This window comes from Idiomarina baltica OS145 (assembly GCF_000152885.1).
Taxonomy (GTDB): domain Bacteria; phylum Pseudomonadota; class Gammaproteobacteria; order Enterobacterales; family Alteromonadaceae; genus Idiomarina; species Idiomarina baltica.
On the sequence record NZ_CH672404.1, the window covers coordinates 431,322 to 474,447 of the forward strand.

Here is a 43,126-nt window from a genome sequence, read left to right on the forward strand (position 1 = left end):
CCCGTACGGTAACGGCACGTCAATCTTCACTTCGAATGGTGCGGCAGCGCGCAAATACCAACACGAAGTCACTGTCGGTCAGGTCGGTATCAATATTCCTATCCCGGTGCCATTGCCATTCTTCTCGTTCACTGGCTGGAAACGTTCATTCTTTGGTGACTTGCATGCTTATGGTAAGCAAGCGATCCGCTTCTACACCGAAACCAAAACCGTGACTGCGCGTTGGTTTGAGAGTGATATTGAGGCGAGTGGACCTAATATGTCTATTCACCTGAAGTAATTGATAAGTTAAAGGTAGTTAGCATGAACTTTGAATTAACAGAAGACCAACAAGCCTTTGTCGATACTGCCAAAGCGTTTGCGGATAAAGAACTTGCACCTAACGCAGCGCGCTGGGATGAAGAAGCTCATTTCCCCATCGAGGTTTTCCGTAAGGCGGGTGAGATGGGCTTTATGGGAATGTATACCCCAGAAGAGGCGGGTGGTTTTGGCATGAGTCGTTTAGACTCAGCACTTATTTTCGAACAATTAGCGGGTGGTTGTACAGCCACCACCGCGATGATGACCATTCATAATATGGTGACCTGGATGATTGGCTCATTCGGTCAACAAGACGTCATCGATGAATGGGTGCCAGAATTAGTGACGGGTGAAAAGCTCGGCTCTTACTGTTTAACTGAGCCAGGCTCTGGTTCAGATGCCGCAAGTTTACGCACCAGCGCTAAAAAAGAAGGCGATGAGTACGTTCTCAACGGTTCTAAGATGTTTATTTCAGGTGCCGGTTCAACGGATGTGATGGTGGTCATGGCACGCACTGGAGAGGCGGGCCCTAAAGGTATTTCTGCCTTTGTTGTACCAGCCGATGCAAAGGGCATCAGCTATGGCAAAAAAGAAGATAAAATGGGTTGGAACGCTCAACCTACCCGTCTGGTAACCTTTGAGGATGTGCGTATCCCAGCCAAGAACTTGTTGGGTGATGAAGGAGAAGGCTTCAAGTTCGCGATGATGGGACTGGATGGCGGTCGTATCAATATTGCGGTCTGTTCCGTAGGTACTGCGCAGGCAGCATTAGAGACGGCGTCTGCGTATATGCACGAACGCAGTCAGTTTGGTAAACCGTTAGCAGCATTCCAAGCGCTTCAGTTTAAACTGGCGGACATGGCGACTGAGCTTGTTGCAGCACGTCAAATGGTTCGATTAGCTGCTTCGAAAGTGGATAACAATGATCCCGATAAGACAACCTATTGTGCGATGGCTAAACGCTTTGCCACGGATATCGGTTTCCAAGTGTGTAATGAAGCACTACAAATCCATGGTGGTTACGGCTATATCAAAGAATATCCGCTTGAGCGCCATGTTCGTGATGTGCGCGTTCATCAAATTCTTGAGGGAACCAACGAAGTGATGCGACTGATCATTGCACGTCGCATTCTAGCTGATAGCGACCGCCAAATTTTGTAAGGAGTCGGCATGCAAACTCCCGTAATTCTTGAAACAATCAACGCCGGTGACAAAGTCATCGGCGTTGCTACGCTAAACTCTGAAAAATCACTCAACGCGCTCAGCTTGGCAATGGCAGAAACACTGCTGCCCCAATTACAAGCCTGGGCTGATGATCCTCGGGTGGCTTGTGTTTGGCTGCAAGGCGCAGGTGAAAAAGCGTTTTGTGCCGGCGGCGACATCGTTGCTATGTACAAAGCGATGCAAGCACAGCCCGGCCAATTAGTTGAAGAAGTCGAGAACTTCTTCACTACGGAGTATCAATTAGATTATGCCATTCAGACCTATCCAAAGCCGATCATCTGCTGGGGTGATGGTATTGTGATGGGCGGTGGTATGGGTCTAATGAATGGCGCCAGTCACCGCATCGTAACAGAACGCTCATTGCTGGCGATGCCGGAAGTTACCATCGGTTTATACCCCGATGTGGGGGCAACGTATTTCTTGAACCGGATGCCGGAAGGTTGTGGTGCATTCTTAGGGATGACTGGCGCGACTATGAATGCGTCTGACGCTCTTTTCCTTAATCTTGCTGATCAGTTCGTCGGTCACGAACATAAAGCTCAAGTCATCGAAGCACTACAGGCTATTGAATGGGGGGATACGGGCGCACTGAATCATCAAAAAGTAACCGATACACTCGAGCGTCTTGCTGAACAGGATGATACTGCGCTACCCAGTCCTCAGGTTGAACCCCATCTTGAGACCATACAACAATGTATGTCTGCAAGTAGTGTGACTGAAGCGACCCAACGAGTTTTGGCCGAGCAACAAGACGATAAGTGGTTCCAGAAGGCGCAAAAAAATCTAAGTCATGGTTGCCCAATCACGCCTCACTTAGTGTGGCAACAAACTCATCATGGTGCGGATCTGTCATTAGCAGACTGCTTTAGATTCGAGCTTACATTATCGTGTAATTGCGCCGTGCGTGGTGATTTCGCCGAGGGTATTCGTGCATTACTCATCGACAAAGACAAACAGCCGCAGTGGCAGTTTGCAAGCGTAGGCGATGTGACGGAAGAGGCCATCGACGGGTTTTTCGACCCACCGTGGGGCGAGCGTACACATCCATTAGCAGCGCTTGAGCAAGTGTTGATGAAAAAATAATAACTATCGACAACAAGAAGGAGTCGAACATGGCGAATGTCGCATTTATCGGATTAGGCAACATGGGTGGACCGATGGCCATGAACTTGGCTAAAGCAGGTCACAATGTAAATGCGTTTGATTTATCGAAAGACGCCCTAGCACAGGTTGAAGCTGCGGGCGCCCGAGCCTGTGCAAGCCCTCGCGAGGCGGTTGAAGGCGTGGAGTTTGTCGTCAGCATGTTACCGGCCGACCATCATGTCGAGTCGGTCTACTTAGGTGATGAGGGACTTGTACACGTATTGACGGATAAGCAGTTGGTCATTGATTGCAGTACCATCTCTTCGGAAGCTGCGATCTATGTGGGTGAACAATTACAACAAGCGGGTATTGCCTTTATTGACGCACCGGTTTCAGGTGGTGTCGGTGGCGCCAAAGCGGGGACCTTAACGTTCATCTGCGGTGGCACTGAGGGCAATGTGGATCGTGCACGCACCGTACTCAATGACATGGGCAAAAATGTGTTCCGCGCGGGTGATGTCGGTGCGGGTCAAATCGCCAAAATATGCAATAATATGCTGCTTTCAGTACTGATGGTAGGTACTTCTGAGGCATTGCAACTTGGTAAAGCCAATGGTCTTGATCCGAAAGTATTGAGTGAAATCATGTTGCAAAGTTCAGGTCGCAACTGGACATTAGAAGTCTATAATCCGTGCCCTGACGTGATGGAAGGTGTACCATCGAGTAATGATTATCAGGGTGGCTTTATGGTTGATCTGATGAGTAAAGACTTGGGTCTCGCCCAGCAAACCGCATTAAAGTCGGGCGCTGCTACGCCGATGGGCGCTTTAACCCGTAACCTCTATCATGGATGGTCGCAGCAGGGCCATGGTCGACAAGACTTCTCGAGTATTTTTAACTATTTGACACCGATCTCGAAAAAATAAAGAGGCAGTTCATGCAAGTAAAAGATAGCGTAATTGTAATCACAGGTGGCGCACAAGGCTTAGGCTTGGCGATGGCAGAAGATTTTGCCAAGCAAGGCGCACAACTGGCGTTAATTGATATTAACGGTGATGTATTAGGTGATGCACAAGAAGTCTGTGAAAAGTTGGGTGCTAAAAAAGTGATCGGCTATGAAGTCGATATTACCGATGAGGAATCAGTCGAGACGGTATTTGAGCAAATTCAACAAGAGTTTGGTGGCATTGATGTCTTAGTTAATAACGCCGGTCTATTGCGTGACGGGTTATTGATTAAGTTCAAAGATGGCGAAATCAAGCAGAAGATGCCACTGCAACAATTCCAGTCGGTGTTGGATGTTAACCTTACCGGTACCTTCCTGTGTGGTCGTGAAGCGGCAGCGCAAATGGTTAAAGCCGGCAAGAAAGGTGTCATCATTAATATCTCGAGCGTCGCACGTGCGGGTAATATCGGTCAAACTAACTATGCTGCCACCAAAGCCGGTGTTGTGGCAATGACGGTTACTTGGGCGCGTGAACTCGGTCGTTATGGTATTCGTTGCGGTGCTATCGCGCCAGGCTTTATTGAAACACCGATGACTGCCCAAATGAAGCCAGAAGCGGTAGAACGTGCTTTATCCATGGTACCTCTAAAACGTTGGGGTCAGCCGACTGAGATCGCTCATAGCGCGCGTTATATCATTGAAAACGACTTCTTCAGTGGTCGCGTCGTGGAGATTGACGGTGGTGTGCGTTTATAATTAAACGCTAAACCGAACCCCATGTGGCTCATAGCTTAGCGTCTCTGTTATAGTATTCGTTGCTCGAGTGCTAACAGAGACGCTTAACTATGAAAATGACGTATCCCTTACTGTTTAAAACCATTCCGATCTGTGCGATTTGGCTCGCACTGTGCATTTTAGCGTTAGCCTATTTAGAGTGGCCAAACGATTTATTGTCGCAAATACTCACATCTATCGTTGCGCTCGCGAGCGTTGTTTTCGCGTTTAAGCTATCCGGCGAAATCTTCTTTAAACAAATTAATTTGAAGCAATCAGAGCTCAGTTACACGCAGGCATGGTCTCAACCTCGTACGAAACGCTGGGCTGATGTTACTGAGGTCGACTACTCACCTCTATGGCACTCATTTAAGCTGAAGTTCGATAACGGCGAGCAGTTAAATGTCAGCGTAATTTTGACCCACCTTACTGAATTTTTGGGCTTAATGGCACACGAACTGCCCCGCGATAAGTATATCGATGCGGTGAATAAGTTCAGTGGCGCGATGGGCGGGGATAAATGACATGCGAAAATTGCCGCCGCTGAACGCGCTTAAATCTTTCGAAGCTGCAGCACGCCATTTGAGCTTTACCAAAGCGGCAGAAGAACTATTCGTTACCCAAGCCGCGGTGAGTCATCAAGTCAAAGCGCTGGAAGAATTTTTGCAAATTAAGTTGTTTATTCGGCGTAATCGGACACTATTACTGACCGAAGAAGGCCAGGCGTATTATCTGCAGTTAAGAGATATTTTTGCGCAACTAATACAGGCGACTGACAAGTTAAGACTGGTCTCTGAAAAGGGGGCCTTGACCGTCTCAGTGCCACCGAGCTTTGCTATTTTGTGGTTCGTGCCCCGCTTGAGCAGTTTTCGGGAGGCGCACCCGGATATGGATATTCGTATTAAGGCCGTGGATGAAATTACCGGCTCACTCACCGACGACGTCGATGTCGCCATTTATTATGGTGATGGGCGCTGGCCAGGGGTAAAGAGTTACCGTTTGCACAAAGAGTATTTGTGGCCAGTGTGTTCACCTATTTTGGCTGAACGCATGAACGTCCAGACCCCGGCCGATTTGCTAAAGCATACGCTGTTGCATGATGAAACACGGAATGCCTGGAACGACTGGTTTGAAATGGTGGGCGAAAGAAAACCGATAAAAGATGGTGGGCCTGTATTTAGTCACTCAAGCCTCGCATTACAGGCAGCGGTGCATGGGCAGGGCATTGCCTTGGCGAATCACGTTTTGGCTAAACCAGAAATTGATAGCGGGCACTTGATACGTATTTTTCCTCAGGCGCTGCGCCGTAATAAGGCATTTTATCTTGTCTGCCGTGACAATCAGTCAGAAATCGGTAAGATCGCCACCTTTCGCAACTGGATCATGCAATTGGTGCACGAAGAAGAACGCGCCTTCGAGTTGAAATCAGAATGAAGCATCTAAAGGGAACGACCTATCAAGTCGTAGGTGAAAGCAACGCGCAACGTATCGTCTTTTTTCATGGCTCGGGGGGTGGCCCAGATACCCCTTTTATGGAGTTTTTTACCGACCAGTGGCAAGCACTCGGTTTTGAGATCGTACGCCCGGACTTTCCGTACTGGCAAAAAGTCCGAGCAACTGGAGTTAAGCGTCCGCCGGATAGGATGGAACGTCTAGTAGAGCAAATGCAGATGTGGTTATCTGCGTTGCAGCAAGACGGTAAACCTACTTGGTTTGCAGGGAAGTCACTGGGAAGTCGAGTCATGTTGCGACTGGCGGATGAATTTGAAGCGCAGGGTCAAATCGCGCTGGGATTTCCATTTAATCCACCGTCTAAACCCGAGCGCTCTCGCTTAGACGAGTTAGGGTATGCACGTAGTCCCGGATTAATTATCGAGGGGACGCGCGATCCATTTGCAAAACAGGTTCGCAATAGCGCGTTAATATTGCCGTCACATTGGCAGATTCAATGGCTTGAGGGCGGTGATCATGGGTTTGAACCGACTGCCGCTAAACGTCATTTACGTGAGCGCTTATGGCTTCAGGCGAGCCGACTTACTGAGGAGTTTTTAAAATGATGAGTCAGTTATTGATAATTATTGCAGCACTATATGGTGCGGTAGCGGTTGCACTCGGGGCATTCGCGGCACATGGGTTAAAGAGTCGATTGAGTGAACAGTTACTGACGGTATTTCAGACCGGTGTGACCTATCAGTTCTATCATACACTCGCGTTATTGCTGGCGGGATTATGGCTTCGGTTTGCCCCCTCACCATGGGTCGCTGCCGCGGGCATCTTCTGGGCGTTAGGTGTGGTATTATTTTCAGGTAGTTTATATGCGCTGGCGCTGACCAGCATCAAATGGTTTGGTCCGATAACACCGCTCGGTGGTTTGTTATTTATTTTGGGTTGGATTTGCTTATTAGTTGGAGCAGTTAAAGCATGAATGGATTGGTATTGCTGTGTCGTGCAGGTTTTGAAGGGGATTGTGCGGCAGAGATCCAAGAAAAAGCAGCCGCACTCGGTGTATATGGGTATTGCCAAACACAGGCCGATCAAGCCTATGTGGTTTATCATTGCCAAGCAGAAGAAGCGGATCATTTAGCCAAAAAATTACCATTAAAAGAACTCATCTTCACCCGCACGTTTTTTGTTCTTTTAGCAAGTGCTCAGCTTGCAGGTATTGAGGATCGTGTCAGTGTCGTTAAAGAAGCGTTAGAACCTCATAAAGAGTGGTTTGGGCTCGCGGGGGCGTTACGTGTAGAAACACCTGATAGCAATGAAGCGAACGCTATTGCTAAGTTTTGTCGTAAGTTTGCTGTACCGTTACGCCAGGGCTTACGCGCTGTCGACTTGCTAAGCAAGAAGCCACTCGCGAAGCGTCCGTTTTTACACGTGTTTTTTGTTAATAAGGCGTACGCTTTATTGGGGTATTCCTACAGCTTCAATCAGAGTCCTTATGAAGAAGGGATTTTGCGTTTACGCATGCCATCCAATGGACCGAGTCGCTCTACGTTGAAGTTAGACGAAGCATTTCATGTTTTCGTGCCAGAAGAGGAACGTGAGCAGCGAATTCAAGCCGGTATGCGTGCAGTCGACCTCGGTGCCGCACCGGGCGGTTGGACATATCAACTGGTACGTCGTGGCATGATGGTACAAGCCGTCGATAATGGTCCAATGGCGGATAGCCTAATGGAGACCGGTCAGGTAGAGCACATTCGTGAAGACGGTTTTAAATATCGTCCCAAGCGTCGCAATGTCACTTGGCTCGTGTGCGATATGGTCGAAAAGCCTGCGCGGGTAGGTGAGCTAATGACAGCCTGGCTGTTAGAAGAATACTGCAAAGAAGCAATATTTAACTTAAAGCTACCGATGCGTCAACGCTACGCCTCTGTAAAGCAGTATTTGGAACAAATAACCGAGCAGCTGCAAGAGCAGGGCGAACGGAGCTTCGAAATTCAAGCCAAACATTTGTATCATGACAGAGAAGAAATCACGGTACACCTACGCTGGCTATAACCCAAGCTGAAAAAATAGATGTTTTACGCGTACGTCGCGCACATTGCGCGACGTTTACGCTCATTGCTGCCTCTCAATTTCATCACCGTATGGCGTAAAACTACGTGCTTTTTTGATATTTCCCTGCTCATCGGACTCTGCAACGACCGAGCCCAGCGCATCAGTGTGGAAGTAGGTAACTGTCCGCGATGCTGATGCTGTGCTATCTGCGAGCGTTATTGGCGCGCTTGCAATTGACCAATCAGAGCATGTGGAATGAGTCGTCGAGTTGTATGTGCTAACAGGAAAGCGAGGCGGCTCGACGGGAGCAGGCTGCTCATTGATTTGCTGACAGGCTCGGATTTTAAATTGATATTGGTGGTTTAGGACGCCGGTGTACGACCACGGTGTAGAAGCCACTTGACTGGCTAAATTAACCCCATCCTCAAGTGGGCGGATCTCGTAAAAGTCAGCAAGAAAATGGTTCGTCCAAGACAGAGTTAATTGGGTGTCAGAGACCAATGTAACGGTAGGCTGAGCCGGAGTCGGAGTCGGTGGCAATATATATTGAGTCGCTGACGCACCAATCGATGCCGCAAGCGCGCAAAATGAAATTGATTGTTTTAACACGAGCTTTTCCATTCATATGTTGTTCTTCAATCCTAATTAATCATACCAAGCCCATTAAAACAACATTTATATATAAATAATTGCATAAAGTTATTAGCTGTATTAGTGTTGACTAAACACAAAAATAACAAAATAACCTACTTATCATGAAAATATCTTTTAGCGTCACCTCATTGGTTTTGTCTATTTTCGTAGGACTAGCGAGCTTTCCATCGTTAACTCACGCGCGAGTCGAAACCGATAAAACCAAATTGAATTCAATTCAGAGTGAGTATGATGGTGCGATCTTTACTCCTAATGCACCACCTTCTGTCTCTGTGCAAGCAGCCCCAGTTGACCCTTTACCAGGAGGGGGAGGGGGAGGAGACGGTGATGGTGGTGTTAGCGGCATTGATTTGATGCATGAAAACATCAATGCAAAACTCACGATACAAACAAAGCCAACCGAGCACACGACCGACTTATTGGGTGAGCAAGTAGATACAGATACGGGGGCACTGACTTTCACACAAGCTGATGTTTCGCTGCCCGGTAATTTTGCGTTACCTGTGGCATTCCAGCGGAGTTTCAAAGGGGCGCTATTCAGTTTTTACAATACCTTAGATGTTGGCGATTGGATGATTGATATCCCCCATATTCACACCACCCTGCTGAGAAATGGTACTCGTTACTCAGGCTCTTGGGGACAAGGGCTTGAATGCAGTGGACCCCTTAACCCGGGTGAAATTTGGTTTTATGGCTCGACTTATGCGAATTACGAGTATTGGAACGGGGATACGCTAAACGTACCTGGGCGTACGAGTGAGAAACTGATGGAAAACGTGGGGTATTTAACGGGGGCCGTTGTTTATCAAAAAGTGACAAAGTCAGGATGGCGTATTCGTTGTGAAAGCAACCCAAATTCTAGCGGGGAGCAGTTTATCGCACAGGCACCTAATGGAGATACCTATACCTTTTCAAGGCTCCGCTTGATAAAAGTCAAACCGATAGAAAAGGACTTTAAGGCTATCGCGCGTTACCAAGCTTATATGATGGCAACGCGAGTTGAGGATGTGCATGGTAATGTTGTTCGGTATCACTATGATAACCAAGGGCGAGTAATTAGAATCAGTGCATCCGATGGGCGCGAGTTAATCATTTCATATCAAGATAATCGAGTAGCGTCTGTTAGCGCGGGAGCGAGAACGTGGACCTATCATTACACAGGTAACTCACTGACGCGTGTAACGCGCCCCGACAATCGCTATTGGTCGTACAATATATCTGAGATGGGTTTGAGACAGGCTGAAACATTGCGGTCAAGTTATGATAGTCTAGGAGAATCACCCACTTGTAGACATAATGTGGGAACAAAGTCCTTTACTGTCAGTATCAAACATCCTGATGGTTTAACCGGTGAATTTACGCTGAAGCAACGACGGATATCAAAAGCAAATACACTGACCGTACTAAATTGGACGTCGACTCCGAATCCGGAATGCCGAACAGGGTATGCACTCGGGTCAAAACGCATCACAGGGCCGGGCCTTAGCACTGCGTTGGAGTGGCATTATTGGTATGATGATCCCGAGGGCTACTTTGATAACGTGACACCTGGGACGGATGCACGATTAGAGGGTACAGTGCCCAACGGTGTTAACCGTTATACGACGCGCAAAACACGGGTAAAGTCTCCCGGCGGGAGCATCACCGAGTATTTCTACAACCGCGACGCGTCATCTTATTTACAAGGCTCACTGATTGCAAAGCGCCAATTAGCCGCGAATGGTATTGATATATTGAAAACCTCGCTATTGAGTTACCGCCCGAGCGAGCGAATTGGCCTTGCTGAAATGCTATTCACTCACCTTGATAGTTATGAGAAGCGAGCCGATTTGAAGCAGCGTCGTGTAGACTGGCATCTCAGCAATCAAGATATTTACACAACGGCATATAGCGACTTTACACGGTTTGGCTCTCCCCGTGTTGAGGTGCAGTCGGGGAGCGCGGGTTCGCGTAGGATTGAGCGAGACTATCAAACGCTCACGGACCTTTGGTTGATAGATAGACCAACAGCAAAACGGGTTGACGATATTAGCGAAACAACATGGTCGTATGATAACTGGGGCAATGTCACATCCATTGTCAATAACGGCGTGAATCATACCTTCGCGTATAACAATGGGCAGTTAGTAAAGTACGTATCGCCGCGTGGATTCGAAACAACGTATGCCGATTACTATCGAGGTATTCCGCGTCAGATTGAGCGTCCAATGGGTACCGAAACACGCGCGGTAAATCGTTATGGTGAAATTACGGCGATGACCAACGCGCTGAATATCACGACCACATACGCCTATGATGCTTTAGGTCGGCTGGCTGAAGAGCGCCCGGCAATTGGCATTCCCACAACTTACGATTGGCGTGCAAACGCGTATACAGTGACTCAAGGCGCTCATGTTAATCAATACACATTGGATGGATTTCATCGTGTCATACGTGAGGCAGATAGTGATGTATCAACGAATGACACGCGGTATCGAGAGCGTGCTTACACGCCGGATGGCCAATTGGCCTTTGAATCCACATGGAGCCATCAGTTGGGTAATGGAGTGGGAAATTATTACACTTATGACGCGCTACAACGTAAGACTCGCGTACAGACCCCGTATGGTGACACACAATGGCGTTATTTGAGTAATAATCGGGTGGAGGAGACCGACCCGCGAGGGTTCATCACGACACGTTATTACAGCGGCTACGGTTCAGCCGGAGATGGCGAACTGGTTCGCATTGAGGCGCCTTCGTCAAGTGGTACGATTGTGACTTCATTAATCTATGATAGCGTGGGACGAGCGCAATCGATCCAGCAAGCGGGTCAAACGATTCGCTATCGTTATGACTCTGTTTATACCGATTATGTAGTGGCTGAACAATATCCTGCATTTACTCACCACTATGAGCGAGACGCAGCGGGTAATGCGATTAAACGTTGGGTCGGGAGTGAAGCCCCAACCGTCCGTACCTTTAACGCACAAGACCAAGTGACCCATATTAACTATCCGGGCGAAACGGCGGATGCGACCTACACGTATCGTGCCGACGGCGAGATGGTTAGCGCAAGTAATGGTGATAGTGCGTGGACTTATAGCTATAACGCACTGGGACAATTAACGGAAGAGCGCTTAGAGTATGAGGGCAACAGTTATGCGTTTACATACCGTTATAATGATGCCCATGCCCTCACCGAACGTCGTTATCCCGATGGTTATACGGTGAACTATGCCCCTGATGGTCGTGGTCAAGCGACCCAAGCGGGAGATATCGTGACACGTCTGACGCGCCACAGTGATGGGCGTATGCGAAGTATGCAACTGGGGAACGGACTGACCAGTTACCGGTTAATGGATGAGGAGGGCTTACGGTTAGCGCGTACACAGGTGGTACGTAGTGGCTCATCTGTCATCGATAAGAGCTACGATTATGACGCGGCTGGCAACCTAATATTGGTGTTTGATGCGGTGCATGGAGCGCAATCGATTGATAACTTGATGTATGACGGCGTTAACCGTTTGATAAGCGCGCACGCTGATGCATTTGGTACAATGAATTATGCGTATGACCGGCGGGGAAATCTGACGTCATTGGCGCAGGATGGGGTATCTCAAACCTATCACTACGATGCACAAGACCAGCTGATGAGTGTATCGGGTCGTACGCATCGACAGTTTAGCTACGACAGCGCTGGACGCGTCACCCATACGGGCATAGATAGTTTAAGCTATAACGGAGCGGGGCGTTTAACGCAATTAGGGGATACGCAGTACCAGTACGATGCGCACGGTCATCGCCTCACTGTAGAGCAGGGTGGACAAAAACGGCTAACGGTATACAGTCGAGAGGGTGCGCTGTTAATGAGCGCGCAGAACGGACATAGTAGCTATAAGATAATCCTTGATGGTGAAACAGTGGCTCAGGTGGGAGATGATTTAAGTCCAGCCAGCCAACAAGGGTACACGGGTCATGTTGGCGATAACACCGGGCTCGTTTATATGCAGGCACGATTCTATGATCCAGTGATCGGGCGGTTTTACAGCAATGATCCTGTTGGATTTACAGGTGAAATTGACACTTTCAATCGATATTCATATGTTGCTAACAACCCCTACAAATACACTGATCCAACAGGTGAGGAAAAACTATCCATTGGTGTAAGTGCCGAAATAGCGGTAATCGGGGGGGCTAAAGTTTCTCTGAAGACTTCGTTTGATACTGAGACATTGGAGTTATCTGTAACTGTCTCTGGCGGACCTAGAATGGGATTAGCTGCTGGTGTGGTTTATGAAGGAGGGATTTCCGAAAGTTCTTCGTCTCCAGCAAGAAATGGGACGTCGTCTGATGTTAAGGTAAATGCAGAGGCAAGCGCTGTTATTGTTTCAGTATCTAAAGATGTGATGTCTCAAAACGCAGATGGATCTATTACGCCTTCGGGTGGAGAAGAAGCAAGTATTGGGGTAGATGCTGTGAAAATCAAACCATCAGTAAAAGTAGGCGCTACAGTTGGCGTTGAGTTTTCTGGTATAGCGACAACTTCAATTGTGAAAGATACTGTCGATGCTATAAAAGATGTGTTTTAAGATGAAAGAAAATGAGCTGAACATCAATAACCCTGATATTAAATATTCAACCGCAAGGTTAAAATTCTGGGGGTTACTGAGTACCTGCTGGATATTGATTTATCCAGTAACAGCGGTTACAGATCCGTTACTTAGCTGGGTGTTTTTTATTATTTATGCTATCGGATGTATTGGTATTGCATTAATCCGGTGTGAAAATTGTGGAGTTTTACTATACAGGTATAATTCTACATCGCATGGCATGCCTGATATTAGGACTCTAAAACCAGTGCCTAAATGTCCAAACTGCGGCATAAAAAGGCTTTAAGTAGTTATTCTTTATTTCTACGTACTCCCATTCAAAGGTTGGATGACTCAAAAAGACTACATTGGCCCTATTAATAAAAATAATTATGAAGAAAATATATTTTTTAATTTTAATGACATTGACCATTACTTATTCTCATTTATCTATTTCAAGTGAGGATATATTAGAAAATGAGTCTGTGGCACTTGAGAGTTTGGCGTATCAACTTAGAATAGACCCTTGGTTTCTAAATAAATTGAAAGACACTAACTCAGGTGAATTGTTAAAAGTTTACAAAAGAATAATTAAAAAGTTCGAAAAAATAGGTAGTTTAGAAGACCTGTTAGTGCAAGTCGGCCACTATTGCCGTATTCAAGCTGGATACGGGGAATGCAATTTTAATGGGACTGGAAAATTCGGTGATTTTCTTTACATTTTGGAAGACGCTGTATGGAAAGCTAAAATGATTGTCGTAATTTCTCAGAGAAGCCCGGAAAGAACAAGAGTGTTTCAGTGGGGTAGTAATGAACCAGTATCCCTATTATATGATTCATTTAATGAAAAAAATAATATTTGCAAAATTTCTGCTGATATTTCTCCTTTAAGATTAGTGAAATCATTAAAATATGACGATATGCGATTGATTATTTTAGATGAAGATAATGCTGCTATAGAACCTAAAAGGATATTTCAACTCGATATTACGGACTCACAATGCGCTATTAAAAATCTGAAACCTGAATTCAGATAATAACCGCAGCACTCATGTAATGGAATAAGTCGGAAGGAGGTCAGCTACCCACATGTGGTAGTCTTACTTTTCGACCAAAAAAAGTGAGTTCCAACATGAGTTATCGGCAGCTGACCGAGGGACAACGATACCAGATTTCTGCGTTGCTCTCAGAAGAATTTTCACAACGAGAGATTGCGAGAAAGCTGAATATTGCGCCCTCGACCGTCCATCGAGAGTTGCGACGTAACAACAGTTTATGTGGGTCTTATGACCCTCAACTGGCTCAAAAGCGCACGTTAAAACGGCGTTCAAAGCCAAAGCCCAAAAGGGTTTGCGCGAATACCCGAAACGCCGTCGAGCTTATGCTCGAGATGGACTGGAGTCCGGAGCAGATATCAGCTATCTGTACGCGGATAGGTTATCCAGTCAGTCACGAGTGGATTTACAATTATGTACTGGCTGACTTTTATCGCGGTGGTGGTTTATTTACTCACCTTCGCCACCGGTTAAGACGCTATAAAAAACGCTTGCACAAGCAACGCGGTCATATTTTAGGTCGTCGCTCGATACACAATCGGCCTGCAATTATTGATGACCGAGAACGCTACGGCGACTGGGAAATAGATACCGTTATCGGCAAGCGCGGAACCGGAGCTATCGTTACACTTTTAGAGCGTAAAAGCCGATTTTATCTCGTGAAAAAAGTCACAAGTAAACACGCTGATGCCGTTGCTGACGCGACTATAGAAATGCTGCAGCCCTTTAAGGCTCTGGTTCACAGCATTACGGCCGACAACGGTTTAGAATTTGCAGGTCATGAACGAATTGCAAAAGAGCTCGAGACCGACTTTTATTTTGCTGACCCGTATGCTTCTTATCAGCGCGGCGCGAACGAAAATGCGAACGGCTTATTGCGTCAATACGTGCCAAAAGGTACTGATTTGAGCACTGTAACCAACGAGCTGATAGCTAAATATCAGCAGCGCTTGAATTTACGACCCAGGAAAACTCTTGGGTTTATTCAGCCAGACATAATTTTTAAAGAGCAATTGCAACAAGCTATGAGCGAGTGTTGCAGTTATTAGTTGAATCTAGGAAATAATGTTTTGAATCCAATGTCCCGCCCTTCGATGGTGGGGCTTTTTTTAGCCTTTGAATGCTGCTTGGGGTTTGTCACCAAAGCTGGAGAACGGGCTTCGTAAAATTGAATCCAACTCGACAGCCTCGCCCTCGCGGGGCTTTGTTTTTGGTGCTCAATTGGAGAGGCATCGAGAACTAGACTATACTGCTAACACATTGGATTAAAAGAAATTTTCTTACTATGCATTATTGATCGTACTGTCGACTAATGTATATGCAGGCACGATACTATGATCCGGTTATCGGGCGTTTTTACAGCAATGATCCTAATTGTACCAACGTGATTAAAAAAGGTGGTTCTTCTGGTAGAGAGAGTAGAGCTGGCGCAGTCAAACGGATTGTCTCTGAAGTTGAAGCTATAGGTGATTTCAAAAATAAAGGTGAAGCTGATTGGTTGTATGAGCTGATTGATGATAGAAACCTTGAAGTTACAGTTCAAGCTGGATTGATTACAGTTCGAGTGTTATTACCTTTGCGGTTAGCTCCTAATGGTCATGTTCAGGCTGATGCAATAATAGTAGGAGGGTATTCTGTTCATGGTCAAAGTACCATTAGACATAGACCAGATGGAACATATGGTATATACGATGGGAAATATGACTTTGAAATGCACTGGAATATGTCTCCACGAGAAATTTCAAGAGAAATGTTGCGGAATTTTGGTACTTTTTTTGGAGCGCCAATAAGTGGAACACCATTTCAAATACATTATCATGGAAATGTTGGTACAGTAATTCCCTACCGTCCTTAAAAATATATAGGTATTAAGGTAGCTAAATGAAATTTATAGACATAAAGACTAAGTATTTAAAAAAATTATTAATATTAGTAATTTCATTTTTAATTGTATCTTGTGAACAATATAAATTAATGAATTCTAATTTATCAGTGAGTGAAGACACAGATCACTTATATGTATATGATAAATCGAAAAATTTGATAATCATTGATCAGTTAGTTGTAGATTATGAAATCAAAGGTGATGAATTATTTGTTCTTCGAATGGTTTCTGACAGTATTGATTGTTATGACATCAATAATGTTCCAACCATAATCACTCATTATTCAGAAAAAAAAGAATACTGGATTATAAACTTAGGCAAAGATGAAATTGATGGGCCATTTGACGAAAATACATTTAAACTCAAATTGAAAAGTAAAGGGCTTTCGGATATAAATTTGAAAGTCCCAACAAATTACCGAGCCAATACTGAATATTTTATAAAAGAAAAGTCAGCTTGTTATAGAGTTGAGTAACACTTTTACACTTTGAACCCAAAGCCTCGCCCTCGCAGGGCTTTTTTCTTTGCTTACATCAAGACAAGTAGTAGCTGTTCAATATTCAGATGAGACGGTGCAGGGTCAGGGCATCAATAGTTGGTGGCGAGGGTGAGTAAATACACCATCGCCACCGTAAAAATTAGTGAGAACGTAACTGTAAATCCACTCGTGACTGATTGGATAATCTAGTCGCGTGTAGATAACCGATACCTGCTCCGGACTCCAGTCCATCTCTACACAAGCCCTATGATGTTTCGCTTATTCTCGTAAACTCTTTTGAGCTTTGGCTTGGGCGTAATGTTCTGCTATTTACACGAAGCCTTTTTCAGCTATCGACTTATAAAGATGGAATGCTATTTTTTCAATTCTAAGTTAGACAATGAAAATTAGCTCTGTTTATAAACGCTCAATGATGGCGTCTGTAAAGTCAGTAGTGCCATGACTACCACCTAAATCGCGCGTTGTACGATCACCTGATTCGATAACCTCAGCTAAAGCACGAGTAATTTTCTCTGCTGGCTCAGGCATTTCTAAATACTCAAGCATTTGCACAGCGGCTAAAATGACCGAGCTTGGGTTGGCTAAATTTTTACCTGCGATATCCGGTGCTGAACCGTGTACAGCCTCGAAAATTGCACAATCTTTGCCTATGTTTGCACCAGGCGCCATACCAAGACCGCCAACCAGGCCTGCACAAAGGTCAGATAGAATATCGCCGAATAAGTTGGTGGTGACTAATACGTCGAAGTCTTCTGGGTTCATCACCAAGCGCATGCATGCTGCATCAACAATCATCTCGGCTGATTCAATGTCGGGGTATTCATCAGCGATTTCGCGGGCGACTTTTAGGAACAGTCCAGAGGTTGATTTAAGGATATTTGCCTTGTGTACCGCTGTCACTTTCTTACGGCCTTCGCGGCGAGCAAGGTCATAGGCAAAACGCACGATACGTTCAGCTCCAGCGCGTGTGATTTTGCTCATTGCTTCCGCTTCTGAACCATCTTCACTGACTTTCTGACCCAAACCTGAGTACATACCCTCGGTATTCTCTCGCACCGTGATAATATCGATATTGTCATAACGTGCTTGAGTACCTTTGAATGACTTCACTGGGCGTAAATTCGCGTACAGACCAAAGCGCTTACGCAAACTGACGTTAATTGAAGTAAAGCCTTCTCCAACCGGAGTTGTTAATGGGCCTTTTAAGGTAACGCCGTTCTTAGCTATGGCGTCCAATGTAGCTTGTGGCAACAACTCACCCGTTTTCTCGAGCGCTGTGAGACCTGCGTCGACAAATTCGTAGTCGAATTCACAGCCCGCTTTTTCTAGAATAGCGAGGGCCGATTTGACGATATCGGGACCAATACCATCGCCTGGGATCACTGTGATTTTTCTGCTCATATTCGTTCCTTATGCCTAGCTACTACATTAAATTAGGAGTTTGCGGATTCCGAAAGTCTAGCACTACAACCGCCGATGGACTAGCGTGGATATTATTCGCTTGGGTGATTGTAATCATTCACTGCGCAAATGTGTGTGTTTAATGGCGTATAACTATGACAAAACGATATGGCCTCGTTTTTGATACGCAATAACTGCGTCGCATCTAAATTGAGGCGTTCGCAAAGTTTGGGCAGTAACGCGAGCCAGCGTTTAGGCGTTTGTTTTTCTCCTGCATAAAGCTGTTGTAAAAGGATGCAGCCGAGCAAGAAAACTGTTTGTTGTTTATTCGTCACTTCATGTTGAACCCTGATTAGGTGATTTACTTGTTCAGGTAGCCGCCAGCGATGAATTAGAATGGAGCTATATTTTTGCCTTTCAATTTCTACAACTGCGCCGATAATAGAGAATATACTGAGCGATGTATCATCGGGTACAGCGGGCCATCGAATGGCACTGGCAAGCGTAGGATGATGTATTAGGTCAGTTGCAATAATCTGCGCGATTAGCTTCTCTCGTACAGGCCATTTAATTTGAGCAGTTTGATTAAGTCGCCGCCAGAGTTCAATAAGTAAGGACAGTCGCTGCATCAGGCTCTCATGCAGCGGAATACGATGGCGGTCAAGGTGTTGCTGCAAACTGGCGGACGCCAGCACACGAGACGCCCGTTGCGCGCCAAGATAGAGGTACGCGTGTTTTGTTGATTTAAACGGGGCTACCTGCGCATGCTCACGCGCAGCTTGATGGAGCGCCTTTCTAAGACCCGGCTGTTGTTCAATTGCTGCGATGATTGGAGTTAATGAATCTGTTCCATCCGCAAATCGCTTGATTGCTTTAAGCAGTGTCTTGGGCGGTTTGACTGAGTTATTCAGATACGCTGGCGTCGCTCTCTTGTGCTGTAAAGCCGGTTCGAGGTGTTCGCTGGTTAGCTTTTCTACCCTGTACGGTCGACTTAGTTCAGCGTAGGGCCAATACTCTAGGTGATGTTCGCCGATTAAAAGTTGGTTTAGGGTTCCTTTGCCGTCTAAGGCGAGTTGGTATCGCGCCAAGTGCAACGACCAATCGACTAAATAGTACGCATAGTGGTGACGGCGTTCTTTTTTATGAAGACATGCATGTAAAACTTCAGATTTTAGACGATTCGTATTGCTTAAGTGGGTCGGCAAAGTACGAATTAATACTGCAGTCATTAATAGTCTTCGGAAAGGTGTAGCTAAACCTAGCTCATAACTCAACTTGAATACATTGATTGCGCTTTGAAGCGCAAGCGTGTGTGGCAGGTTTTGCGCTCGATGACCCAGTGCCCAGTGAGCAAAATAGTCAGGCCACTGATATTCACTTATCTCGTATTCAAGCTTCTTGGTTTGTGCGTATATTTCAACGGCAGTGGAGTGTACTAGTGCAGAGCGAAACGACGTTAAAAATTCATCTAAACGATTCATTGAGTGCCTTTATAGCTATCGTATGCGCCACTCCCCCAAGCCGTTAGTTGGTTATTTTCAAATAATAACGCAGTACACTCGTCCTTGGTTGTGATACCGTCGGAAGTCACATGATGTGTGCGATAAAATAGCACGTGGAGATCACCGCGTGAGGTTTCCTTTGCTTCATTTATATCAGGCGATCCGAGCATACGGATCACCTGATCCTTTGACATACCGAGTTCGAGCTGACCGATTTGCATTGCGTTGTAGGTTTCGCGCTCCTGCCACTTCATATCCGCTGGATCTGCTTGGTAAAATACTTTTACCAGTCCTAGAATGGCGATGTAGTCGACAATACCTACAAACAATACTAAGCCAAGCTTGCGCATTCGATTAGTCCGTAATGACTTTATAGCACGGGTTGTATACTGAACCCGGCAGCTTCATGCGACCTTGTTCAACAAACGCTCGTAATAGCTCATCAAGTCGCTTCATTAGACTTTGCTCACCATGAATCGTAAATACACCGTTTTTGCGTATCTGACGAATACCTTCATCTTTCACATTACCTGCCACGATTGCTGAGAATGCGCGACGTAAGTCCGCGGCTAAACGTTCTTTGGGTTGATCTGGATGAAGGTTGAGCGCAGCTACATTTTCATGGGTTGGACTGAAGGGACGCTGGAACTCTTCATTAATCTTTAATGTCCAGTTGAAGTAGTAAGCATCACCCGAGTCACGTCGATATTGTTTCACCGCTGCCATACCCGCATGCATGTGTTGAGCTACGGCTGCCGGATCATCAATGATTATTTTGTATAACTGGCGGGCTTCATCACCGATAGTCGCACCAATGAATTCATCTAAAGCTTCAAAATAGTCACGCGATGATGCAGGACCGGTTAAAATGACAGGTAAGCTTTGGCGCTGATTATCAGGGTGCATCAAAATTCCCAATAAATAAAGTAGCTCCTCAGCAGTTCCTGCACCACCTGGGAATATGACAATTCCGTGTGCGCACCGCACAAACGCCTCAAGACGTTTTTCAATGTCAGGTAAAATCACCAACTCGTTGACAATTGGATTAGGTGGCTCAGCAGCAATAATGCCTGGCTCTGTTAAGCCCAAATAGCGACCACCTTCAACACGCTGTTTTGCATGACCAATTGTTGCGCCTTTCATCGGACCTTTCATGGCTCCTGGCCCACAGCCAGTGCAGATATTGAGTCCACGCAAACCGATATGATAGCCGACATCTTTCGTGTATTTATACTCAATCTCATTAATTGAGTGTCCACCCCAACAAACCACCATATTGGGCTCTTCTTGAGGGCGTAATGTACGTGCATTTCGTAAAATATCAAAAACAACGTGAGTCAAGGTCGCGCTGTCAGCGTGCTCTAAGTCAGTTTCTGAATAACGCTCACCCGTAAACAAGATGTCACGCAAGACTGATTCAAGTAGCTCTCGGATGCCGACAATAACCTCACCATCTACGAAGGCTTCTTCTGGTGGTTCGATAAGCTCGAGTTTGATCCCGCGCTCACGGCGAATGATATTGACTTCAAAGTCTTTATAACTGTCGTAGATATCCGCTGAGCTATCGGTGTGGCTACCTGCGTTAAGAACTGCTAAGCAGCAGTTACGAAAGAGCTTATAAAGTTGACTATTTGATGATGCTTTTAATCGTTCGATTTCTAATTGTGATAGCAGGGACATGCTTCCCTGAGGTGAAATACTTGCTTTCATTACTTATTTCTTACTCCTAAACAGTGTTCCTCAATTCGATACAGCGCTTGCTAATACAATTTTATTTCTGCCTGTCTTCTTGGCTTCGTACAGTGCGTTATCAGCTGTTTCGAATAGTGAGGTTAACGATTGGTTGACCTGCTGTAACTCAGCAATACCAACCGATACGGTAATCCTAATATCTTCTGATCTAAATTTGAATGGGATATTACGGATACGTTCACACGCCTTTTCTAAGCGTGCTTGAGCATCTGCGATCGGTGTGTTGGGGAACAGTACGACAAACTCCTCTCCACCATATCGACAGACAAAATCTGATTCATTAACTGCCTTTCTTAACATACTTGCAATGACTTGTAACGTTTTATCGCCCGCGCTGTGACCGAAATTGTCGTTGATACGCTTAAAAAAGTCGATATCTAAGACGGCGATGCTGACAGGTTCTTTCGTTCGTTTGAAGCGTTGTTCTTCGACCCGCATACGTTCTTCGAGTGCGGCACGGTTAGGTAGCTTCGTTAGACTGTCTTGTAAGCTTTTAAATTTTTGCTCAGCCAACTTTTGTTTGTAATGATGCACCTGTTGTTCAAAATGTGTCAGTTTGCTGTTCAGTTTTGCCGTGGTGCGCTCGAAGTGCTGTCGCTCATGCTCTTCTAGTGCCAATTTTTCTTTCAATGTTTCATTTAACTGACACAGGTGGCTTGCTACTTCTTGCTTAAGTGTCTCTAAATGTTGTGCGCTCTGCACCGATGCATTTAATCGATCAACGTTAGATTGGAGTTGTTCATTGAGGCTTGAATTTTCACTCTCATAATGACCTCGCTCATTTACACTTTGATTGAGTGTGCCTTGAACAACACCTAGGGTTTGCGAAATTTCTAACAGAAAATTCTGCGCCGATTGGCGCTCGAGACTGACGCCATGAATGATGGTTTCTAGTAAATTGACTAACACTGAGAGTAATTCGGTGTTGTCGAGTTTCCCTTTAAGTTTTCTCGCGATTAAGTTGAGCTGTTGCTCTGTCGAGCCATTAAACTCCAATTGCGTGATAAGCTTAAGCACTATTTTTTGATGCGCTTGGCTTTGCTGTTCTGGTGCACTTACGATGTCACTGCCAAGCCGCTGACAATAGTTGAGCAGTGTAATCATCAACGGCATATAATGCATGATTGAGACGTGTTGTGATTGACTCAATTCAATGATGCGTTGTAACTCCGAACGCGCGCTCTTTGATAGGTTGGGTTGCTTGAGTAACCAGTTGAGTGTTGCAAAGGTGACTTCGTGAGCATCTTTTAGATTGCGCTGAACTTGGTTGGCAACAGATTGGATATGAGCTTCTGACTCTGTCATAACAGGTTTCAAAAGTTCCATTCCACTGTTTCTTTGTAATAAACCGCGCAGCTTGGTTAACGCGTTATCAAGGTTTTGGTCTAAGCCTCCGCAAGCATATGAAAGCTGCGTTAGCATGTTGGAAAAATGAGTCCAGTCGTGTTGGTATTCGTCCTCGAGCTGTTTTCGCGACTGAATCGTTTGGTTGAGTCGCTTTTCTAATATAGCTAGTTTTTCTTCGGTCGAATTCGATTGATTCAAAACTCAGTCTCACAGCGTTTTCTTATGTTCATGCTCATAGTGTATACCATTCAATTATAAATGTTCGATGAAAGCACGTAAAAATTTGCCTGAAACCCGCTCATTAGACGGTAAAAATATGCGTCTAATCGCACAGACTCCCGCTCTTTGTTTCATCATGCTACTCTACGTCGGCATACTTACTTATAAAAATTAAAACCAGCGAGCTCATCACAAGGAGTTAACGTGTTTAAGAAATCTTTATTAGCACTTGCAGTCGCTGCATCAACGCCCGCTTGGGCCGATGTTGATTACCACCTTAATTTAACGAAGCCGACCCATCACACTGGCCAAGTTGATATTGTGTTCCCTGACGTTGAAAACGATTATATAGACGTCCAAATGCCAGCGTGGCGAACCGGTTATTATCGTATTTTAAATCTTGCCAATGGCGTACGTGAATTTAAAGCAACGTCAGAAGATGGTGAGTCACTGACTTGGGAAAAAATTGATAAAAGCACATGGCGCATTCACTTACCGAAGTCGGCGCAAGGTGATGACGTTAAGGTCAACTATCAAATTTATGCGAATCAACTCGGACGACGTAGTCGCCACATTGATGACTCTCACGCCTATTTAGACGCGTCAGCAGTGTTTATGTATGCCGACGAGTACCGCTCAGAGCCAGTGACGGTCAGCCTTGATGTGCAAGACGGTTGGCGCAGCGTATCAGGCATGGAGAAAGAGGCAGAGCATACGTTTGTGGCGGATAATTGGGATATCTTAGTTGACTCACCCATTGAGACAGGTATCAACGAACTGTATAAATTCAGTGTTGACGATCGTGACTACGAAGTGGTTTTTTGGGGTGAAGGCAATTACGATGCAGAACAAACCGTTAAGGACTTAGAAAAGCTTGTTCAGCAGTCGCAGAATATTTGGCAAGGTCATCCCTATGAACGTTATGTATTTATGATCCATGCGACTTCGGGAGCAGGTGGCGCAACCGAACATCGCAACTCGACGATCATTCAGCGTCCACGCTATAGCTACGCAAGCAGAGACGACTATCTAAGCTTCTTATCAACAGCTTCTCACGAACTGATTCATACTTGGAACGTAAAAGCCTATCGTCCGGAAGCCTTAGTGCCATACGATTATCAGAAGGAAAATTACACTGACCTATTCTGGTTAGCTGAGGGCTCAACAAGTTATTTCCAAAATCATTTGCTGATGCAAGCAGATATCATGACGACTGATGAGTATTTCGAACGCGTTGCTTCTGGGATCGAGCGTTTTTACGGCAAACCGGGGCGTGAAATCATGTCTGTGTCAGAAGCATCGTTTGAAGCTTGGAGTGACCAGTATGGCGATCGCGCTCACAACTTCTCAGTTAATATCTACTCAGAAGGTGCGATGGTTTCTTGGTTGTTAGATCTAGCGTTAATTGAGCGCACTGATGGCGAGGTGACTTATCGCGATGTTCATAATGCACTTTATCAGCGTTTTGATGCCGATGAGGAAGGCTTTAATAGTGATGATGTCGTCGCTATCTTAGATGAGCTGACAGGTCAGTCGTGGCAGCAGTGGTGGGATGAGCATGTTAATGCGCCCGTCGCTGAGATCAATTTTGATGAGTTGCTGAATACCGTTGGTATGAAGCTGACATTTGCTTCAGCTGATGAGCAAAAACCTTGGGCCGGTTGGCGTGGTAAAGCAGCCGCTGAGGGTGTTGAATTGGTTCAGGTAGAGCGAGGCTCACCTGCTTGGGACGCCGGTTTTACTCCAGGCGACGTGATTGTTGCTTATGATGGGCAGCGTGCGGCCGATGGACGTTTCGAAGAAGCTCTGCAAGAGCGTGAAGTCGGTGATACGGTTGAAGTCACATTCTTCCGTCGTGACCAACTTCATACTGCTGAACTAGTACTGGGCGAAGAGCAACATACAGGTGCGAAAATTGAGCCGATAGAAGCACCTTCTGCTAAACAGAAGGCACGCTTCTTACAATGGTTACAAATTCCTCACCCGAATGCGAGTTAATCCTACTGCCGTGCAAGGCGCTGCCCACTCGGTGGCGCCTTTTCAAAGTTCGAACGAAACGGATTGATATCTAATCCACCTCGACGCGTGTAGCGGGCGTAGACAGTCAGTTGCGTGAAGCCCAAGCGCTGCAGGTCGATAAAAATACGTTCCACACACTGTTCGTGAAATTCGTTGTGTCGTCGAAAACTAATCAGATAGCGTAGTAAGCTTGCGCGATCGAGACGTGGTCCAACGCCATGTATGTAAACTGATCCCCAATCAGGTTGATTAGTAATTAGGCAGTTTGATTTAAGTAAGTGGCTATGCACTGAAATTGATTCAATGATCGAGGTATCGACTGTTAATAGGTCTGGTTGGTAATCGTAGGTGCTTACTTCAATATCTTGTTCGTCAATACACGCCCCTGGTAAGCCACTTATCGGCGTGCCACTTAATTCATCTAAAGAACTTAAGCTGACTAAGACATTAGCACCGGCGCAGGTCGACAAATCGTGCTGCATGATATCCGCAACGGTTTGCCAGTCTTCGAACCGACTCTCGTTAAAGCTATTTAAATAGAGTTTAAATGACTTTGATTCAATTAAATGAGGGCTATCACAGGGCACAGAAAATTCAGCAATAGCCACTTGCGGTAAGCCTCTATTATTCAGCCATGAGACTTCATATCCCGTCCAGTCGTCTTGACCATCAAACGGTAGTTTTTGAGTTATCCCAATGGGTGTGCGATTAAGTTCGCGAGCTACAGCATGCAACTGGCTCGGGTCGTATGTGGTTGGGTAATCAGTGGCTTTACCCAAGTTTAGGTGAGCGAGTGGGTCGTTTTTTTGCATTGATGCGCTCCATGGTAAACTAAATTAGTTAAATCTATTTTACGCTGTTAAAAGGAAATGCACCAGATGAACCCCGTATCAACTGAACACGCCGTTAGCGTTTTGTTAGAGCGCTACCTCGAAGTGATCCCTGAACCCAAAACCGAATGGGTTGAAGAGTGGGATGCTAAGATATATCAGCAACGAATAGGTGAAGAGCAGGTTATTTGGCGGCCTGTAAAGCGTGATGAAGTGCAAGACTTTAGTAAGTTAGAGTCAGCATTAGACATGCGATTTCATGACAGTGTAAAACGATTATTTGGCGATTGGTTCAGCGGTGATCTCAGTCTCGCTTTTGCAACTGGTGAGACAACCCCGTCAATGGGCTTTGAATTGTTGATGCCGCAATGCCAAGAGGATGCTGAACGGCTGCTGCAAAATCTGACGGGGCACATTTTGATGAAGCGCAAGTTGAAGCAGCCTGTCACGATTTTTATCGGTATTTTACATGAACATGATGATTGCTTGGTCTCGATAGATAACTCCACAGGAGAGGTCGCACTTGAGTGGTTAGGGAAGCTACAGCACCAAACCTTAGCGGTCGATCTCGCTACATTTTTATTGCAATGTCAGCCACATAGTGGTGAAAATGACTAAGCAATGCGAGCTTAAAGTAAAGTGAGACATCATTAAATGCATTAAAAACAATGGGTTATTATTTTGGTGCGATTTTTGCTTAATTTGTCGTGAGTGCGCGAATGAGCACAATTCTTAAAATAACTAAAAATCGGAGATTGAAGATGGAATTCAGAAAGCTTGCATTGACTGGACTTGCGGGAATGATGACGCTCTCACTGTCGGGATGTATTGTTGTGAGTGAGCCTAGCTGGGATAAAGACGATCCACAGTATGATCAAATTCACGACGAGCGGGGCAATCGTCAGACAATTGCTCAATTAAATTTAAATGCTGATTTTGAGTCTGTCCGTAATAAGCTCGGTACACCTGATTTTACTGAACGATGGACCGAGGATGGCGACCAGTATCAAGTGCTTTTTTACCGGACGCAACGTGTTCACGCAGACGGTATGACCACTAAAGATGAGTGTACCCCGATTGTATTTAAGAATGGGTCACTGATTGGGACAGGTCAATTGGCTCTCGACAAGGTGATGTAATCAGAGTAGGTTGGTGATAGCGTACTATGTAATAGGAGAGTTGCTATGCCAACCGAAGTTGCCGTATCAACACAGGACGTTGAGCTTGTAGAGCTGGACGTATGTCAGCTCAATAGCGTAGCGTCCTTATTGTTTCAAACCTACCAAAATGATGCGCTGATGCAGCGTATCTTTCAAGCCGACAAAGCGGACTATGAAAAGCGTTTACGCGCAGCGATACGCGAGGAATTGATTGCTCAGTGGGACAATGGGCAACCCATTATCGCGGCGATGCATGATGAAGCGCTGTTAGGTGTCGTATGTCTATCAAAGGTTGAACATCAATTCGGACCTACCAGCCGATGGAACTGGTACATTTCGATGTTATTGACAGCAGGTTGGGTAAGTACGCGTTACGTACTTGATAAAGAGCGCCAAATAAAGTCATTACTCAAAGATCAACCCTGCTATCTGATTTCTTTCATTGGTGTCGCCGAGCAGTATCAACACCAAGGTATTGGGCAGTTACTGTGCCAAGCGGCGTTACAGGAGAGTGTTGAACGCGGTGGCGTTAAACAGTTGGCGGTATTTACTTCTGATCAGCAACAACAAACGTTTTTCAACCGTTGTGGCTTTACGCAGCAGCACGCTGTTGACGTTCATGACGTACCCGGCGCACTGCTCACCCTGAACGTCGATTAGTTGGGTTCACGAAAAGGCGGGAGATCGACGGCAATTAACTGACTATTATGCAAGGTTAACGTGCCTTCATAACGTGAAGTGCCGTCACTACTAAAGCCCATCACAAAGCGGCTTCGCCAGCCCGGATGACGACCTTTAAAAGACCAACGCGTGCTGACTTTCTCTAAATCTAGCATTTGCAGTCTCTGTTGCTTGCAATACCAAAGCGCGTGTTGGTAGGCATGCTCCGTTTGACGTCGGTGTTGCCAGAACAACCAAATCACACACAACAATAGTAAGAATAATAGTACATCAAATAGAGTGATCATGAGGCTTGTTGCGTCTTAAGTTTTAGGAGCTGCTGCTTGACCTCGATAGAAATATCATTTTGGGCTATTTTACGCAGTACCAAAGGGCGCAATTCTGGCAGTGAAACAGCGTCCTCGAATAACGCCTGAAACCATGTCTGTTGAAGCTCAGCAATGCGCTCAAGGTACAATCGGAGTAGCTCTTCATTTTGTAGTGTGGGCCATAAACGAGCGCCCACGACCGTTAATATATTGGCGTCGATTGGCTGCTTTAATAGGGTCATTACTGCTTTTTGCACACGTTTATCGTTGCTCATGCTCGCTAACGCCCGCAGAGCGTATAACGCACGTGTCTCATTCGCTTCGGTCAACTCGTTCAGATAGAAGTCGCGCAACTTTGCGGGTATTGAGTGTTGTTCTAGCGCCTCCGCTAAATAACGTTGTACCGTGGGCGCATAGTTTGTGTAATGCTCAGTAATCGCGGTTGCCAATTCGGGCAGATTCATTAAACGAGCAGCACAATCATGTAAGCCCTGTACGCCGATATGTTGCCAATCGTCGTGTTTGCCCATCAAGTAGTCAAACGTAGTATCAAAGTACTGGCTCGGTGCAGCTTGACGCTGAGTTGAAATATGTGCATGTAGTGCGGCACGCTGGGTTTGGCTCGGAGTAAATAAATACGGATTATGCTTGAGCTGCTCTTCTTGTTCTTTAGTCAGGGCATCAGTGAGTTGCTGGCCTAATGCGGATACAACATACTCAAGATATTGGTCACGCGCAGCAACATTCAGAAGTCCCCGTTCGTCCAGAGGAAATTTTAAGAACCACAGATAGTCCTGTTGCGGACTACTCTTGTGGCGAAATAGAATGGCCAGGTGCGCGTGATGAGCAAGCGGAAACGGATGAGGTTGCTGTTGGTGTTCAATAGCGGCAAAGGTCTCTACTGAAATTTGACTGAGTCGCCGACCCAAATCAAATACCTGAAATTCAGTGTTGCCTGCTGCCAAAAACTCGCCAATGGTTGCTATCTTATCAGTCACTCAACGTCTCCAAGCTTGAATTTAATTCGGTTTTCAATCAGTATTGTCGCCATTATATCGGTTATCAAACCTAAAGTGGTAATGGAGTCTCCGATGGAGCAGTATCAAAAAGCGGCCCGGCTACTCGATCGTATCGAACGAGAGTTAAATAGCTTGGGCCTCTGGCAATCTCATCAACCGCCTGTTGAAGCGTTGGATAGCCAACAGCCATTCGCTATGGATACCCTCGAGTTTCATCAATGGCTACAATTCATAATGATACCGCGAATGTGGTCATTGATCGATGCGAAACAGCCTCTTCCCGATTCAATCGCCGTCAGTCCGATGGCAGCGCATTCCTATCGAAATGCGATTGAGCAACACGAACAACTGATTGAGTTAATCCGTGAATTTGATGTCTTATTAAGTGGCTCTGATCCGTTGCAAGACGATGTCTGAACCCGACTTATTACAGGTCGTCTATAAAGACGAGTATCTCGTGGTGATAGATAAGCCTAGCGGCTTATTGGTTCACCGTAGTTGGCTCGCTTCGGATGCTAAGCGATTTGCAATGCAAATGCTCCGAGACCAGCTCGGTCAACGGGTTTACCCTGTTCATCGGCTTGATAGACCTACATCGGGTCTACTGATTTTTGCACTTTCGTCCGAGATTGCACGTGCGCTCAATGAACAGTTTGCCGAACGAGATATCAAGAAAGTCTATCATGCCGTTGTACGAGGCTATGTGGATGATGCTGGCATTATCGATTATGCGCTAAAAGAAGAGCACGACAAGATAGCTGATAAGCAGGCGCAGGCGGATAAACCGGCTCAGGAAGCCGTTACGGAATATCAATGTGTTGCTCGCGTCGAGTTGCCATTTAAGGTCAGTAAGAAACATGATACGAGCCGCTACTCGTTGGTCAAGTTAATGCCTCTAACAGGGCGTAAGCATCAGTTACGTCGGCATATGTCGCACATAAGACACCCAATTATTGGCGATACTCGGCACGGGGAAGGGCGGCACAATCGTTTTTTTCGTGAGCATTTTGATTGTCATCGCTTGCTACTAGCATCTACCGCGATCGAATTTCAACACCCCAAGACAGGCAAACTGTTGAGCGTTGAGATTGAAGTTCCAGAAATATTATCACGCCCGTTCGTCAGGTAACGGGCGTGATAATATCATAAGTACTGATTTATTCTGCGCTGCGTAGTAACGCATTAATACCGACTTTTGCACGCGTTTTAGCATCAACACGTTTAACAATAATTGCGGCATAAAGGCTGTGCGTACCATCGGCAGAGGGGAGTGCGCCAGGCACAACGACGGCTCCTGCAGGAACACGACCGTAGATGATTTTGTCGTTTTCACGATCGTAAATGCGTGTGCTTTGGCCTATATAGACGCCCATTGAAATGACTGCGCCTTCTTCAACGATCACTCCCTCGACGATTTCAGAACGTGCGCCAATAAAGCAGTTATCTTCAATAATCGTTGGATTGGCTTGTAGTGGTTCGAGAACTCCGCCAATACCCACGCCACCAGACAGGTGAACATTTTTACCAATTTGTGCACACGAACCGACGGTCGCCCAGGTATCCACCATACTTCCATCGCCAACGTATGCGCCGATGTTTACATAGCTCGGCATGACCACTACATTACGACCAATGAAGGCGCCTTTGCGAACCATCGCAGGCGGAACGACACGCATGCCCTCCGCACGAAAACGAGCACTGTCATAGTCGGCAAATTTAGCGGGGACTTTATCCCAAAAACGCGTTTCGCCGCCTTCGATGAGGTCGTTATCGTTCAGTCTGAAAGATAATAGTACCGCCTTCTTCAGCCATTGATGAACGATCCACTCCCCAGATACTTTTTCTGCGACACGTAATTCACCACGATCGATTTCATCAATGATATAGCGGACGACTTCACGTAGCTCATCATCATCGGTACGGGGAGAAATTTGATCACGCTGCTCAAAAGCTTCATTGATTAACTTTTTATACTTTTCAAACGACATGTTTGCCTCATTATCCATCTAAATCACTGGTAATTTGCTGTTTAAGTGCCAGCTTTTGTTCATCTGAGAGCGCTTCACCACGGTGTGAAGATACAATGAATAGATCCTCAGCTTGCTCTCCTATAGTGGTTATTTTTGCGGCTAAAAGACTGACATCAAGACGTTGCAAAATGGCTGCTATACGTGCGACAAGTCCCGGCCTATCAAGTGCTACGAGCTCGAACGTCGTACGTCCGCGATGTTTTACTGGTAAAAAATTCACTTGCGTTTTAACACTAAAGTTCTTTAATCGACGCGAGAGTGGCCGGTTATTCTTAGGTACTTTTCGGCGCCTATGTAAGACATCAAGCAGGTGCTGCTTCACTTCCTCAATGCGACGCGTTTCAGTAAGTGGTTTTCCGTTCCGCTGCAGTAAAACAAAAGTATCCATCACGAAGCCGTCACGAGTTGCCAATATTTGAGCGTCTAAGATAGTCAACTGCTGGCTATCTAACACACCTGCGACGGCAGCAAAAAGGTGTCCCTCATCATGGTGATAAACAAACAACTCAGTAGTACCATAGTTGTTTTCGTCACCAATTAGAATCAATGGCAGTTCGTCATCTTTTAGTTGCAATATATGCTGGGAGTGCCAACTAATCTGCTCCGCCGTGTGACGAAAAAAGTAGTCCGCTGTAAAGCGCCCCCAAAGCGCAAGAATGGCCTCTTTTTCATAACCGCCACTCAGTAACAAAGCCATTGCATTGGCTTTATTTTGCTGGATTTTATCACGCACGTCGAGCGTTGGTTTACTACTGTTTTGTTCTAATAAATAACGAGTCGCGTTATACAATTCTTCGAGTAAGGTTGCTTTCCAGTTATTCCAAAGCGAATGGTTAGTCGCGCGAATATCCGCTACGGTGAGACAATAAAGAAAGTCGAGTCGTTCAACCGTATCCACAATATTGGCGAACTCTTGAATCACGTCAGGGTCATGAATATCGCGTTTTTGTGCAGTCACCGACATGGTTAAATGGTGTTCTACCAGCCAACTAATTAAATCGCTGTCTGCTTGACTGTAGCGATGTTGCAAACAAAAATTACTGGCATCCATCGCACCGAGTTCAGAGTGGTCTCCTCCACGACCTTTGGCGATATCGTGGAAAATGCCCGCCAAGTAGAGGCAATGTCGACGCGTCATTTGAGCTACGCGTTCTTCGCATAAAGGAAATTGCCCGACATACTCTGGATCTGAAAAACGATAAAGGTTGCGTACTAAACGAAAGGTGTGTTCATCGACCGTGTAGGCGTGGAAGAGGTCAAACTGCATTTGACCTACAATCTGCTGCCATTGGGGCAAGTAGCTTGCTATGACGCCATGATGATGCATTAAGGCAAAAGCACGACCACAGCCTGATGGATGTTCGATAAGTCGCTTAAACCAGAAACGACAGTCGGGATCATAGCTTAATGGTTCGTTGAGCTGAGCACGCGCGTTACGTAATTGACGAATCGTGTGTGAATGGATGCCTTCAATTTCTGGGTGTTCAGCAATAATTACAAATGCTCGAATCAGCTGGCTATGGTCTTCGAATACTTCATCGTGGCGTGCACTGAGCAGGTGTTGATTGATCGCAAAGTGTTCATCGATATCAATGGTATGATGCAGGTCTTGCGGGTTAAGGATAGCTTGCTGAAAAAACTGCAGTAGCATCTGATTCAGCTCACTGACACGAAGTACGACCTTAAAGTAGTCTTTCATCATCAGTTCTACTGATTGCTTGCCTTCATTCCCGTAACCAAGACGCACTGCAACGCCGGGTTGAAAATCAAATAGTAATCTATCCTCGCGTTTGCCTACTTCAAGGTGAAGTGCGAAACGAATACGCCAGAGCCAGTTCATACATTCACGTAGTTCAACAAATTCATCGGCCGTCATGTAACCGAACTCGACTAGGCTTTCGTCCGAGTGGGTTTGGAAATGACGTTTGGCAATCCAACCAATGGTTTGAATATCGCGAAGTCCGCCAGGGCTGGATTTAATATTAGGTTCAAGGTTATACGATGTACCGTGATATTGCTGATGTCGTTGCCTTTGTTCGTCAAGCTTCGCTTGATAGAAGTCTCGGCTTGACCAGGGGAAGTCGGATAATAATCGCTGCTCATAGTCGCGAATGAGCGTTTCATCACCCACTACGGGTCGGCTCTCAATTAGGTTGGTTGCCGTGGTGATATCTTCAGAAGCGGCACTTAAGCACTGGGAAACTGTGCGTACCGAGTGACCTACATCGAGGTGCAAGTCCCATAGAAAAGTGACAAATTCTGACACTGCACAACGTGATAATGTATCCTCGCAATCAACTAAAATGAGTAGATCTATATCGGATCCGGGATGTAAGGTATGACGACCATAGCCGCCTACCGCAATCAACGCCATAGATTCATTGGAAAAGTCAAAGCGATGCCAGAGTTCTGTTAACAATTGATCGAAAAATTGAGCCCTATGGTGAATGAGCTCGTCAATATCGGCAGTGACAAAGTGGCCTTCTGACCAACGATGATAGTGAGCAATGAGTTCGCGGTAGGCTCCGGCCTCAAGCGCAAGGTTTGAGGCGGGCCAATGTGCATAAAAATCTGCTTGCTCGGTATCCATCGTGTTATTCGCTATGCTGAATGACACGGGGCAGGTCAGTTTCTTCCTCTCGCAGTGTGAGTACTTCAACACCGTTGTCGGTGACCAATAAGGTGTGCTCCCACTGTGCGCTCAGGCTGCGGTCTTTTGTAAGTACGGTCCAACCGTCTTTCATCAACTTAGTGTGGCGTTTACCTGCATTGAGCATCGGCTCAATCGTGAAGCACATACCCGGCTCTAACACTTCACCCGTACCGGCCTTACCATAGTGGAGCACTTGTGGTTCCTCATGGAATACCGCACCAATTCCGTGACCGCAGTATTCGCGAACAATCGAATAATTATGTTGTTCAGCAAATTTTTGGATGACCTCTGCGAAATCACCTAAGCGAATACCTGGCTTCACCATTTTTATCGCTTTGTAGAGCGATTCTTGCGTGGTTCTTATTAAGCGCTCGGCGAGGATAGAAGGTTTACCGACGACGAACATTTTTGAAGTGTCGCCATGATAGCCGTCTAACTTGACGGTGACATCAATGTTCATGATATCACCCTCTTTCAACTTTTTAGGTCCAGGAATGCCGTGACATACGCAGTGATTTACCGATGTACAAATCGATTTTGGAAAACCATGGTAATTGAGCGGAGCAGGGTATGCGCCGTGATCAACGATATAATCGTGACAGATTTTGTCTAACTCTTCGGTGGTCACACCAGGTTTGACGTGCTCACCAATCATCTCTAAAACACTGGCCGCTAAGCGACCCGCAGCGCGCATTTTTTCGATTTCTTCAGGCGTTTTGATCGATATACTCATTAAATACGGTCTCTTAAATTGGGCTACTTTTTTGCTTGTACATGCAGTCTACCAATTTAAACCCCGCTTAGCCATGCTCGGATGAGGATCGACGGCGGCATTTTTGTCGCTTTATGATTGCAGGACAACAGTGGATATGGTATAAAATGCGCGCTTTTTAAAAGCGAAAATTCACTTTAAATTTAAACCACACATATATCGACACATACCACGGGGTGCCCAATCGGGTCGTGCTATGGGGTATATGGAGGCTTAACCCCTACAAAAGGAAAAGTATTATGGCAAACGTGTCAATGCGTGACATGCTGAAAGCAGGTGTCCACTTCGGTCACCAAACCCGCTTCTGGAACCCAAAAATGAAGCCGTTCATTTTTGGCGCTCGCAACAAGATCCACATCATTAACCTTGAAAAAACTGTGCCTATGTTCAACGACGCGTTGAGCTACATGCAGCACGTTGCTTCAAATAAAGGTAAAATCTTGTTCGTAGGTACTAAGCGCGCAGCCGCTGAGCCTGTCAAGGAAGCAGCGTTGAACTGTGGTCAGTACTACGTAAACCACCGCTGGTTAGGTGGTATGTTGACTAACTGGAAAACCGTTCGTCAATCAATCAAGCGTTTGAAAGATCTTGAAACCATGAGCCAAGACGGTACTTTCGACAAGCTGACCAAGAAAGAAGCGTTGGTTAACACCCGCGAAATGGAAAAGCTTGAAAAAGGCCTTGGCGGTATCAAAAACATGGGCGGCTTGCCTGACGTATTGTTCGTAATCGACGCTGATCACGAGCACATTGCGATTAAAGAAGCCAACAACTTAGGTATTCCAGTTGTTTCTGTTGTTGATACCAACTCAGATCCAGATGGCGTTGACTACGTTATCCCAGGTAACGACGACGCAATCCGCGCAGTACAATTGTATTTGAATGCTGCAGCAGACGCGATCAAAGAAGCTAAATCAGCGCCAGTAGAAGCAAAAGACGCTGACGATTTTGTTGAAGCTACCGAATAATTGAGGATCTAACCATGGCAATTACTGCTGCTCAGGTAAAAGAACTTCGCGAGCGCACAGGCGCTGGTATGATGGACTGCAAGAAAGCATTGCAAGAAGTTGACGGCGACATGGAAGCTGCAATCGAGCTAATGCGTAAAAGCGGTCAAGCAAAAGCGGCTAAGAAAGCCGGTCGTGTTGCGGCTGAAGGCGTTATCTTGGTTAAGTCTGAAGGCAACCAAGCGACACTCGTTGAGCTTAACTGCGAAACTGACTTCGTTGCACGCGATGATAGCTTCTTGGCATTTGGCGAGAAAGTTATCAACGCAGCGTTCGCTAGCAAAGAAAACGATGTTGAACAATTGAAAGCAACTGATATCGGCGGCGAAACTGTTGAAAAAACCCGTGAAGACCTTGTTGCTAAAATCGGCGAAAACATGAACGTACGTCGTGTTAAGACGATTGAAGAAGGCAACACTGTTGCTACATACACTCACGGTGCACGGATTGGTGTAGCTGTTGCATTAAATGGTGGTGATGAAGACTTAGCGCGCGACTTGTGTATGCATGTTGCTGCGAGCAGTCCTCAGTTTGTTAAGCCCGAAGATGTTGACGCTGAAGTCGTTGAAAAAGAACGTGCTATTCAGGTTGATATCGCAATGCAAAGCGGTAAACCAAAAGAAATCGCTGAGAAAATGGTCGAAGGTCGTATGCGTAAATTTACTGGCGAGATCAGCTTAACTGGTCAGCCGTTCGTAAAAGACCCTTCTATGACTGTTGGCGAATTGCTTAAGCAAGCGGGTGCAGACGTAGTTACATTCGTACGCTTTGAAGTGGGCGAAGGTATTGAGCGTAAAGAAGAAGACTTTGCTTCTGAAGTACAAGCTCAAGTGGCGGCGGCAAGCAAAGGTTAATTCTTTGTGCCAGGGTCCACAACCCCAATGTGAGTAATAGAAACCGCGTCTTGAGCGTTCAGGACGCGGTTTTTTTTAGAAAAATGGATATTGAGAGGCAAGCATGAGTACCCACCCAAAACCAACATATCGACGTATTCTTTTAAAACTTAGCGGTGAAGCATTAATGGGCGATGAGCCTTTTGGCATCGACGCAAAAGTGCTGGATCGCATGGCTCAAGAGATCAAAGAGCTGGTTGAGCTCGGGGTCCAGGTTGGACTTGTCATCGGTGGTGGTAATTTATTCCGTGGCGAAGGCCTGGCAAAAGCCGGAATGAATCGTGTAGTCGGTGACCACATGGGGATGCTTGCAACGGTTATGAATGGGTTAGCAATGCGAGATGCGTTGCATCGCGCATTCGTGAATGCCCGCTTAATGTCTGCTATCGAGTTGACAGGTGTCTGTGACAGTTATAACTGGGCAGAGGCAATCAGCCTACTTAAGTCTGGGCGTGTCGTTATTTTCTCAGCCGGAACCGGCAACCCATTTTTTACGACAGACTCAGCTGCGTGTTTGCGTGGCATCGAAATCGAAGCAGACATAGTGCTAAAAGGCACCAAAGTCGATGGCGTGTATTCAGACGATCCTGTTAGTAATCCAGACGCCACGCTATATCGCCATATCAATTATCAAGATGTACTTCAACAACAGCTGAAAGTGATGGATTTAGCCGCCTTTACGCTGGCTCGCGATCATGAATTACCGATTCGTGTATTCAATATGAATAAGCCAGGTGCGTTACGATCCGTGATTCTGGGCGAAGAAGAAGGTACACTAATCAGTAAAGACGCTGAATAAACGAAATCGAGAAGGTAAAAACAGTGATTAACGATATTATTAAAGACGCAAAAGAGCGCATGGAAAAGAGCGTAGAGTCGCTCCGTAGTCAAATGTCAAAAGTGCGTACAGGACGCGCGCATCCGAGTATTCTTGATAGTGTGATGGTGAACTACTATGGGGTTGATACACCACTTAAGCAGCTCGCTAACATCACTACAGAAGATTCTCGTACATTGGCATTGACCGTATTTGACAAATCGTCCGCTCAAGCTGTCGAGAAGGCTATTTTAACCTCTGATTTGGGTTTAAACCCAGCATCTGCAGGTGCAGTCATTCGTATTCCTCTACCACCGTTGACCGAAGAACGCCGCCGTGACTTGGTAAAAATTGTTCGTGCAGAAGCCGAACAAGCGCGTGTAGCGGTGCGTAACATTCGTCGTGATGCGAATAACGATTTAAAAGAGTTGTTAAAGGAAAAGGAAATCACTGAGGATGAGGAACACTCGGCAGAGGACGATGTCCAAAAGCTAACCGACACGTACGTGAAAAAAATCGACGAGTCATTGAAAGCTAAAGAACAGGATTTAATGGAAGTTTAATTCCATTCCGTGCTCTAGACGGCGCCGTGTAGTCTCTATGCGGCGTTTTAATTATTGGCGGACAGCATGAAGCAATCTCCAACAATACAGCAAGTGATGCCCAAGCATGTCGCTATTATTATGGATGGGAATGGGCGTTGGGCTAAGCAACAAGGCAAACGAAGAACGTTTGGTCACAAAAAGGGAGCCGAGGCGGTTAGGAGAGCGGTTAGCTTTGCACGTCGAAACGGGATCCAGTCGCTTACGCTATTTGCCTTTAGTAGTGAAAATTGGAATAGACCGGCCGCGGAAGTATCGCTACTGATGGAGTTATTCATCAATGTACTTAAAAAGGAAGCGGATAAACTCAAACAAAATGATATCAAGCTTCAAGTTATTGGTGATAAGACACAGTTTTCAAGTCGCTTACGAAAGCATATTGAACAGACTGAAGAGATGACTGCCGAGTGTCGCGGTATGACACTTAATATCGCCGCAAATTACGGTGGTCAGTGGGATATTACCCAGGCGACGCGTAAAGTGGCAACGGCGGTGGCCAATAATGAATTAGCGGCATCAGACATTACTGAACGTACTTTCGAGCGCTATTTATGTTTAGCTGATCAGGCAAAACCTGACTTGCTCATTCGTACGGGTGGCGAACAGAGGGTGAGTAATTTCTTGCTATGGCAAATAGCGTATGCAGAATTTTACTTCAGCCCGATACTATGGCCTGACTTTGACGATCAAGCATTCGCAAGTGCTGTTGCAGAATTCGCGCAACGGGAACGCCGTTATGGGCTTACCAGTGAGCAAATCACTGAGCTCTTTGAAACAATGAATGCGCGTGTAGAGGACTGAATTTTTGCTTAAACAACGAATTTTGACAGCTGTCATTTTGATACCCGTCGCCCTCTATGCGGTCTTTTTACTGCCGCTGTGGGGCTTTTCCTTATTTATCCAAGCTGTATTGATGTTAGGCGCGTGGGAATGGGCACCGCTCATGGGGCTCACCAAAGTCCGTTCACGTATTGCGTATACACTCGGCATTGGAATAATAATTGGCGCATTAAGCCTTGCTGTGCCATTTGAACACTTGTGGAAAGCAGGCACGCTTAATCAAATTATTTATGCCACGATCGCTGCCGGCGGTATTTGGTGGGTCTGTGCATTAGCGTTGGTGGTCAACTATCCGTCGAGTCGACGTATGTGGTCCCGGACACGTTCGATCGTTGGTATTTTTGGCATGTTGATTTTTGTTCCAACTTGGGCAGCCTTGGTCACCGTGCGTTCAATCAATATTGATATACAACCCTATTTTGGCGGATGGGTGGTATTGTTTATTCTATTGTTAGTATGGGCCGCGGATGTTGGCGCCTACTTTGCCGGTGTCCGTTACGGACGTAATAAAATGATGCCTGCGGTAAGCCCGGGTAAGACAATGGAAGGTCTCTGCGGTGGATTAACGCTGGCATTTATCGTCATGATGGTGGTTTCACACTGGACTCAAATACCGGCTGACCAATTTACCGGCTACTATTTGACAGGATTATTTACTGTCGTGGCGTCTGTGTTTGGTGACTTGAATGAGAGTATGTTTAAACGCAGTGCCGGCGTAAAAGATAGCGGCTCAATTCTGCCAGGACATGGCGGCATATTAGATCGCATAGATAGTCTAACCGCGGCAGTGCCTGTGTTTACATTGGCTTACTTGGAGTTTTTACGTTAAGTATGAGTCAATCGATTACCATCTTAGGCGCGACGGGTTCTATTGGTCAGAATACGTTAGATGTCGTTGCTCGTCACCCTGATACTTATTCACTATTTGCCGTCACAGCTCATGGTAACGTGAGTGCCATGCTCGATATCGTGTGCCGTTATCAACCTCAGTATGCCGTGATGGTGGACGAACACGCAGCATCACAACTGCGTGCACAATTGCCGATGGATACGCGGACCGAAGTATTGGGTGGTGCGAGTGCATTATCCGACGTGAGTGCGTGTGCAGAAGTCGATGTCATTATGGCCGCGATAGTAGGTGCTGCTGGCCTGGCACCGACACTAGCGGCTATCAATTGCGGTAAACGTGTTTTGCTCGCTAATAAAGAAGCGTTAGTGGTGAGCGGTGAGTTATTTATTAATGCCGCGCGTGAAAGTGGCGCTCAAATTCTTCCTGTTGATTCAGAGCATAATGCAATATTTCAATGTTTACCGGATAGCGCACAACAGCAAGTCGGCTACATGCAACTGAATAATCATGGCATTGATAAACTGCTGCTAACGGGGTCGGGCGGGCCCTTTCGTCATACTCCTATCGATGAGCTTGTTAACCAAACACCTCAACAGGCCTGCAATCACCCCAATTGGTCAATGGGACAGAAAATTTCTGTCGATTCTGCAACCATGCTCAATAAGGGTCTGGAATACATTGAGGCACGGTGGCTATTCAATTGTCGTCGGGAACAGCTTGATATTGTAATACATCCGCAGAGCGTTATTCACTCAATGGTACAATATGTTGATGGTTCAGTGATGGCGCAGATGGGAGAGCCTGACATGCGCACGCCTATTGCTCATGTATTAGGTTTCCCTGAGCGAATTTGCAGTGGTGTGAAGGGACTCGATTTCATGACGCTTGGTGAACTCAGTTTTATGCCAGTGGATTTTGCACGTTATCCTTGTCTGAAACTGGCGATAGATAGTTGTTGGCATGGACAGTCGGCAACGACCACTTTAAACGCTGCCAATGAGGTGGCGGTTGCAGCGTTTTTGAAAGGACAAATTCGCTTCACTGATATTGCTGAAGTGTGTGACTCAGCATTGCAAAACTTGGTGTCAGCGCACGTGGATTCGGTAGACGCACTTATGGCTATTGATGCACAAGCGCGACGTGCAGCATCACGACGTGTGGAGCAAGTTGTTTATGCTTGATTGGTTATGGTACGCCGGTTCGTTTGTAGTGACCTTAGGTATTTTGGTCGCTTTTCATGAGTTCGGACATTTTTGGGTGGCTCGACGCTGTGGCGTCAAGGTACTGACCTATTCGGTGGGGTTCGGTAAAGCGATATGGTCACGGGTGGCACGCGATGGTACGCGCTATCAAGTCGGTATTATTCCGCTAGGTGGCTATGTTCGTATGCTCGATGAACGTGTTGATGAGGTCAGTGAGCAAGACAAACATGTATCCTTTAATGCCCAGTCAGTGTATAAGCGCTTTGCCATTGTGGCGGCTGGACCGATTGCTAATTTCATTCTCGCCGTCGCTGTACTATGGCTTATGTTTGGTATTGGGGTCCCTACGGTTAAGCCCATTATAGGCGATGTTGCGCCCGGGTCTATTGCAGCACAAGCAGACTTTGTAGAGGGCAGTGAGATTGTAAAAGTCGACAACGTAGAAGCATACGATTGGCAGCAGGTACAACTCGGTTTGATGAGTGCCATTGGTAACGATGAACTCTCAATTACCGTAAGTAGCCCCGACGGCACGATACAGAAAAAAACCTTAAATATTTCGCAGTGGCAGTTTGATCCTGAAACGGAAACAACCTTTGGTAGCTTGGGGATTCAAGTTTACCGACCTAATGTTTCCACTACATTAGCGCAGGTTGTTGATGACTCTCCGGCGCAACAAGCGGGTCTAGAAGCGGGCGATAAAGTGACCGAGCTCAATGGTCAGCCGCTAGAAAGCTGGCAACAATTGACTGGAACTATCGCCGAGTCCGCAGGAGTTGCCTTGACCTTGACTATCGAGCGCCAAGGAGCCGAACAAAAAATAACTGTTATTCCTGGTGAACGCGAACGAGGTTCTGATGTCATAGGTTACCTAGGCATCGCCCCTGAGGTAGGAGAGTTGCCCGAGGGCTATGTGTTCAACCATCAATATGGTATTGTCGGTGGTTTAATGAAAGGCGCTGAGCAGACATGGGAACTCATGGTTGTAAGCGTCAAAATGATTGGAAAGCTAATCACGGGCGATGTGTCCGTAAAAAATCTCGCTGGCCCTTTGAGTATTGCTGAAGGCGCTGGCGTTAGCGCGAGTAGTGGATTTGTTTATTTTCTCAGCTTTCTCGCGCTATTAAGTGTAAATTTAGGGATAATCAATCTGGTGCCTTTACCCATGCTTGACGGGGGACATTTAGCATTTTTCGTTGCTGAATGGGTGAGAGGGAAGCCGGTGTCAGAAAAAGTTCAAGACATCTGTTACCGGATTGGTGGTGCGTTAGTCTTTGCATTGATGATAATCGCCATAAGTAATGACATCATGCGCTTCGCATTCTAATTCAAAGTCAACAATAAGTAGCTAGTTATAATGACGTTTAAAAAGCTGTTAGTGAGTGCCATGGTTGCGGCGGCTGTTTCGCCCGCAGCGCAAGCACAAGATGAATTTGTTGTCCAAGATATCGAAGTTAAAGGTTTACAACGTGTGGCACTCGGTGCTGCGTTGACATATATTCCTGTTCGAGTGGGTGATGAAGTGTCAGAGCTGCAAATTCGCAGTGCGATCAAATCACTCTATTCGTCTACTCACTTCGATTACATCGAAGCAGTACGTGACAATGACACGTTGATTTTCCGTGTCAGTGAGCGTCCAACAATTGCTGAAATTACCTTCGAGGGTAATAATGATATTAAGGACGAGCAGTTAGAGCAGAGCCTCCAAGATAACAACATTATTCAAGGAGAGCCGCTTGATCGAACGACGATCTCAGGTATCGAGAAAGGGTTAGAAGACTTTTATCAAAGTGTCGGTAAGTATAACGCTCAGGTTGACCTTGAGGTGGTTGAATTACCGCGTAATCGTGTCGAGCTTCGCATGAACTTTGAAGAAGGCGATGCCGCTGAAATTGCACAAATCAACATTGTCGGTAACAAGGCATTTCCAGACGAACTGCTTTTAGATACTTTTGAGTTGCGCGATAAATTACCGTGGTGGAATATCATCGGCGAAAAACGCTACCAGAAAGAGCAATTAAGTGGCGACTTAGAAACACTCGAATCTTATTATCGCGATCGCGGCTATCTTCAGTTCCAAGTTGAATCGGTACAGGTTTCTGTCACGCCTGATAAGTCGGGTGTCTACATCACGGTCAATGTGAATGAGGGCGAGAAATATTACGTAAGCGAAACTGATGTAATTGGTGATTTGAAAGGTCATGAGGACATCGTTAATCGCTTAACTACGATTAAAGAGGGGACGCTATATAATGCGGCTCAAGTCACTTATATTGAAGACCTCGTTGGTCGTTTCTTCGGTGGCTATGGGTATGCCTACCCAGAAGTAAAGGCGATTCCTGAGCGTAATGACGAAGACAAAACCGTTAAACTGACGTTCTCAGTCAATCCAGGTAATCGCGTTTACGTTCGTCGCATTGCGTTTGAGGGTAATTCAACGACCGAAGACCAAGTCTTGCGTCGTGAAATGCGTCAGCTTGAAGGTGCATGGCTATCAGATAACAAGGTCGAGCAAGGTAAAGTGCGCCTAGAGCGACTCGGCTTTTTCGAAACGGTTGAGACTTCGACGGAAAAAGTGGAAGGACAACCTGATCAAGTGGATGTCACGTATAAGGTAAAAGAGCAACCTTCAGGTTCATTTACGGCGGGTATTGGTTACGGTGACTATTCAGGCCTGCAACTCAACGCCGGTATTCAGCAAAGTAACTTTTTGGGTACGGGTAATCGCGCAG

43 protein-coding genes (1 of these 43 running past the window's edge) are annotated in these 43,126 nt (G+C 46.1%); 30 read left to right on the forward strand and 13 right to left on the reverse strand.

Features of this window, described 5'->3' with window-relative positions; genetic code table 11:
* The 10 genes from OS145_RS05690 to rlmM all read left to right on the forward strand — a co-directional run.
* Nucleotides 1-280, forward strand: partial view of a CoA-acylating methylmalonate-semialdehyde dehydrogenase gene (locus OS145_RS05690; RefSeq protein ID WP_006955272.1) — the 3' end only. Its footprint begins 1,217 nt before the window's first position; the window shows 280 of its 1,497 coding nt (coding positions 1,218-1,497); the start codon falls outside the window, past its left edge; its stop codon occupies nt 278-280.
* 23 nt (nt 281-303) lie between these two features.
* Nucleotides 304-1,461, forward strand: coding sequence for an acyl-CoA dehydrogenase family protein (locus OS145_RS05695; protein ID WP_006955273.1), 1,158 nt, complete (start codon nt 304-306; stop codon nt 1,459-1,461).
* Nucleotides 1,462-1,470: 9 nt separating this feature from the next.
* Nucleotides 1,471-2,607, forward strand: a complete 1,137-nt coding sequence (locus tag OS145_RS05700) for an enoyl-CoA hydratase/isomerase family protein (RefSeq protein WP_006955274.1) — start codon at nt 1,471-1,473, stop codon at nt 2,605-2,607.
* A 29-nt stretch (nt 2,608-2,636) separates the two neighbouring features.
* A complete protein-coding gene (gene mmsB, locus OS145_RS05705) occupies nt 2,637-3,533 on the forward strand; it encodes a 3-hydroxyisobutyrate dehydrogenase (protein ID WP_006955275.1) in 897 nt (298 codons plus the stop codon).
* Between the two features lie 11 nt (nt 3,534-3,544).
* A complete protein-coding gene (locus OS145_RS05710; protein ID WP_006955276.1) occupies nt 3,545-4,309 on the forward strand; it encodes an SDR family oxidoreductase in 765 nt (254 codons plus the stop codon).
* A gap of 89 nt (nt 4,310-4,398) precedes the next feature.
* The gene (locus OS145_RS05715) at nt 4,399-4,851 is read left to right on the forward strand and encodes a hypothetical protein (RefSeq protein ID WP_006955277.1); all 453 of its coding nucleotides are present in this window, start codon (nt 4,399-4,401) and stop codon (nt 4,849-4,851) included.
* Nucleotide 4,852: 1 nt separating this feature from the next.
* Nucleotides 4,853-5,761, forward strand: a complete 909-nt coding sequence (locus OS145_RS05720) for a transcriptional regulator GcvA (RefSeq protein ID WP_006955278.1) — start codon at nt 4,853-4,855, stop codon at nt 5,759-5,761.
* On the forward strand, nt 5,758-6,384 hold the full coding sequence (locus OS145_RS05725) for an alpha/beta family hydrolase (protein WP_006955279.1): 627 nt from the start codon (nt 5,758-5,760) through the stop codon (nt 6,382-6,384). The genes OS145_RS05720 and OS145_RS05725 overlap by 4 nt, the downstream gene beginning before the upstream one ends.
* Nucleotides 6,381-6,752, forward strand: a complete 372-nt coding sequence (locus tag OS145_RS05730) for a DUF423 domain-containing protein (RefSeq protein WP_006955280.1) — start codon at nt 6,381-6,383, stop codon at nt 6,750-6,752. Before OS145_RS05725 ends, OS145_RS05730 begins: the two co-directional genes overlap by 4 nt.
* Nucleotides 6,749-7,825, forward strand: coding sequence for a 23S rRNA (cytidine(2498)-2'-O)-methyltransferase RlmM (rlmM, locus tag OS145_RS05735; RefSeq protein ID WP_006955281.1), 1,077 nt, complete (start codon nt 6,749-6,751; stop codon nt 7,823-7,825). The genes OS145_RS05730 and rlmM overlap by 4 nt, the downstream gene beginning before the upstream one ends.
* Before the next feature lie 60 nt (nt 7,826-7,885).
* Here the strand turns inward: rlmM and OS145_RS05740 are convergent, their stop codons facing one another.
* Nucleotides 7,886-8,434, reverse strand: coding sequence for a hypothetical protein (locus OS145_RS05740; protein ID WP_131382150.1), 549 nt, complete (start codon nt 8,432-8,434; stop codon nt 7,886-7,888).
* A 146-nt stretch (nt 8,435-8,580) separates the two neighbouring features.
* Between OS145_RS05740 and OS145_RS05745 the strand changes: the two genes are divergently transcribed.
* From OS145_RS05745 to OS145_RS05765, 5 genes are all read left to right on the forward strand, one after another.
* Entirely contained in the window at nt 8,581-13,050 is a 4,470-nt protein-coding gene (locus OS145_RS05745; protein WP_006955283.1) for an RHS repeat domain-containing protein, read from the forward strand.
* Between the two features lie 368 nt (nt 13,051-13,418).
* Complete coding sequence (locus OS145_RS05750) at nt 13,419-14,087, forward strand: hypothetical protein (RefSeq protein WP_131382152.1); 669 nt, start codon at nt 13,419-13,421, stop codon at nt 14,085-14,087.
* A gap of 95 nt (nt 14,088-14,182) precedes the next feature.
* Nucleotides 14,183-15,154 (forward strand): IS30 family transposase, encoded by a 972-nt coding sequence (locus OS145_RS05755; protein WP_006955285.1) that lies wholly within the window; start codon nt 14,183-14,185, stop codon nt 15,152-15,154.
* A gap of 263 nt (nt 15,155-15,417) precedes the next feature.
* A complete protein-coding gene (locus OS145_RS05760; RefSeq protein WP_006955286.1) occupies nt 15,418-15,960 on the forward strand; it encodes an RHS repeat-associated core domain-containing protein in 543 nt (180 codons plus the stop codon).
* Between the two features lie 26 nt (nt 15,961-15,986).
* Nucleotides 15,987-16,466 carry a hypothetical protein gene (locus OS145_RS05765; protein ID WP_006955287.1) on the forward strand — a complete coding sequence of 160 codons (480 nt, stop codon included), beginning with the start codon at nt 15,987-15,989 and terminating at the stop codon, nt 16,464-16,466.
* A gap of 105 nt (nt 16,467-16,571) precedes the next feature.
* Here the strand turns inward: OS145_RS05765 and OS145_RS13415 are convergent, their stop codons facing one another.
* The 6 genes from OS145_RS13415 to OS145_RS05790 form a co-directional block, all read right to left on the reverse strand.
* Nucleotides 16,572-16,721, reverse strand: coding sequence for a hypothetical protein (locus OS145_RS13415; RefSeq protein WP_165477447.1), 150 nt, complete (start codon nt 16,719-16,721; stop codon nt 16,572-16,574).
* A gap of 165 nt (nt 16,722-16,886) precedes the next feature.
* Nucleotides 16,887-17,891 (reverse strand): isocitrate dehydrogenase, encoded by a 1,005-nt coding sequence (locus OS145_RS05770; protein ID WP_006955288.1) that lies wholly within the window; start codon nt 17,889-17,891, stop codon nt 16,887-16,889.
* 92 nt (nt 17,892-17,983) lie between these two features.
* On the reverse strand, nt 17,984-19,372 hold the full coding sequence (locus OS145_RS05775; RefSeq protein ID WP_006955289.1) for a hypothetical protein: 1,389 nt from the start codon (nt 19,370-19,372) through the stop codon (nt 17,984-17,986).
* Nucleotides 19,369-19,743 (reverse strand): DUF3192 domain-containing protein, encoded by a 375-nt coding sequence (locus OS145_RS05780; RefSeq protein WP_006955290.1) that lies wholly within the window; start codon nt 19,741-19,743, stop codon nt 19,369-19,371. The genes OS145_RS05775 and OS145_RS05780 overlap by 4 nt, the downstream gene beginning before the upstream one ends.
* A gap of 4 nt (nt 19,744-19,747) precedes the next feature.
* Nucleotides 19,748-21,103, reverse strand: a complete 1,356-nt coding sequence (gene ppnN, locus OS145_RS05785; protein WP_006955291.1) for a nucleotide 5'-monophosphate nucleosidase PpnN — start codon at nt 21,101-21,103, stop codon at nt 19,748-19,750.
* Nucleotides 21,104-21,133: 30 nt separating this feature from the next.
* Nucleotides 21,134-22,690 (reverse strand): GGDEF domain-containing protein, encoded by a 1,557-nt coding sequence (locus OS145_RS05790; protein ID WP_006955292.1) that lies wholly within the window; start codon nt 22,688-22,690, stop codon nt 21,134-21,136.
* Nucleotides 22,691-22,915: 225 nt separating this feature from the next.
* Here OS145_RS05790 and OS145_RS05795 point away from each other — a divergent pair, with 225 nt between their 5' ends.
* The gene (locus OS145_RS05795; protein WP_006955293.1) at nt 22,916-24,709 is read left to right on the forward strand and encodes a M61 family metallopeptidase; all 1,794 of its coding nucleotides are present in this window, start codon (nt 22,916-22,918) and stop codon (nt 24,707-24,709) included.
* Between the two features lie 2 nt (nt 24,710-24,711).
* Here the strand turns inward: OS145_RS05795 and queF are convergent, their stop codons facing one another.
* Nucleotides 24,712-25,542: an NADPH-dependent 7-cyano-7-deazaguanine reductase QueF gene (gene queF / locus OS145_RS05800; RefSeq protein WP_006955294.1), complete on the reverse strand. Its 831-nt coding sequence runs from the start codon at nt 25,540-25,542 to the stop codon at nt 24,712-24,714.
* Nucleotides 25,543-25,608: 66 nt separating this feature from the next.
* On the opposite strand from queF, the gene OS145_RS05805 reads away from it, so the two are divergent.
* From OS145_RS05805 to OS145_RS05815, 3 genes are all read left to right on the forward strand, one after another.
* Nucleotides 25,609-26,178 carry a SecY-interacting protein Syd gene (locus OS145_RS05805; protein ID WP_006955295.1) on the forward strand — a complete coding sequence of 190 codons (570 nt, stop codon included), beginning with the start codon at nt 25,609-25,611 and terminating at the stop codon, nt 26,176-26,178.
* Nucleotides 26,179-26,321: 143 nt separating this feature from the next.
* Nucleotides 26,322-26,699 (forward strand): DUF3192 domain-containing protein, encoded by a 378-nt coding sequence (locus tag OS145_RS05810; RefSeq protein WP_006955296.1) that lies wholly within the window; start codon nt 26,322-26,324, stop codon nt 26,697-26,699.
* Between the two features lie 45 nt (nt 26,700-26,744).
* On the forward strand, nt 26,745-27,380 hold the full coding sequence (locus OS145_RS05815) for a GNAT family N-acetyltransferase (RefSeq protein WP_006955297.1): 636 nt from the start codon (nt 26,745-26,747) through the stop codon (nt 27,378-27,380).
* On the opposite strand, the gene OS145_RS05820 is transcribed toward OS145_RS05815, so the two are convergent.
* Both OS145_RS05820 and OS145_RS05825 read right to left on the reverse strand, forming a co-directional pair.
* Nucleotides 27,377-27,688 carry a DUF3301 domain-containing protein gene (locus tag OS145_RS05820; protein WP_006955298.1) on the reverse strand — a complete coding sequence of 104 codons (312 nt, stop codon included), beginning with the start codon at nt 27,686-27,688 and terminating at the stop codon, nt 27,377-27,379. The two genes, OS145_RS05815 and OS145_RS05820, sit on opposite strands and share 4 nt — an antisense overlap.
* The gene (locus tag OS145_RS05825) at nt 27,685-28,707 is read right to left on the reverse strand and encodes a DUF3549 family protein (RefSeq protein WP_006955299.1); all 1,023 of its coding nucleotides are present in this window, start codon (nt 28,705-28,707) and stop codon (nt 27,685-27,687) included. Before OS145_RS05825 ends, OS145_RS05820 begins: the two co-directional genes overlap by 4 nt.
* A gap of 93 nt (nt 28,708-28,800) precedes the next feature.
* Between OS145_RS05825 and OS145_RS05830 the strand changes: the two genes are divergently transcribed.
* Nucleotides 28,801-29,145: a YqcC family protein gene (locus tag OS145_RS05830; protein ID WP_006955300.1), complete on the forward strand. Its 345-nt coding sequence runs from the start codon at nt 28,801-28,803 to the stop codon at nt 29,143-29,145.
* Nucleotides 29,138-29,857, forward strand: coding sequence for a tRNA pseudouridine(65) synthase TruC (truC, locus tag OS145_RS05835; protein WP_006955301.1), 720 nt, complete (start codon nt 29,138-29,140; stop codon nt 29,855-29,857). The genes OS145_RS05830 and truC overlap by 8 nt, the downstream gene beginning before the upstream one ends.
* A gap of 28 nt (nt 29,858-29,885) precedes the next feature.
* Here truC and dapD read toward each other — a convergent pair whose 3' ends face one another.
* From dapD to map, 3 genes are read right to left on the reverse strand one after another with little or no spacing between them, the layout of a single operon-like run.
* Nucleotides 29,886-30,716 carry a 2,3,4,5-tetrahydropyridine-2,6-dicarboxylate N-succinyltransferase gene (gene dapD / locus OS145_RS05840; protein WP_040487836.1) on the reverse strand — a complete coding sequence of 277 codons (831 nt, stop codon included), beginning with the start codon at nt 30,714-30,716 and terminating at the stop codon, nt 29,886-29,888.
* A gap of 10 nt (nt 30,717-30,726) precedes the next feature.
* On the reverse strand, nt 30,727-33,348 hold the full coding sequence (glnD, locus tag OS145_RS05845) for a [protein-PII] uridylyltransferase (protein ID WP_006955304.1): 2,622 nt from the start codon (nt 33,346-33,348) through the stop codon (nt 30,727-30,729).
* Nucleotides 33,349-33,352: 4 nt separating this feature from the next.
* On the reverse strand, nt 33,353-34,144 hold the full coding sequence (gene map / locus OS145_RS05850) for a type I methionyl aminopeptidase (protein ID WP_006955305.1): 792 nt from the start codon (nt 34,142-34,144) through the stop codon (nt 33,353-33,355).
* A 278-nt stretch (nt 34,145-34,422) separates the two neighbouring features.
* Here map and rpsB point away from each other — a divergent pair, with 278 nt between their 5' ends.
* The 9 genes from rpsB to bamA all read left to right on the forward strand — a co-directional run.
* Nucleotides 34,423-35,151: a 30S ribosomal protein S2 gene (gene rpsB, locus OS145_RS05855; protein WP_006955306.1), complete on the forward strand. Its 729-nt coding sequence runs from the start codon at nt 34,423-34,425 to the stop codon at nt 35,149-35,151.
* 14 nt (nt 35,152-35,165) lie between these two features.
* Complete coding sequence (gene tsf / locus OS145_RS05860; protein ID WP_006955307.1) at nt 35,166-36,044, forward strand: translation elongation factor Ts; 879 nt, start codon at nt 35,166-35,168, stop codon at nt 36,042-36,044.
* A 103-nt stretch (nt 36,045-36,147) separates the two neighbouring features.
* Entirely contained in the window at nt 36,148-36,882 is a 735-nt protein-coding gene (gene pyrH / locus OS145_RS05865; protein ID WP_006955308.1) for a UMP kinase, read from the forward strand.
* 59 nt (nt 36,883-36,941) lie between these two features.
* Nucleotides 36,942-37,463, forward strand: a complete 522-nt coding sequence (frr, locus tag OS145_RS05870; RefSeq protein WP_370215255.1) for a ribosome recycling factor — start codon at nt 36,942-36,944, stop codon at nt 37,461-37,463.
* 66 nt (nt 37,464-37,529) lie between these two features.
* A complete protein-coding gene (uppS, locus tag OS145_RS05875; RefSeq protein WP_006955310.1) occupies nt 37,530-38,303 on the forward strand; it encodes a polyprenyl diphosphate synthase in 774 nt (257 codons plus the stop codon).
* 4 nt (nt 38,304-38,307) lie between these two features.
* On the forward strand, nt 38,308-39,171 hold the full coding sequence (locus OS145_RS05880; RefSeq protein WP_006955311.1) for a phosphatidate cytidylyltransferase: 864 nt from the start codon (nt 38,308-38,310) through the stop codon (nt 39,169-39,171).
* A gap of 2 nt (nt 39,172-39,173) precedes the next feature.
* Entirely contained in the window at nt 39,174-40,373 is a 1,200-nt protein-coding gene (ispC, locus tag OS145_RS05885) for a 1-deoxy-D-xylulose-5-phosphate reductoisomerase (protein ID WP_006955312.1), read from the forward strand.
* A complete protein-coding gene (gene rseP, locus OS145_RS05890) occupies nt 40,366-41,721 on the forward strand; it encodes a sigma E protease regulator RseP (RefSeq protein ID WP_006955313.1) in 1,356 nt (451 codons plus the stop codon). The genes ispC and rseP overlap by 8 nt, the downstream gene beginning before the upstream one ends.
* 30 nt (nt 41,722-41,751) lie before the next feature.
* Nucleotides 41,752-43,126: outer membrane protein assembly factor BamA (bamA, locus tag OS145_RS05895; RefSeq protein ID WP_006955314.1), on the forward strand; the 1,375-nt coding region annotated here is incomplete at its 3' end.

Bases quoted from the DNA above. Each gene is read 5' to 3' on its own strand.
- glnD (WP_006955304.1), bottom strand. From the start codon at position 33,348: ATGGATACCGAGCAAGCAGATTTTTATGCACATTGGCCCGCCTCAAAC.
- OS145_RS05755 (WP_006955285.1), top strand. From the start codon at position 14,183: ATGAGTTATCGGCAGCTGACCGAGGGACAACGATACCAGATTTCTGCG.
- OS145_RS05810 (WP_006955296.1), top strand. From the start codon at position 26,322: ATGGAATTCAGAAAGCTTGCATTGACTGGACTTGCGGGAATGATGACG.
- OS145_RS05805 (WP_006955295.1), top strand. From the start codon at position 25,609: ATGAACCCCGTATCAACTGAACACGCCGTTAGCGTTTTGTTAGAGCGC.
- OS145_RS05830 (WP_006955300.1), top strand. From the start codon at position 28,801: ATGGAGCAGTATCAAAAAGCGGCCCGGCTACTCGATCGTATCGAACGA.
- mmsB (WP_006955275.1), top strand. From the start codon at position 2,637: ATGGCGAATGTCGCATTTATCGGATTAGGCAACATGGGTGGACCGATG.
- OS145_RS13415 (WP_165477447.1), bottom strand. From the start codon at position 16,721: ATGGACTGGAGTCCGGAGCAGGTATCGGTTATCTACACGCGACTAGAT.
- pyrH (WP_006955308.1), top strand. From the start codon at position 36,148: ATGAGTACCCACCCAAAACCAACATATCGACGTATTCTTTTAAAACTT.
- ppnN (WP_006955291.1), bottom strand. From the start codon at position 21,103: ATGAAAGCAAGTATTTCACCTCAGGGAAGCATGTCCCTGCTATCACAA.
- queF (WP_006955294.1), bottom strand. From the start codon at position 25,542: ATGCAAAAAAACGACCCACTCGCTCACCTAAACTTGGGTAAAGCCACT.
- frr (WP_370215255.1), top strand. From the start codon at position 36,942: ATGGAAAAGAGCGTAGAGTCGCTCCGTAGTCAAATGTCAAAAGTGCGT.
- OS145_RS05730 (WP_006955280.1), top strand. From the start codon at position 6,381: ATGATGAGTCAGTTATTGATAATTATTGCAGCACTATATGGTGCGGTA.
- OS145_RS05745 (WP_006955283.1), top strand. From the start codon at position 8,581: ATGAAAATATCTTTTAGCGTCACCTCATTGGTTTTGTCTATTTTCGTA.
- OS145_RS05775 (WP_006955289.1), bottom strand. From the start codon at position 19,372: ATGAATCGTTTAGATGAATTTTTAACGTCGTTTCGCTCTGCACTAGTA.
- tsf (WP_006955307.1), top strand. From the start codon at position 35,166: ATGGCAATTACTGCTGCTCAGGTAAAAGAACTTCGCGAGCGCACAGGC.
- truC (WP_006955301.1), top strand. From the start codon at position 29,138: ATGTCTGAACCCGACTTATTACAGGTCGTCTATAAAGACGAGTATCTC.
- uppS (WP_006955310.1), top strand. From the start codon at position 37,530: ATGAAGCAATCTCCAACAATACAGCAAGTGATGCCCAAGCATGTCGCT.
- OS145_RS05760 (WP_006955286.1), top strand. From the start codon at position 15,418: ATGTATATGCAGGCACGATACTATGATCCGGTTATCGGGCGTTTTTAC.
- OS145_RS05770 (WP_006955288.1), bottom strand. From the start codon at position 17,891: ATGAGCAGAAAAATCACAGTGATCCCAGGCGATGGTATTGGTCCCGAT.
- ispC (WP_006955312.1), top strand. From the start codon at position 39,174: ATGAGTCAATCGATTACCATCTTAGGCGCGACGGGTTCTATTGGTCAG.
- OS145_RS05700 (WP_006955274.1), top strand. From the start codon at position 1,471: ATGCAAACTCCCGTAATTCTTGAAACAATCAACGCCGGTGACAAAGTC.
- OS145_RS05710 (WP_006955276.1), top strand. From the start codon at position 3,545: ATGCAAGTAAAAGATAGCGTAATTGTAATCACAGGTGGCGCACAAGGC.
- OS145_RS05720 (WP_006955278.1), top strand. From the start codon at position 4,853: ATGCGAAAATTGCCGCCGCTGAACGCGCTTAAATCTTTCGAAGCTGCA.
- OS145_RS05765 (WP_006955287.1), top strand. From the start codon at position 15,987: ATGAAATTTATAGACATAAAGACTAAGTATTTAAAAAAATTATTAATA.
- map (WP_006955305.1), bottom strand. From the start codon at position 34,144: ATGAGTATATCGATCAAAACGCCTGAAGAAATCGAAAAAATGCGCGCT.
- OS145_RS05780 (WP_006955290.1), bottom strand. From the start codon at position 19,743: ATGCGCAAGCTTGGCTTAGTATTGTTTGTAGGTATTGTCGACTACATC.
- rlmM (WP_006955281.1), top strand. From the start codon at position 6,749: ATGAATGGATTGGTATTGCTGTGTCGTGCAGGTTTTGAAGGGGATTGT.
- dapD (WP_040487836.1), bottom strand. From the start codon at position 30,716: ATGTCGTTTGAAAAGTATAAAAAGTTAATCAATGAAGCTTTTGAGCAG.
- OS145_RS05820 (WP_006955298.1), bottom strand. From the start codon at position 27,688: ATGATCACTCTATTTGATGTACTATTATTCTTACTATTGTTGTGTGTG.
- rpsB (WP_006955306.1), top strand. From the start codon at position 34,423: ATGGCAAACGTGTCAATGCGTGACATGCTGAAAGCAGGTGTCCACTTC.
- OS145_RS05715 (WP_006955277.1), top strand. From the start codon at position 4,399: ATGAAAATGACGTATCCCTTACTGTTTAAAACCATTCCGATCTGTGCG.
- OS145_RS05725 (WP_006955279.1), top strand. From the start codon at position 5,758: ATGAAGCATCTAAAGGGAACGACCTATCAAGTCGTAGGTGAAAGCAAC.
- OS145_RS05695 (WP_006955273.1), top strand. From the start codon at position 304: ATGAACTTTGAATTAACAGAAGACCAACAAGCCTTTGTCGATACTGCC.
- rseP (WP_006955313.1), top strand. From the start codon at position 40,366: ATGCTTGATTGGTTATGGTACGCCGGTTCGTTTGTAGTGACCTTAGGT.
- OS145_RS05815 (WP_006955297.1), top strand. From the start codon at position 26,745: ATGCCAACCGAAGTTGCCGTATCAACACAGGACGTTGAGCTTGTAGAG.